This is a genomic window from Ruegeria lacuscaerulensis (genome assembly GCF_013033355.1).
GTDB classification, from domain to species: Bacteria; Pseudomonadota; Alphaproteobacteria; order Rhodobacterales; family Rhodobacteraceae; genus Ruegeria; species Ruegeria lacuscaerulensis_A.
On the sequence record NZ_WQDY01000001.1, the window covers coordinates 169,260 to 225,465 of the forward strand.

Here is a 56,206-nt window from a genome sequence, read left to right on the forward strand (position 1 = left end):
GGCTTTTGACCTAATTTACCGCTTGAACAAATTGCTCTGCGACTGCTTGTCTCGATGGTCCCCGCGCAATTCGGCATGTAGCGCCCGACCGGCCTGAACACCGGGGCGAGCACTGACGGTTTCCAGCCAGCGGGTGAAATGTGGCTTGTCCTCCAGCACCTGTTGCTGGCCTTCCCACAGACTGGCCCAGCCCCAGATCGACATGTCTGCAATGGAGTAGAAATCGCCCGCGACATATTCGTTCTCGGCCAGCCGCCGATCGAGCACGCCGTAAAGCCTGCCAACCTCGGTGCGATAGCGATCCTTGGCATAGGGCAGGTCTTGTGGCGGGTCCAGTTGCGGGGCGTATTTCAAAAAGTGGTGCGCCTGACCGGCCATGGGTCCGACCCCGCCCATTTGCCACATCAGCCATTCCTCAACAGCGATCCGGTCACGATCGGTCTTGCCGTAGAACCGCCCTGTCTTGCGTGCCAGATACATCAGGATGGCACCGCTTTCGAAAACCGAGATCGGCCTTCCATCCGGGCCGTCGGGGTCAACGATGGCGGGCATCCGGTTGTTGGGCGCGATTTTTAGGAATTCTGGGTCGAACTGGTCACCTTTGCCGATATTGATCAGGTGGGTGTTGTAGGGCAGGTCCATTTCTTCCAGCGCTATGGACGCCTTCCAGCCATTCGGCGTCGGCCAGAAATACAGATCGATCATAATGTCTCCTCAGCTTGAGGGGATCATGAGGCTTTCTGCGCAAAGGGCAAGAGGGCGTGTGGCCGGGGGAGCACAAACAACCGTGACCAGCGTGGCGCTGGCAGGTCGGGCAGGCCATTCTGCAGGCAACCCAGACACAAACGGTCGTCGTGGCGCAGCAACGCGTTATACAACCGCAAAACGCCCGGTCGAGTATAGCTTGACCAATGACAGATGCGACGCTGGGGCATGCCGACTGGCTGTACGACGCGGGACAGATGGGCCAAAGTTTGCGGACAATCCAGTTGTAGCGTGACAGCGTTTGGGGCTTGTAGCCCTGTTCCTATGCTACGGTCTCCACGTCGGGGTGGCTGGATCAGCCATTCATAAGCCATGTCAAACAGATCGTTTTCCCGGCTGGTCACATTAACGAATTCCGCAGATCGACCGGCCGGTGTGTCCAACGCAAAAAGCGCTCGGCTTTGGTAGCCTGCCCCCGTCAACGAGACAATGCGGTTCAACGCCCCGGATCCAGAGTGGTGCAAAGCCTCAAGCGCCAGTTCGACACCCATTGAATGGCCGATGAAATGTATCGGTCTTCCCGGGTTCAACCGACGCAAATCGCGGATCAGCCCGGCCAATGCGCGGCCGGCCTCGACGGCGCGACGACGGGCCGCCCATACTGGCCCCTGGGCGTTCCAGCCAAATGCGATCCCCAGCCCTTCATCAGCGAACCCCGCGCCGAACCCAAGCTGCTGTGGCCAGCTTGGACAACCAAAGTACGTACCATCCGGATTCAGGGCCAAAATATGTCGATGTGGGCAGGCTTTGGCGTCGTCGGGCCTGTATTTATACCCGTGGGTCATGATGACGACAGGGCCCGATACATCCCTTGTACGCCGCAGTACGCTATAGACGGGACGGGGGCTGCGATGGAGGGAAATCTGGTCGTCTTCGGCGTTGATCCTGACTATTGGCATCTGCTCAGCCTCACACAAGATGTAGTGGTGCTCGTCTGTCATGACGCTATGACGATTGGGTGAAAGACAGGTTACAGAACCGTGACGTTGCACCGGTCAGGGTTGACGCCTTTGCAACTGCGGCGTAATGGCATCAAGACCACGTGGCGATTTGATACCGGATTGCGGGCCACGCTAAACAACACCGCTAAAAGGTCAGGATGAAGGGCCCCTTTCGCTTGACCGCGTCTGGGGTTTTTTATTTGCGCGCCCAAACCGGGCCGAAAGGAATGACATGAGCGAGAACTGGAACAAACGCACACAAGCCGTCCATGGTGGCATCCGCCGCAGTCAGTATAACGAGGTGTCCGAGGCGATCTTTCTGACGCAGGGCTTTGTATATGATACCGCCGAGCAGGCCGAGGCCCGTTTTATCGAGACCGGCCCGGATGAGTTCATCTATGCCCGCTATGGCAACCCGACTGTGTCCATGTTTGAACAGCGTATTGCCGCTCTGGAAGGGGGCGAGGACGCCTTTGCCACCGCATCGGGCATGGCGGCTGTGAATGCGGCGCTGACCTCGATGCTGAAGGCGGGCGATCATGTCGTGTCGGCCAAGGCGCTGTTCGGCTCATGCCTTTATATTCTGGAAAACATCCTGACCCGTTTTGGGGTCGAAGTGAGTTTCGTAGACGGCACCGATCTGGACGCGTGGCAGGCTGCGATCCGTCCCGATACCAAGGCGGTGTTTTTCGAATCTATGTCGAACCCGACGCTTGAGGTGATCGACATCGAGGCCGTCGCCAAGCTGGCACATGCCGTTGGCGCGCTGGTGATTGTGGACAATGTATTCTCGACGCCCGTGTTCTCGCGCGCGATTCAGCAGGGTGCGGATGTGGTAGTCTATTCCGCGACCAAACATATCGACGGGCAGGGCAGGGCGCTGGGCGGCGTCATCATCGGCACCAAAGACTTCATCCGCGGCACCGTTGAACCTTATTTGAAACACACCGGCGGGGCGCTTAGCCCGTTTAACGCCTGGGTGATGCTGAAAGGGCTTGAGACGATGGCGCTGCGCGTCAACGCGCAGGCTGAATCCGCGCAGATCATCGCCGAGGCGCTTGAGGGGCATCCAGCGTTGGAACGCACTTTGTACCCTGGTTTGAAAACCCACGCGCAGAATGCGCTGGTACAGACGCAACTGGGGGGCAAGGGCGGCACGGTTCTGTCGCTGGATATCAAGGGCGGCAAGGACGCGGCCTTCAAGTTCCTGAATGCGCTGACGATCCCGGTGATCTCGAACAATCTGGGTGATGCCAAATCAATCTCTACGCACCCGGCGACGACCACGCATCAGCGTCTGAGCGATACGCAAAAGGACGAGTTGGGCATCACACCGGGTCTGATCCGTTTTTCGGTCGGGCTTGAGGATGCAGATGACCTGCTTGCCGATATCGGGCACGCATTGGACGTTTCTCAACAATAGCGGTGCGTCAAATCAGGTATTCCCGGGTCAAAGAAATGTGTGTGGGGTAGTAAATCGCTCATTCCGCACCAAAATTCGATCCGGGCTGTGTTTTCCGGCGTATACGGATAAACTGGAAAACGCGCCGAGCCCGTATATACTCCGGCGACCAACCCCGAGGAACTCTGATCGATGAACGTGCATCCCCGTGACATTGACGACGCCCCCAACCATGATCAGGCCGAAGCCGCGCTGAAAGTGCTGCGCAAATGGGCCGAAAGCGCGACAGAGGCCGAAATCAGCCAGCTTGATCCGGCGATCGCACGTCTGGTTCCGGGGCTGGTACCGGTGAACTATCCGTCGCTGTCACGTGAGTATCTCGAAGGGTTCGAAGTGGATGCTGCATATCGCGCCACGCTGCCCGACCTGCAAAACGGCCCCTCCAGCCTGATCCGGGGGGCAAAGCAGCAAATTCAGCATGTGGGCATTTCCAATTTCCGCCTGCCGATCCGCTTTCATCGCAAAGAAGGTGAGGATTTGACCCTTGAGACCTCGGTCACCGGGTCAGTCAGCCTTGAGGCGGAAAAGAAGGGTATCAACATGTCCCGCATCATGCGGTCCTTCTACAAACACGCCGAGCGCACCTTCAGCTTTGAGGTGATGGAAGCCGCGCTGGATGATTACATGACCGATCTGGACAGCTTTGATGCGCGCATCCAGATGCGGTTTTCCTTTCCTGATAAGGTGCAAAGCCTGCGCTCGGGTTTGGAAGGTTATCAATACTACGACATCGCGCTGGAACTGGTCGAACAGAACGGCGTGCGCCAGAAGATCATGCATCTGGACTATGTCTATTCCTCCACCTGCCCTTGTTCGCTGGAACTCAGCGAGCATGCGCGCTCGACGCGGGGGCAGTTGGCGACGCCTCATTCACAGCGCTCGGTCGCGCGGATTTCGGTCGTGGTGGACTGCGACGCCGATTGTCTTTGGTTCGAAGACCTGATCGCTCTGTGCCGTCGCGCAGTGCCCACGGAAACGCAAGTCATGGTCAAGCGCGAGGATGAACAGGCTTTTGCCGAGCTGAACGCCGCCAACCCGATCTTTGTCGAGGACGCCGCGCGTTTGTTCTGCGCCGAATTGCTGGCCGATCATCACGTCGGTGATTTCCGAGTGGTCGCCAGCCATCAGGAAAGCCTGCACAGCCACGATGCGGTTTCGGTCCTGACTGAAGGCCCGACCTTCGTATCCGCCAGCATTGACCCGAAATTGTTTGCGACCCTTTTCCACGTAGGGTGAGGTCAAAAAGTCTCAACTTCAAACTTACGGCACGTTTTTGCCGCAGCGCAGCAAAAAATGCTGCAAGCGCACGGTCTTTCAAGTAGACTGAGGCCGAATGCAGCCGTGACTGCGCCGTTTGATTGCGGCAAAGGTCACTTCTGAAGGAAGCCGACACGTGCAACGCCTGAATCAGAGCGACACCGAAGGGTGCCCGAAACATCGCGGCGTCTCTGGCTTCTTCCCGTCATGTAGGCTGCGTCGTTTTCAGAGGAGTAACTACGTATGAATCCGATTACCCAGCCGCTGGAATTTCAGGCTGCCGCCATTCGGATGGCGGGCTATGCGGTCAGCAACCAGATGAAAATCATGCACATTCTGGCGTGCTCGGCGATGGAGCTGCCTTTCGTTCCCGTTCAAGCTTTGCAAGCGTCTTCATCGGTGCCCGCGCCTGTTGCGCCGAAATCTGCGACCAAGACCACAGCACCAGCTTCCAAGGCAACTACAGCTCCGGTTGCTAAGCCGAAACCGGCTGCAAAGGTCAAACCCGCAGCGAAGACAGCGACCGAATCACCGAAACGTGTTGTCTCAAAACCGGCCCCCGCCAAGGCGGTGAAACCGGCTCAGACACCGGTCAAGCCTGCGGTTGCGAAAACAGCTGCAACTAAGGCTCCTTCCGCCGCCAGACCTGCGACGAAATCTGTTGCGCCAAAACCTGCGACAGCGAAAGCGGCACCGAAACCGGCGGCTACCAAGCCTGCGGCTGCGGCATCCAAGCCGGCCGCGCCCAAAACGGCCCCGACCAAAGCGGCGTCAGCCAAGCCGACTCCGACCAAAGTAGCCCCCAAAGCTGCGGCGCCTAAATCCGTGGCCGCAAAACCGGCTGCAGAGAAACCGGCGTCTGCGCCTGCTGCGCGCCGGCCTCGTGCCCCTTCGAAGCCGCCTGCGATGCCGGCTGCTGCCAATAAATCCGATAAGTAAATCGGGGCATCCGCTTGACACAGTCGTGCAGGCGCGCCAACGCTGCGCCTCATGACGGATATACGCCCGGTTGGATATGTGATTGGCCTGTTGGTCGCCATTCTTGGGGCGACCATGGTGCTGCCTTTGATCGCGGACCTGATTGAAGGGCGCGACGAATGGCATGTTTTCCTTGAAAGTGGGATCATTACGGTCCTGACCGGCGTTATTCTGGCGATGAGCTGCTCGAACGGTGTGGGCGAAGGTCTGACGATCCGTCAGACCTTTTTGCTGACAACAGGGGTTTGGGTCGCGCTGCCGTTCTTTGGTGCCATCCCATTTTTGTTTGGGGCGACCGAGCTTCGTTTCGTCGATGCTTATTTTGAGGCGATGTCGGGGCTGACGACCACCGGTTCGACCGTGATCACGGGGTTGGATGCTCTGCCGCAGGGATTGCTTTTGTGGCGCGGCGTCCTGCAATGGCTGGGTGGCATCGGGATTATCGTTGTGGCTATGGTGTTTTTGCCCGAGCTCCGGGTGGGCGGGATGCAGATTTTCCGCTCGGAAGGGTTTGAGACCATGGGGAAAATCCTGCCGCGCGCGCAGGAAATCGCAGGGCAGATATCACTGATTTATGTGTTTCTGACCTTTGTCTGCGTTTTGGTCTACGCCGGTTTTGGAATGAGCTTTTTTGACGCCGTTGTGCATTCGATGACAACGATCGCAACTGGCGGGTTCTCGAACTATGATGCGTCCTTTGCAACGTTTTCCGGGCCCACCGAATATGCAGCATCGGTATTCATGATTTTGGCAGCGCTGCCGTTTGTGCGCTACGTCCAGCTGGCGAACGGCAATACAAGCTCATTATGGAAAGACAGCCAGATCCGCACGTTTCTAGCGACCATTCTGGTGCTGGTCGCCGTGATGACGGTCTTTCTGCTTTTGGTCTTTCCGCATCATTGGGAACAGGCATTTCGCGAGTCCTTGTTCAACATCACCTCCATTATCTCGGGAACCGGATACGCCAGCGTCAACTACATGACATGGGGCAGCTTTCCGGTGATGGTGTTCTTTCTGATCGGTCTGATCGGGGGGTGTGCGGGTTCGACAGCCTGTTCGATCAAAGTCTTCCGCTATCAGTTGCTATTTGCATCCATCAAAACGCAGATTCGTCGGATCCGGTCTCCGCACGGAGTCTTTATGCCTTTATATGATGGGCGCCCCATCAGTACGGATGTTCTGACCTCGGTCATGAGCTTTTTCATGTTCTTTGTGCTGTCGATGGGCGTTCTGGCTTGGGCTTTGGCGCTGACGGGTCTGGACTTTATCACCTCTGTCTCGGGCGCGGCGACGGCGTTAGCCAATGTAGGGCCGGGGCTTGGCGATCAGATCGGCCCGGCGGGCAATTTCGCGGGGCTGAGCGATACGGCCAAGTGGCTGCTGTCCATCGGGATGTTGGTTGGGCGGCTTGAGCTGCTGGCCGTCTACGCTCTGTTCACTGTTCAATTCTGGAGAAGCTGATGAAAAGACCCCTCGGCGCGCAAATCTCGCATATGCTTCGGGATCGAGGTGTGGATGTGATTTTTGGCATTCCCGGTGTGCACAACCAGGAAATGTATCGTGGGATCGAAGAAGCAGGTATCACCCATGTTCTAGCCCGGCACGAACAAGGGGCCGGGTTCATGGCCGACGGCTATGCGCGGGCAACTGGCAAGCCGGGGGTGGCCTATGTGATTACCGGGCCGGGCCTATGCAACATCATGACACCGATGGGGCAGGGATATTCGGATTCGGTGCCGATGCTGGTTCTGTCCTCATGTCTGGACGAGACCGAGGCGTCAAAGGGCCAGTTGCATCAGATGAAGGACCAGCGTGGGGCCGCCGATACGGTTGCGGATTGGTCGGTGCAGGCAAATTCGGCCCAAGCCGCTTACGGGCTGGTCGAGCGCGCCTTTGAGGAATTCGAACTGTCGCGCCCGCGTCCCAAGCATATTCAGGTGCCGATCAAGCAGCTTGAGGCCGAAGCAGATCCGGCCCCGTTTCCCAACCAACCGGGGCTGCGCACCAAAGCCGCGCCGCCGGACGTCGCGTCGGTTATGTCGATGCTGAATATCGCCCGCAGGCCCTTGTTCATCCTTGGGGGCGGGACGCGGTCCAACCTGTGGCGGCAGATCCTGACCCAACTGGGGGCAGCCTGTTTCACCACCTATGCGGGGCGTGGCATGGCCGGGTTGAACTATGCGCTTGATTTTGGTGCCTATCTGCCCCGAACCAGCAGCGCAGAGGTCATTGCCTCGGCCGATCTGGTTGTCGTGGTTGGGGCCGAGCTGGGCGAGGTCGATCTGTGGCGCGACGATCTGGGGCATTCTGGCAGTCTAGTGCGCGTCGACCTTGACCCTGCTGTCTTGTCCGACCGCCAACGGGCGGCGGTTAAGTTGCAAGTGGACGGGGAAAGTTTTGCTCACGCACTTTGGGCCGCAATCGACCATGTGAAACCAGCAACCGGCTGGACCGAAGACGAGGTCGCCCAAGCCCGCGCGAAATGGCGGATCGAAGTGGACGCCGAACGCCCCGGCATTGTCCCCGTGCTGGACGCGCTGCGCGAGGCAATGCCGGCAGAGACAATGATCTATTCGGACATGACCCAGCTTGCCTATGTGGGCAAAGAGGTCTGGGATATGACCTTCCCTTACCACTGGCACCATCCCACCGGGTTTGGGACGCTGGGCTATGCCCTTCCCGCCGGGATCGGAGGCGCAGTGGCGCGGCGCGGCAAACCTACGGCGGTAATCGCAGGAGATTACGGGTTTCATTACACGATGATGGAGCTGGGCGTTGCAGTCGAACTTGGCCTGTGTCTTCCCATTATCCTTTGGGACAATGGCAAGCTGAGAGAAATCGAAGACAGCATGGTTCGCACTCAGATCGCGCCGAACGCGGTTGTGGCACGGAACCCCGACTTTTGCAAGCTGACCGAAGCCTTCGGTGCCCGGTCCGCAGAGCCAGTCAGTCTTGAAGACATGCAGGCTGCCGTCCGCGCTGCTTTTGATGCGCAAGGCCCTACGCTGATCCGGATCACGCCAGATATTTTGTAACTAAAAACGCCGCTCCTAAAGGCGGCGTTGAATTGATTGAGGCGGGATCAGTCCCAACACTGGACCAGCACCGTCATTCCGGTTGCCCGACGGTTCAGCTCGTTAGGTGTGATCTGAGAGGACGGTTGACCGGATACGCCGGATACGCCTGCTTTGTCCAAAATCTGGTTCAGGCTGGATACCGTCGCCGCCAGACTGACCGAAGCGGGCAGGGTGCGACCGTCGGATGGGGTCGGCAACAACATACCAACCACTTGACCGTTCCCGTCGAATACAGGGCCTCCGGCGTCACCGGGCTGAGCCGCGAGGGCTAGGCGCTTCACGCCTTCTTCCCCGTTCAGCCCGCGCACATCGGCGATCTGGCCGTAAGTCAGCGTGGGCGCGCCCAATGCGCCTTGGTATGAAAAGCCGGACACTGCTACTTCAGCCTGAATACGGGGGGCGTTTGCGCTGAATTCAGCAACGCTTAGCGGGGCCAATGCGCTGCGCGGTTGCAGAACTGCGATACCTAGGTCGGAATCCCGCCAGGCGACCTGAAGTTCCTGATCTCCGTCCAGCGTCACGCGGGCGCAGCTGTCTGCCGCCTCGGCCACAGTAAGTACGGTGCCATTAGTGTCGGCAAAGAACCCGGACCGTGACAGGCGAGGCTTGCGTATCTGAAGGCCAGACACAAGATCGATCCGCTGTTCAGCATCTGCGCCAGCCGCGGCGTCGAGAACGGCGTTGTTCGTTGCAAAGCTGGCTTTCATCGCGTCCAGTACCCGCATCCGCCGGGCATCATCTCCATCAGGCCAAACCAGCGTGAAGCCCTTGATCTGCCCATTGTCCAGACGCGCCTCGGTATAGGAAACGACATCGTTTCCACGTCCTTCAAGGGTAAATCTATTGCCACTTAGTTGACGCGGCCCTTCCAATGGGACGATCTCTAGCGATTGCATGACTTCGTACAAAGCGCGCAGCGTGTTCTTGTCGCCGGTCTGGCTGATCAGCAGCGCCTTTGCGCCCAGATCGGTACTGTTCGTGAAATGCACGAATGGCGCCTCGTAGCGGTCAAACGAGACCACGCCCAACGGCAGATCCAGATCGATCCCCGCCTTCATATCCGAATGGCGTGCCATCCCGACGTTGATCAAAGGTGCGTTATAGGCGTCCAACAGGGCTGCGCGCTGTGCCGTGGTTAGAACGCCCGTCGCCTCGAAACCATTGAAACGCTGCCAATCGGCCATCGAACGCCGGGTGCCTTGCCCGAATGCGCCGTCGATTGTTGCGTTGTAGAAACCGGCGGCTTGCAAAGCGGTCTGCAGATTCCTGCGTTCCTGAGCCGTCAGACGGCGCTCTGATTGCAATGCCTGAGACCGTGTTTCGTCCGAGGCTTGCGGTGTCAGCCCGGCAACGGGCTGATCGGGCTGTTGTTCGACTGGTGGCGCTACAGTTTCCGGTTCTGACAGGGCCGCATCGGTGGGCCAGAACTGCTGCCCCAGAATGTTGGAGAACGTGATGTAGCTGTCCGCGGGGATTTGCCCTTCGGACCGGTAAACATTCAGAACCTGTTCGGCATCGCCGCGTAAATAAGGACCAATAACAATGGCATACCATCCAGAGTTCAAGCGAAAGCCGTTCACATCAGGTAATACTTCTGCGTACGCCCGCGCGCGCTCTTGTGCTGCGGCCAAAGTCGGGCGGGCTTCAACCTGAACCCAGACCCCAGTGTCTTGTTGCGCGTATGAGGCGCGAAGGCCGAAGAGAATTAGAAACAGAATTGCCGTAAATATGCGTGTCATTGTCTGCCCATGTCCGCAGTGTTTTTCTGCGCCGCAGACTACGCGATCAGGGGTGTGGATTGCCATGCCCCGAATACGGGGAATTTACAGTGTGGCTGCTCAGTGACAGGCGAGACCACTTGTGCCGTTGACGCCCCCCGGCCCCTTGCATAGGAAAGGAAAAACCCACCGGAACCGGCGCCCAAGCGTCCAAAGGGAATGTCATGACCGATCAGTCCAGTACACCTCGTTCTTTTCAAGAGATTATTCTGCGGCTTCAGACCTATTGGGCCTCGAAAGGCTGCGCGATCCTGCAGCCCTACGATATGGAGGTCGGTGCCGGCACCTTCCATCCGGCGACCACATTGCGCGCCTTGGGGTCCAAAGCTTGGGCAGCGGCCTACGTTCAACCTTCGCGCCGCCCGACCGACGGGCGATATGGAGAGAACCCCAATCGATTGCAGCACTACTATCAGTATCAGGTGTTGATCAAACCTAGCCCACCGGACCTGCAAGAGCTGTATCTGGGTTCGCTTGAGGCGATCGGTATCGACATGGAGCTGCACGACATCCGTTTTGTCGAGGATGACTGGGAAAGTCCCACCCTTGGGGCCTGGGGTCTGGGCTGGGAGGTTTGGTGCGACGGTATGGAAGTCAGCCAGTTCACCTATTTCCAACAGGTCGGCGGCCACGATTGCGCGCCTGTCTCGGGTGAGCTGACCTATGGGTTGGAGCGTCTGGCAATGTATGTGTTGGGCATCGACCATGTAATGGACATGCCCTTCAACGACCCTCAATCGCCCAGCCCGTTGAAATATGGCGATATCTTCAAACAGACCGAGGAAGAATACGCCCGCTGGAATTTTGACGTGGCCAACACCGAGGTCCTGCTGCGCCACTTTGAAGAGGCCGAGGCAGAATGCGCCACTATTCTGGCGCAAGAGCATGATGATCCAAAGACGGGCAAGCGCATCGTGATGGCGCATCCGGCTTATGATCAGTGCATCAAGGCCAGCCATATCTTCAACCTGTTGGACGCGCGTGGGGTGATTTCGGTCACCGAACGGCAGGCCTATATCGGGCGGGTGCGAGCGTTGGCCAAGCAATGCGCCGATGCGTTTGTCATGACCGAGGCTGCCGGGTACGAGGCTTGATGGCCAGATCACGCCAATCCGGGCAGCAAAACCTTGAGGCCATCGGCGATCATGCTGATGGCGATGGCCGACAGGATCATGCCCATGAAGCGGCTCATAATAACGCGCGCGTTTGCGGACAAGCGTTTGGCCAGCGCCGATGCGTTCCAGAAGGTAACGAACAGCAACAGCAGGACGACCAGAAATACGCCTGCATAAAGCATCGCATCCACTGGTTTGGTGATGTGATGAGCGTAGAGGATCAAAGTCGTGATCGTGCCCGGACCGACCAGAATGGGAAAGGCCAGCGGATAGAACGCTACGGTGTCGGGTTCGGGGTAGGACTGTTTTTCATCCTCGGTCCCATGATGGGTCGTGCTTTGGTTGCCGCTCAGCATGTTGAGGCCGATCATCAGAACGACCAGCCCACCCGCGACACGCAGGTCGTCGACCGAAATGCCAAACAACCCCAACGCCTGATTGCCGATGGCTGCAAAGGCGCCACCAAGGATCAGGCAATAGACCGTCACTTTCGCGGCCACCTTACGCTGATCGGCGGGGGACAACCCTTCGGTCACACTGAGGAAAACGGGCAGGTTGGTGATCGGGTTCATGATCGCGAACAAAGCGCCGAAGAATCCGACGGTAAGGGTGGAGTCCATTCGATAAGCCTCGTATCAACCTGTTACGTGCCGGACCCTGTCCGATTTCCCGCGCATTTGAAAGGGGTTGCGTAAACAATGACCGGAAAACTGCTTGCTCTTCTGTTGCTTGGCTCGGCTGTTTTGGCCGGTGTGGGAATGTATTATCTGCAGGTCTATGGGTTTTACTACACGGTCGAACCGCAGCCGGGGCGGGATGTCAATCTGGTGGTCGTTGAGACCGATCAGCCAGAACCGATCACCTATTCTGCGTTTCAGGCAATTGATGCCAATAGCTCTCCGATCCGGTATCGAGCGTGTTTTGAAACCGATCTGAGCTTGGACCAGTTGTCAGGCTTCGTGGCGTTGGACAATGCCGAACCGTTGACCGCGCCAGGATGGTTCGACTGCTACAATGCCGTTGCCATCGCGGATGCGTTGAAGACCGGGCAGGCACAGGCATTCATGGGGCAAAAGAACATTCACTATGGCGTCGATCGTATCGTTGCAGTCACACAAGACGGCAAGGGCTATGTTTGGCACGCGCTGAACAATTGCGGTGAAAAAGCCTATGACGGAACGGTCGTAGGCGAGGAATGCCCGCCGCGCCCGCAGGAATGAAGCAATGATCCAGCAAATGTTGCAAGTTCCCGACTTTCTGACAGCTACGATGGGGTTTGCCGTTTATTTGGTCGGGGCCGAGATCAACGCCCGTGTCGAGGTGTTGCGGCAGTTCAACATCCCCGAGCCCGTGACCGGAGGGTTGCTGGCCTCGGTCTTTCTGTTGGCGCTGTATCTGGTCTTCGGCATCGAGATGTCGTTTGGACTGGCTGCGCGCGATTTCCTGTTGGTTGTATTCTTTGCCGGAATTGGGCTGAACGCCAGACTTTCTGATTTAGTTGCTGGTGGTAAGCCGCTGTTTTTGCTTTTGATCCTGACGCTGATCACAATAGTTCTGCAAAACGGAATCGGCGCTGTTGGCGCAGCGATCTTCGGTTATCCGGTACAGGCCGGGGTCTTGTTCGGGTCGGCAGCATTGATTGGCGGGCATGGGACTGCCATTGCCTGGGCACCCGAGGTTGGCGCAGTGACCGGTCTGGAAGGTGCAACTGAACTGGGTGTTGCCGTGGCAACTCTGGGTCTTGTTCTGGCAGCTTTGGTCGGCGGTCCGATCGCGCGATTTCTGGTCGAAGGCAAGAACCTGACACCAGAACGTCCCGACGAAGAACATACGGTCGGTTTGCCCGACAAACCCACCGAGGCAGAGGCAAAGGTGGACCACCTAACCATCATGCGGGTGATGCTGTATCTGAACATCGCGATCGTTGCGGGGTACTTCCTGCACCAGGCGATCAGCGCGGCGGGGCTCAAGCTGCCGTTGTTCGTCCCTTGTCTGATCATGGGTATCGTCATTGCCAACTTACGCTCGGCGCTGTTTCCAAACGCGCAACCTGTTGCGCGTACGCCTTCGCTTGCTTTGCTTTCGGAATTCTCGCTGGGTGCGTTTCTGGCAATGTCATTGATGAGCCTGCAGCTATGGACGATCGCTGAGCTGGGGCTTGCGATTGTGGTGATCATGACGGCGCAGACGCTGCTGGCCGTTGTGTTTGTAATCTGGGTGCTGTTTCCGGTCATGGGTGGCAACTACCGGGCCGCTGTTCTGGCCGCCGGGTTCGGCGGGTTTGCCTTGGGTGCAACTCCCACCGCTATCGCGAATATGACCGCTGTCACCAAGCGATATGGCCCTTCGCCTATTGCCTTTATCGTGTTGCCCCTTGTATCCGCCTTCTTTGTGGATATTGCCAATGCCATCGTCATCCAGACGATCGTGAACTTCTAAGGACCGACCATGCCCGACCTGCTGATCGAACTGTTTTCCGAGGAAATCCCCGCCCGCATGCAAACCCGTGCCGGCGAAGATCTGAAAAAGCGGATCACCGATGGTCTGGTCGAGGCCGGTCTGACCTATGCCGGGGCTGCCGCTCTGACCACGCCGCGTCGCCTGACGCTGGCGATCGAGGGCCTGCTGGCGGAAAGCCCCACCATCCGCGAAGAACGCAAGGGCCCCAAGGTCGGCGCGCCCGACAAAGCGATCGAGGGCTTCCTGCGCGGTGCGGGACTGACGCGCGATCAGTTGGAAGAGCGAGAAACGCCCAAAGGCTCGGTTTATTTCGCCACCATCGAAAAAGCGGGCCGTCCAGCGGCCGAGATCGTGGCCGACGTGCTGGAGGCCACCATCCGTAACTTCCCTTGGCCCAAGTCGATGCGTTGGGGCAGCGGTCCGCTGCGCTGGGTGCGCCCTTTGCATTCAATCCTTTGCATCCTGTCGAATGAAGCGGGCGCTCAGGTCGTACCGCTTGAGGTCGAGGGGATCAAATCCGGGGATACCACGGGGGGGCACCGTTTCATGGCTCCGGATCGATTCTCGGTCATGTCTTTCGAAGACTACGCCGCCAAGCTGAAAGCAGCTTTTGTAGACCTGAACCCTGTGGACCGGGCCGAGCATATCTGGAATGACGCGCAGAACATGGCGTTTGCTGCCGGTCTGGAAGTGGTCGAGGACAAGGGCCTGCTGGCCGAGGTCGCGGGTCTGGTCGAATGGCCCGTGGTGCTAATGGGCAAGATCGACGACGAATTCCTGAACCTGCCGCCCGAGGTTCTGCAGACCTCGATGAAAGAACATCAGAAGTTCTTTTCGGTGAAGAACCCCAATACCGGTCGGATTGAACAGTTCATAACCGTCGCCAACCGCGAAACCGCCGACAATGGCGCGACCATTCTGGCAGGTAACCAAAAGGTGCTGTCCGCCCGGCTGGCGGATGCGAAGTTCTTCTGGGAGAACGACCTGCGCATTGTCAAATCCGACGGGTTCGAGCCGTGGGTCGACAAACTGAACTCGGTGACCTTCCACGCAGAACTGGGCTCGCAGGGCGAGCGGGTTCTGCGCATCGCCGCGCTGGCGCATGAACTGGCCTCTGCGACCGGTGCAACGCCAGCCTTGGCGATGATGGCGGCGCAAGGGTGCAAGGCGGACCTGTCATCCGAGATGGTGTTCGAATTCCCCGAATTGCAGGGCCTGATGGGCCGCTATTATGCCGATGCAGCCGAACTGCCTGCGGAAGTGGGGCAGGCAAGTGAGGAACATTACTCGCCGCTTGGCCCGTCGGATGATGTGCCGACCGCGCCGGTTTCCGTGGCTGTGGCGCTGGCCGACAAGCTGGACACGCTGACCGGATTCTGGGCGATTGACGAAAAGCCCACTGGCTCGAAAGATCCGTTTGCGCTGCGCCGTGCGGCGCTTGGGGTGATCCGGTTGATCCTGATCAACGATCTGCGCCTGTCGTTGAATGACACCTTCGCATCGGCATTGGGAAGCCTGCTGAAACTGCCCGAATGGCAGGCAGCCCTGCTGGAAGCCAAGGCGAAACAAGCCAAGGCCGAGGATGCCGAGGCCGCCGCGCAAGAGGTTCACGGGCTGGCACATCAGGTCGAAGCCGCGACTGCGATTGTCACAAACGCCCCGGCGGACCTGCTGTCCTTCTTCCATGACCGCCTTAAGGTGTTCCTGCGTAATGAAGGCATCCGCCACGACATCATCGACGCCTGTATCGCGATGGACGGCAATGATGACCTCAACCTGTTGGTCAAACGCGCTCGTGCTCTGAACGCAGTGATCGCGACCGAGGATGGTGAGAACCTTGTTCAGGGCTTCAAGCGCGCCAACAACATTCTGACTCAGGCCGAGGAAAAAGATGGGGTAGAATATTCCTACGGTGCGGATGTGAAGTTTGCCGAGACCGACAGCGAAAAGGCGCTGTTTGCGGCGCTGGAAAACGCGCAGGGCCAGATCGAAGCCGCGCAGAAGGCCGAGGATTTCCCCGCTGCCATGACCGCCATGGCCGCACTGCGCGGTCCGGTGGATGCGTTCTTCGAAGATGTTCAGGTCAATACCGACAATGACATCCTGCGGCGCAACCGTCTGAACCTGCTCAGCCAGATCCGTCAGGTTTGCGCGCGCGTGGCGGACCTCAGCAAGATCGAAGGCTAAGCCAGATGGCCCTTGCGCCATTGGTGCAGGGGCTTATGCTGCGGTCAAACCAAAAGGTGCCGCAGTGCAGAATAACCCGCATACCACGCTGATCACATCCACCGCGCCTGTCACCACGGCGTCGCATGGTGGCCGCGCGAAATGTTTACAACGGCTTGTCCGTCTGGATTTACCGGTGCCGCGCACAGTGGCGTTATCCTTTGATGCTGTTCAGGCAATCGCCAAGGGGCAGGTCCCTGATATCGACGCTATTCTTGAGCAGTTCGACCAATCGACACTGTTGTGCGTGCGACCCAGCTCCGAGGACCCTGATTGGGGCGGTCCAGGTGCGATCCTGAATATCGGAATGAATGATGCGCGATATGTGGACCTGTCGGATTCGATGGGCGTCGAGGCTGCGGCCGCCCTGTATCTGCGTTTCGTGCAAAGCTACGCGGTTCACGTCGCGCGGTTGGATGCAGACGTGTTCGACGATATCGACGCCGATGGGCGCGAAGGTCTGCAACAATCGCTGCGTGCCTACGAAGATGAAACGGACGAAACCTTTCCGCAGGATCGCGGCGAGCAACTTGTCGCCGTTTTACGGTCGATGGCACGAGCATGGGATGGGACTTCGGCACGCCTTCTGCGACAGGCTAAAGGTGCGCCTGTGGATGCCGGATTGGGCCTTGTCATTCAGGAGATGATACCGGGTGTCGGTCAGGGTGAGTGTGGCTCGGGTGTTTTGCAATTGGTGGAGCCTACGACCGGGATGCCTCAGCTGACCGGGCGATACCTGAGCCAGAGCCAGGGCCGTGATGCGTTGGGCGAGGGTGTTGCTGCGCTCTATCTGGAAAAGGATCCGCGCGGTAAGTCGCTCGAGGAAGTGGCGCCCGAAGCCTTTGCGGAGCTCAAGGCGCATGCCGCGCTGATGCGGATCAAGCTGCGCGAGGAAATGCAGGTCGAATTCGTGATCGAAAACGGCCATGTCCACATTTTGGACGGTGTTCGCGTGCAACGCAGCGCGCGGGCCGCGATGCGCATTGCGGTGCGTCTGGCCGAAGACGGAATCATTCCGCCGCAAGAGGCGGTGATGCGGGTTGATCCGCATTCGCTGAATGAATTACTGCACCGTCAGGTCCACCCCGAGGCGAAGCGAGATGTTCTGACGACCGGAATCGCCGCCAGCCCCGGTGCCGCGACTGGCAAGATAGTGTTTACCGCCGCCGAAGCGCAGGCCAGCGCTGCTCGTGGAGAGCCGTGTATTCTGGTGCGACGCGAAACCGCTCCCGAGGATGTGCGCGGGATGCACGCGGCCGTCGCGGTTCTGACTGAAAAAGGCGGGATGACCAGCCACGCCGCCGTAATTGGTCGGGGTCTAGGTCTGCCTTGTATTGTCGGTGCGTCCGAGATGCGTTTTCAAACCAAGAAACGGATGTTGACCGCACCTGACGGACGTGTGTTCAAAACCGGAGATACGCTGACTATCGATGGCAGTTCGGGGCAAGTCCTTGCTGGGAAACCTGCGATGCTGGAAGCGGCGTTGGATGATTGTTTTCAGACACTTATGGCCTGGGCCGACGCTGAGCGCGACATTGCCATTCGCGCGAACGCCGATACGCCTGCCGACGCGCAGACGGCGCGGAACTTTTTGGCGCAGGGCATTGGGCTGTGCCGGACCGAGCATATGTTCTTTGATCCCGGCCGCCTGATTGTCATGCGCGAGATGATCTTTGCGCAAACCTCATCGGGTCGCGAGGCGGTTCTGGAACGTCTATTGCCGATGCAGCGCGAGGATTTTGTCGAACTGTTCCGGATTATGGAAGGGCAGCCCGTCTGTATCCGCCTGTTCGACCCGCCTTTGCATGAATTCCTGCCCACCACACGCGGCGGTCAACGCGAATTGGCCGAAGCGCTGGACCTCCCGGTCTCGGATGTTGAACGTCGCGTGGCGGCGATGACGGAATACAACCCCATGTTGGGGCTGCGCGGTGTCCGCTTGGGTGTCACTGTGCCCGAGATTTATGACATGCAGGCCCGCGCGATCTTTGAGGCGACGATCGAAGCCAGCAAAAATGGCGAACCTGTCGTGCCCGAGGTGATGATCCCGCTGGTTTCCGCGAAACGCGAAGTTGAGCTGGTCAAATCGCGGATCGACTCTGTTGCGGCTTCGGTTGCGGCCGAGCGCGGGCAGGAATTCGAATACAGGTTGGGTGTGATGGTTGAAACACCGCGCGCCTGCCTGCGCGCAGATGAGATCGCGCCACAGACCTCGTTCTTGAGTTTCGGAACCAACGATCTGACCCAGATGACCTACGGGCTGTCGCGCGATGACGCGGGGCGGTTTATGTCCGCCTATGTCCGACAAGGTGTCTTTGCCGAAGATCCGTTCCATGTATTGGATGCGGACGGTGTTGGGGAACTGCTCAAGCTCGGGGCCGAGAGGGGGCGGCAATCGCAACCTAACGTGACCTTGTCTGTGTGCGGTGAACACGGTGGAAACCCCGAATCAATCGCCGTTTGTCGAGATCTGGGATTCGACTATGTCTCATGTTCTCCCTTCAGGGTGCCTGTGGCTCGGCTGGCTGCCGCTCAACTGGCGATTTCGTCCAGACTTGGGGGTTGACAGCCTTCTGAAACCCTAAGAATAGTAGGAAACAACAAGCTTCGCCGTGGGTTATTTTTGACGTAACGGCGATTTTCCACTTGCTTTTTTCGACAAAACTGGACGTTTCCGATTCAATTCGGTATGAGCCTCGTCGCGCCCGCCGGGGGAGGGTTTGGCGCATTATGTGCCTATGCGAGGTTATCTGAATGCTACGTTACATAATGGCTGTTGCCACGATGGCAGCAACCGTGCTGCCAAGTGTTTCCGTCGCTGAGAGGGAAGCCACCGATACTGCAAAGCGTGAACTTGTGGCCCGGACTGAACTGCCCGGTCAAAACTTCCGCGAATACCTGAATTTGTTCAAGCCCCGAAAGGCGGCTGAACCACAAAAAATATCCTACTCAAAGAACTGGCTGGACCAACAGCCCAAGGCCACTGGGGACGAGCACTTCAAGTGCCTGGCCGAAGCACTGTACTTCGAGGCGCGTGGCGAAAGTGTGCGCGGACAGTTTGCCGTGGCCGAGGTCATCCTGAACCGAGTCGACAGCGGACGTTTTCCCGATACGCTGTGCGGCGTGATCAAGCAGGGGACAGGTAAGAAATACCAGTGCCAGTTCACCTATACCTGTGATGGCCGCAAGGAAGTAATCCGCGAGAAAAGAGCCTATGAACGTGTTTCGAAAGTCGCACGTGCGGCCATCGACGGTGACGTGCCTGCGTTGACCGAAGGTGCCACTCACTACCACACAACAGCCGTTCGGCCCTCTTGGGCGCGTGTCTATACGGAAACCGCACGGATCGGCGTGCACATTTTCTACCGGCACAAACATCGCACGGCGAGTAACTAACTGACGCACCCGCGCTGGAAGCTGAATGGCGCGGGGCGTTTTTTGATCTATGTTGCGTGCCAGGAGGCACGCAATGTTTTTGAATCGTCGACAATTCCTGGGCGCGTCTGCCGCGCTATCTGCGTTTCCCAAAGTGGGTCTGGCCGCGTATCCTCAACTTGTGGCACGCGAAGCCGTGCAGCAGATCGCGCCGTCCGAGTTTCCGGAAACACCGGTTTGGAGCTTTGGCGGGACTGTACCGGGTACAGAAATCCGTGTGCCGCAGGGTGGGCGTGTGCAGCGCCAGCTTTCTAATGCTCTGCCTCAGGCCACGTCGGTTCACTGGCACGGCATTCGGATTGACAACGCGATGGACGGTGTGCCGGGCCTGACGCAGGACGTCATCGAGCCCGGATCCACGTTCGACTACGATTTCGCCGTGCCTGACGCCGGGACGTATTGGTATCATTCCCATAACCGCACAATCGAGCAGGTGGCGCGTGGACTTTATGGCCCGCTGATCATCGAGGAATCCGATAAACCCGACGTGGATCGTGATCTGACGCTGATGTTGGATGACTGGCGGCTGGACGCTGAAACAGCCCAGATCACCAATGATTTCGACAACGGGCACGATCTCAGCCATGCCGGACGATTGGGCAATATCGTTACGGTCAACGGTCAGTTCGACCCTTCGTATGAAGTCAGAGCTTCCGAGCGTCTGCGCCTGCGCCTGATCAATGCATCCAACGCCCGAATATTTGATCTGGGCATAGATGGGCTGACCGGTTGGATCGTGGCGCTAGACGGGATGCCGCTGGAAACTCCGCTGGAGATAACCGATCGTTTCCCACTGGGTCCGGCGCAACGGGCGGACATGATCGTGGACGTGCGTGCCTCCGCGTCCGAGGCCGCCAGCCTTGTGAGTTTTGAGCGGGACGGGGGCTTTGGCCTTGTGCGTTTTGATGTATCTGGCCCAGGCCGGGCGGTGCGAACCGGTATCGCGGCGCTACCACCCAATCCGCTGCCTGAAATCTCTGTCGAGGATACGCCTTTGCATAGGATGTCGATGCAAGGCGGCGCGATGCGTTGGTTAAGTTCAGCCAAACTGGGCGAGACCGAGTTGTCAGGGCAAGAACTGGCGCAGCTGGGTCGTTTCTGGGCACTGAACGGGTATGCCGAGCGCCCAAAGGATCCGTTTTTGGACGCGCGATTGGGCGAAACGCATCGGATTGAATTTGCCAACGAAACAGCCTTTCCTCATGCTATGCACATGCACGGTCATCACTTTCGCATCGTTCTGTCGGATGGCAGCCTTGGTCCGTGGCGCGATACGGTTCTTTTGGGGCGCGGGCAATCGCGCCAGGTTGTTCTGGTTGCAGACAATCCGGGCAGCTGGCTGTTGCATTGTCACATGCTGGGTCATGCCGCGTCGGGTATGATGAGTTGGTTCCGCGTGACCTGACGACGCATTCGATGGCTGGAAAGGCGTTTGTTGCGGTGCTATACGCGCCCGCAACGTCTAATTTGGGCAGATCAGTCCCAAAGCCCGAAAAGGTCCGACCTATGAGTTCTGAAATCCGCCTTGCCTTCGCGCATCCTTCGGAGCGTTCCGAGGCTACCGCGACCCGAGGTCCCTTGGATCGCATTTCGTTGCGGGATCATATTGTCGAGGTCGAGATCGGTGCCTTTCAGGCTGAACGCGGCACAACGCAGCGAGTTTGTTTTAACATTGTGGTTGAGGTGCGGCCACTGACAGACCCGATTGACGATGATGTTGACCGCATCTTGTCTTACGATCGTGTGACCGAGGCGATCGCCTTTGAACTGGCTGCTGAAAGGTTGAACCTTCTGGAAACACTGGCCGACCGGGTGGCAGAACGTATTTTGCTAGAGCCACAGGCTGTAAGGGCTTTTGTTCGCATCGAAAAACTGGATCGGGGTCCCGGTGCTTTGGGGGTCGAGATTGTGCGCGGCAAGGACGCAGTGCACCATGATGTGGTCGAAGAAGAACGCCCGCATCCCCGTCTGGTCTTTCTATCGAATGAGGCGATTGCGTCGGGCAACCTGACTGGATGGATCGATCAGTTGGAAAATCGTCAGCGCCCGCTGATCCTGTGTGTGGGTGCAGCTGACATGGCTGTTCCGCAAACGGGACATGCGATGACTCAACGCCGGATTGACTTGCTGGCGATCGAGCAAAACGCCTGGGTTCTGGCTGCACGGGATCACCGCTGCGTCGTCGTCTCGACGCGGACGGAATTGGATTGGGCAATGAAAAACGGGCAGATTTGCGTCTGGGCGCCGTCCAAGATTGTTCTGGATGCGGTTGACGGCCCTTCGGCTGCGCCATCGGACGCCGTGGCGCTGGCGGCTTGGTTTGCAGCGACGTTCGAAGCCAGTGAGATGTTGGTCATCGGTGGTGCGTTGCCGGGCGATCCTGAAACACCACTGCGAGCAATCTCTGTGGAGCAGGCGCAACTGTGACAACCTATTACCGTCCGCTGGTCCAGAACGGCGCGCGGCGTCCCGATGGCGCCGTGTCTTTGGCGGGGCAAGCGCTTTGGTTTACCCATGCGGAACGGCTGAGTCGCTCGGAATGCTCTTCCATTGTCGCGGCACAGGACATACCCGACGATATCCTGGAACCTCTGTCCCATCCTCGCGCGCCGATAGCGGGGTTGGACATGAATCGGGCTCAGATCATGGGTATCCTCAATGCCACTCCGGACAGTTTCTCGGACGGTGGGATGCATAACTCAGTCCAGTCTGCACGCCGTGCGGCCGAACAGATGGTCGCGCAGGATGCGACGATCCTGGACATTGGTGGCGAATCTACCCGGCCCGGGGCTGCTTTCGTCCCGGAAGATGAAGAGATCGCCCGGACGGAGCCTCTGATCCAAGCGATCCGAGAACAAACGCAGGCACTGATCTCGATAGACACGCGCAAAGCGAGCGTTGCCAAAGCGGCGTGGCGGGCAGGCGCGGGGCTGATCAACGATGTCTCGGGCTTTACCTTCGATCCAGATCTGGCCCCGTTTTGTGCGCGGGTTGGCGCGCCGGTCTGTGTCATGCATATGCAGGGCGATCCCGCCACGATGCAGGATGAACCACGCTATGATGACGTGCTGCTGGACGTGTATGATTTTTTGGGCCAGCAGGTACAGAACCTCGAAGTCCTCGGGCTGCGTCGAGACCAAATCATTGTCGATCCCGGCATTGGTTTTGGTAAGACTGAGGCCCATAACCTGACGCTGCTGCGCAATCTCAGCCTGTTTCACGGGTTGGGCTGTCCGATACTACTGGGCGTATCGCGCAAGGGGTTCATCGGACAGATCGGCAAAGAGACGCGCAAGGACGCCCGTGCGCCGGGTTCGATTGCAGTCGGGTTGGCCGGTCTGGCACAAGGGGTGCAGATCCTGCGGGTTCACGACGTGGCTGAGACCGCTCAGGCCTTGCGTCTGTGGGCTGCCGTCCGGTAATCCGGTCGCAGGCAAGAAACGACGGAGACATATCAATGCGCAAGCTGTTCGGAACCGATGGGGTGCGGGGCACTGCCAATACTCATCCGATCACGGCCGAAATGGCCCTGCGCATTGGCGCAGCCGTAGGTCGGTATTTCCGTCGTGACCAGTCTGGCGCACATCGCGTCGTGATCGGCAAGGACACGCGTCTGTCAGGCTATATGCTGGAAAACGCGCTAACGGCGGGGCTGACTTCGACCGGTATGAACGTTTTGCTGCTTGGGCCGGTTCCGACCCCTGCGGTCGGGTTGATGACCCGGTCGATGCGGGCGGATCTGGGCGTGATGATCTCGGCCAGCCACAACCCGGCCGAAGACAACGGGATCAAGTTTTTTGGCCCCGATGGGTTCAAGCTATCGGATCAGGCCGAGATTGAGATCGAGCGTCTGATTGAAGAAGGTGTCAAACCTGCGCAAGCCCAGAACATTGGTCGTGCGCGCCGCGTTGATGATGCCCGCTTTCGATATGGCGAGCGGGTAAAGTCCTCTCTGTCCCGCGATCTGCGGCTGGACGGCCTCAAAGTGGTGGTCGATTGCGCCAATGGTGCGGCACACCGAACAGCCCCCGAAGTGTTATGGGAATTGGGGGCAGACGTCATCCCTGTCGGGATTGCGCCAAACGGAAAGAACATCAACTTGAATTGCGGCTCGACCAAACCCCAGTTGGCGGCCGAGACTGTGGTGGCCCATGGCGCGGATGTCGGCATCTGTCTGGACGGCGACGCGGACCGTGTGGTGATGGTTGACGAACATGGCAAGGTGGCCGACGGCGACCAGTTGATGGCGCTGCTTGCTGGCAGTTGGGCAAAGGCGGGACGCTTGCAGGGCGGAGCGCTGGTTGCGACGGTTATGTCGAATCTGGGGCTGGAACGGCACTTGACCGCGTTGGGTCTGCGCCTTGAACGAACGGCGGTCGGCGACCGCTATGTTGTTGAGAGGATGCGTGAAGGCGGCTTCAACTTGGGCGGAGAACAATCGGGCCACATCGTCATGAGCGACTATGCCACCACGGGCGACGGGCTGATGGCCGGGCTGCATTTCCTGGCCGAGATGGTGCATTCGGGCCGTAAAGCTTCTGAATTGGCCGTACAGTTCGAGACGGTTCCGCAGCTGCTGAAGAATGTGCGCTATGGTGAAGGTCAAACTCCGCTGGAAGTCGCCAGCGTGCAGGCTGCCATTGCTGATGCCGAGGCGCGGCTCAACGGACAGGGCCGTTTGCTGATCCGTAAATCGGGGACGGAACCCTTGATCCGTGTGATGGCCGAGTGCGAGGATGACGCGCTTCTGGCGCAGGTCGTCGACGGCATCGTGGCCGAGGTCGAGGCTGTGGCTGGTTAACGCCCGATCAGCATCCGGCGCAGGCTGAACCATTGGCTGATGGCCAACCCGGTGAGGATCATGGCCAGCGCTATGAAGAATCTCAGTGGCAACGCCTCGGACAGAATCCACGCACCAAAGACCATCGACCAAATGGGCACCTGATAGTTGACCAGCGTCAGGAACACTGACCCCGCGCTGCGGATGATGGACACGCGTAAAAGGGTGGCAAAGGCGGTGGGTAGCAGACCAAGTGCGATGATTGCCAGGCCAGGGCGCGTGCCCTGCCATTGCGGGACGCCCTCGGTCAGTAGCATGACGGGCAACAATAAAACCGCCCCGACCATCAGCGACAACGCCGCCAACGCGACCGGATCAATCGGTGGACAACGTCGGGTGAAGATCGACGCGCAGGAATAGCAGAGTGCTGCCCCGATACAGGCCAGTTGCGCTAGGGGTTCGGCCCCTTGTCCGATCTGCGCCAGACCTGGGCCGATCAGCACCAAAGCCCCGGAAAAACCCAGCGATACGCCCAGAAATCTGCGCAGATTTAACGGCTCGTCCGAGAAGAAATGCGCCAGTGGCAATACCATTAGCGGGATCGCTGCCATCGACAGCCCTGCAAAGGCCGAAGGTACATATTGCTGCCCCCAACTCAGCAGCAGAAAGGGCAACGCGGTCGATAACAGGCCGATGATCGCAATAAAGAACCACAGCCTGGCATCGCCCGCAGGCAGTTTGCGACCGGTCAAAGCCATCATTGCCAACAAAGTGACTGCCCCCAAAGTGGTTCGCGCGGTTGCAACCGTGACGGGGCCGTACCCTTCCAACGCCATAGACACGACCATGAAGGTGCCACCCCATATCAGGCCAAGTGCGATGACGCCGCTCCAGTCGCGGGATGTGGGTTGATCGACCATGCGCGGCCTCCGATTGGGACAAAAAAGGCGACCCGAAGGCCGCCCTTTCGCGTGATCCCGTGGGGATCAGTTCTTTTCTTTGTCGACCATTTTGCCGGCCGAGATCCAGGGCATCATAGCGCGCAGTTTTGCACCGGTTTCCTCGATCATATGCTCGTCATTGGCGCGGCGCGACGCTTTGATGGTCGGCTGGCCTACGGCGTTTTCCAGCATGAAGTCGCGAACGAATTTACCCTGTTGGATGTCGTTCAGAACTTCTTTCATACGCGCTTTGGTCTCGTCGTATTTCAGGATACGCGGGCCGGTGACGTACTGGCCGTACTCAGCCGTGTTCGAGATCGAGTAATCCATGTTCGCGATGCCGCCTTCATAGATCAGGTCCACGATCAGCTTCACTTCGTGCAGACACTCGAAATAGGCCATCTCAGGCGCGTAACCGGCTTCGACCAGAGTTTCAAAACCGCAGCGGATCAGTTCGACCAGACCACCGCACAGAACGGCCTGCTCACCGAACAGGTCGGTTTCGCATTCCTCGCGGAAGTTGGTCTCGATGATGCCCGAGCGACCGCCGCCGATGGCGGAGCAATAGGACAGACCGATTTCCAGCGCCTTGCCGGTTTCGTCTTTGTCGACGGCTACCAGACAGGGCACGCCGCCGCCTTTGACGTATTCGCCGCGCACGGTGTGGCCGGGCCCTTTGGGGGCCATCATGATGACGTCGACGCCTTCCTTCGGCTCAATCAGTCCAAAGTGGACGTTCAGGCCGTGGGCGAACGCGATGGCCGCGCCGGGCTTGATGTTGTCATGCACGTATTTCTTGTAGGTTTCGGCCTGCAGTTCATCGGGCATGGTGAACATGATCAGGTCACACCAGGCGGCGGCTTCGGCGATACCCATTACGGTCAGACCTTCGGCTTCGGCTTTCTTGGCCGAGGCCGAGCCTTCGCGCAGCGCCACAACAAGGTTCTTCGCACCCGAGTCGCGCAGGTTCAGCGCGTGGGCGTGGCCCTGCGAGCCATAGCCCAGGATTGCCACTTTCTTGTCTTTGATCAGGTTGATGTCGCAATCGCGATCGTAATAGACGCGCATGTCGCCGGTCCTTTCTGTTTTCGATTGCGGATGGTTCTACTGGCTTGCGATGGGGAATGCGATGGCATTTTTCTTGAAATTCGCACACTCAGATGAGAAATTATTCGTAATCAGTCAGAAAATGGAAAAAATCATGCTCGACGATATTGACCGGCGTCTTCTGCGTCACTTGCAGGCGGACCCCAGTCTGGCGACTTCGGAATTGGCCGAGCGAAGCCGGATCAGCGCCAGCCTCTGCTGGCGACGTCTGGAAAAAATGCACGAGGCTGGGATAATTCAAGGGCAAGAGGCCGTGATCGACTGGGCCGCGCTTGGATATGCAGTTGAAGTGTCTTTGCGGGTTACTCTGGACAAGACGCAATCCCGCGCCTTTGATGAATTCACTGCGGCAGCGCGAGGTGTGGCAGAGGTCATCGAGATACAGACCTTTCTGGGGCGCGTCGATGTACGGCTCTCGGTTCTGGCACGGGACATGTCGCATTACCAGCAGGTCTATCGGGAACAGATTCTGACGCTGCCGCACATCGCGGATATCGAAGCGCTGATGCATATAGCGCGCGTCAAAAGTGATCTGGTGTTGCCGGTATGATTGAACTGGACGAACTTGACCGCAAAATCCTACGGGCACTGGTGCAGGATGCCGGTCAGAGCGCCGGAGCCCTGGGGCGAAAGCTGGGTCTTTCTCAACCAGCGACGTGGCGCCGCATTAGACGACTGGAGCAGGCCGGTGTGATCAAGGGGCGTCGGCTACGCCTGAACGCCGAAGCCCTTGGGTTCGGGGTTACGGTTTTTCTTGGGGTAAAGCTGGCTCGGAAAGGGCAAATCAGCTTGGAAGATTTCGAACGTGCCGTCAGCGCCATCCCCGAAGTGCAAACGGTCGAGCACGTGCTGGGGCTTTACGACTATCGCCTTCGAGTTGTCGCGCGCGATCTTGCCGATTTCGAACGCGTGCTGCGTCGCCGGATCATGACACTGCCGGGCGCCGGGGATGTCGAGGCCAACGTTCTGCTCAGCGAAGAAAGGTTGCCGGGTCCAATTGGCTGATCAGTATTTGGTTCGGATGCAATAGCCGGGATGATGCGTCATGCGCGCAAAAGTCATCGGTTGGCCATCTCGCCATGTCGTACGCTCAAGCTGTATCATTGACGCCCCGGTCGTGGTCCCCATGAATTCGGCAAGGCGACCATCCGCCGAGACGGCGCAAAAGGCGACCTCGGCCTCGGTAAACGGGGCGGCCTTCAACAGCCATTCATGCGGGCCATGCTCATTCAGGTCTGCAAACTCGACCTCTGGTACCGCGGCGATATTGATCCAGCGTTCCTCTAGCTGAAAGGGACGGTTGTCGGCGTAATGCATACAGATCACGTGCAGAACGCGTGCATCGTGAGCCACGCTCATTTGCGATGCCAGCCAACCCGGGCTATCGACCACGTTTCGTTCTACCAGCGAATACCTGTAAGTGGAGTTTTGTCTTTCGACCGTTTGGCGGGCCAGTGAAAACTCCAGTTTGGCATGTTTGCTGGGTTCTTTCTTAACCCGCGTTCCGCTTTTGCGCTTGCGTTCCACAAAGCCTTGATCGGCCAGTTCTCGCAACGCGCGGTTGACGGTCGCGCGCGCGCAGTTGAATTCCTCGGCAAGCTGCGTTTCGGTGGGCAGCAACGCTCCCTGCGGCCAGATGCGGGTTTCTATCCTCCGCTTCACCTCGTCCCGAACAACTTGAAAACTGATCCGCTTAGGCGCCGTCACGTTAGGAAATACCTTTCTTCCGTAAAGTGAATGTATCTGGCCAGAAACACGTATGAGTGTAAAGAGCTGGTGACACTAATTGGCGTCATTTATTGACCTATTGCCACCCAAAAAAGTAAATTTTTTGTTGAAGTTACTGGGTTCCCTTGGGTCAATTTTGAAGGTTACATTGCCGCTGATCCGAACTGGCCCAACTGGTTGGTCAGCTGGTTTATTTGAAAGGAACACTCATGGCAGCGCTTTTGGACACAGTTGACCCAGATGGGTTTGAAGAGTTTTCAGTGGTATTCACCGATCGTTCGCTGAACCATATGTCGGCTAAGTTTCAACGGGTCATGCTGGATATTTCTGACATGCTGAGGAACGTCTACAATGCAGATGGTGTGGCTGTCATACCCGGCGGCGGCACCTATGGGATGGAGGCTGTCGCGCGGCAGTTTGCCCGCAACGCCAATGTGGTCGTCGTACGTAACGGCTGGTTCTCGTATCGCTGGAGCCAGATCATCGAGGCCGGAGGGTTGACGGCTTCGGCCACCGTGCTCAAGGCGCGGCAAACCGGGAATTCCACCCCATCCCCTTTCGCACCTGCACCCATAGACGAGGTTGTGGCGACCATTCGTGATCAACGCCCGGATGTGGTTTTTGCCCCGCATGTGGAAACCTCGGCGGGGGTTATTTTGCCGGACGATTATGTGAAGGCCATGGCTGAGGCGGCGCATGAGGTCGGTGCTTTGATGGTGCTTGATTGCATCGCTTCTGGGTGTGCTTGGGTCGATATGAAAGCGACGGGCGTGGATGTATTGATCTCGGCTCCGCAAAAAGGATGGAGCGCGTCGCCCTGTGCGGGTCTGGTCATGCTGTCCGAGCGCGCCGAGGCGCGACTGGAGGAAACAAGTTCTGACAGTTTTGCCGTGGACCTGAAGAAATGGCGGCAGATCATGCAAGCGTACGAGGCGGGCGGGCACGCCTATCACGCCACCATGCCCACCGATGCGCTGAAGGAATTCCGCGACACGATGGTCGAGACCCGCGACTATGGGTTTGAAAAACTGCGCGAGGCTCAGTGGGCACTAGGAAATGGTGTTCGGGCGATGCTGAAGGACAAGGGCATTGTCTCGGTCGCGGCTGATGGGTTCGGAGCGCCGGGCGTTGTTGTCAGCTACACTGACGATGCCGAAGTGCAGAACGGCAAGAAATTTGCGGCTTTGGGGATGCAGATTGCGGCGGGCGTGCCCCTGCAGTGTGATGAGCCCGAGGGGTTCAGTACTTTCCGTCTGGGCTTGTTCGGGCTGGACAAGCTCTATGATGTGGATGGCACGATCGCGCGTTTGAAGCGGGTGCTGGATCAGGTGATCTAGGTGCTGATCAGCGCACGCCCAGGCCCATCTGCATAAGCGTCTTGCGCACCGGCGGCAGGGAATAAAGCGCATTCAACCCCATCGCCCGCGCATCACGCAGCGGTCTTGCCTCGATCATCGAGGCGCGGTTAAGTAGATCGATGCCTTTAACACGCATCTCTATCTCGGCGTGGCGGGACTTGTGATAGGCGTCCAGCATCTGCGCGTCGCCCAGCCCCTCGGGGCGGGCTGTCGCGAGATCCAACAGGCTGCGCAGATCACCCAGTGACATGTTCAATCCTTGCGCGCCGATGGGTGGCACCACATGGGCGGCCTCGGCCATCAGGGCGATGCGTTCGCCCGACAGACGCTCGGCCGATTGGCTGATGATCGGCCAGATCGTCCGGCGCGAAGCCAGTTTCAACTGCCCGAACAATCCGCACGAACGCTCGGTCATCAGCGCCTCGAACGCGTCGGGATCAGAGTTCAGTAATTCAACTGCGCGCGGCCCACGCTCCATCCACACAATCGCTGACGAAGGCTGACCCTGCCAGTCGGGCAGGGGGACTAGCGTGAACGGCCCGCCCGAGCGGTGGATCTCGGTCGAGACATTTTCGTGCGGGACTGGATGCGTGACGGCAAAGGCCAGCGCCTTTTGGCCATAGCGGGTGGTGTGGACACCGATCCCCGCCGCCTCGCGCATGGGGGAGCTGCGCCCGTCTGCGGCGACCACCAGCTTGCATCGGATGCGGCTGCCGTCGCTCAGGCCCACGCGCGCCTCATTGGTGCGAGTGAACAGGCTGACCGTGCCAGTGCCGGGACGGAAATCCACGTTGGGCAGTTCGGCCAAACGCGCCACCATCTCGCGCCGCAGCAACCAGTTGGGCAGGTTCCACCCGAAGGGCTGGTCGGAGATATCGGCGGCGTTGAAATCACGCACGACGCGAGGTTCGGGCAAATCTCCGCCCGCGTCCACGATGCGCATGATCTGCAGCGGGGCTGCATGCTCGTCCAGCCGCGCCCAAAGCCCGCATTGATCCAAAAGCCCGTGCGCCGGTTGCAGAAAGGCCGTGGTCCGCATGTCGGAGCCATCCACATCGCGTTCCGTCACCGGAGGGGTGGGGTCGACGCAGATCACGTCGAACCCGGCTGTTCCGAAAGCCGCCGCAGCGGTCAACCCGGCGATTCCGCCGCCGGAAATCAGGATGTCACAGCTATCTGTCATGGGCTTGGCCTCCGTTTGGGCAGAACCTAGTGCGGTTCCACGCGGGGTGCCAAGTGACATCCTGTCTCGTGTCTTACCCGCGTGAAATCAGGATGAGGATCAGGAACATCACCGGCACCATCATCACGGCAGGGATGTAGAGACCCGGCAGGCCGAATAGCAGGATGGAACACCCCCACATGCTGAAGATCGCCAGGGCTGTATAACCCCAATCGTCGCCGTCGCTCTGGGCGACGTCCTTGGCCATCCAGCCAAACAGGGGAATTGCAAACAACAGGCGCTGCCAGATGGGCAGGCGCCGAGGGGCCTCGATCGCGCTCATGGGTTTCTCCGATTCTGTTCGTCGCTGAGGCGCATATAGGGGCGATGCTGCACCCGCGAAATACACAGATGGTCGCAGTGTGACAGCCTATCGCAGGCGGGCCAGAAATGACGTCAGGTCGTCGGTGTGGTGGTGGATGTGATCGGCCCTGTGCGGCTCGGGCGCGACGTGGACAGTGCGCATTCCCATCGCGTGCGGCGCGGCCAGATTGCGTGGGTCATCTTCGAACATGGCGGCTTGCTTGGCGTCGATTCCGTCTTGGGCAAAAATCGCCTCGAACGCGGCCTGTTCGGGTTTGGGGCGATAGCCCGCATGTTCTACCCCGTAGATCGCATCGAACAATCCGCTGAGGCCGCGCGCTGCCAAAACGCGCTCGGCATAAGGTGCGCTGCCGTTGGTATAGACGATCCGGCGGCCGGGCAGGGACCGAATGTGATCAGCCAGCTCGTCGTCGCGGTCCATATGGCTTAGGTCAACTTGATGAACCGCGTGCAGATAAGGGTCGGGGTCCAGATCATGCTCGGCCATCAACCCGGCCAGCGTGGTGCCGTATGCGCGCCAGTAGTGCGACCGCAGCCGATCCGCCTCAGCCCGGTCGACGCCGATGGCCTGCACCACGTAGTCGGTCATCAGCACCTCGATCTGATCGAACAGGCGCATGTGAGGCGGGTAAAGCGTATTGTCCAGATCGAACACCCATTGGGTGACGTGGGAAAAGGCGGGTTTGACCATGGGGTTGGGTTTAGGGCGTGGCGAGTTGGTTTTCAATGCCGCACTTGATCCGAAGGGCCGGAGGCGGATAGACATGTTCGAACCAGGAGATGAACCACCCGATGCCACAATCCAGACAGCCGTCCAAAGACGCCTATAGCCTGATACTCGAAGCGATTGATGTGGGCGTTTACAAGCCTGGCGACCGGCTGGTGGAAAGCGAGCTTGCCGAACGGTTTGGCGTGTCGCGCACCCCCATCCGTGAGGCATTGCAGCGGCTAGAGACGCAATCGCTATTGGAACGGGACGGGCGTTCACTGATCGTAGCTTCGCTGGACCATAACCAGATGGCTGAACTTTATGTGGTGCGACGCGAGTTGGAAGGGCTGGCCGCAAGCCTGGCCGCCAAGCATGCGACCGAAGAGGAAATCCGGGTACTACAGGATATGGTCGCCGCCGATGATGCGCTGGTCGATGATCCCACCGCACTGTCGCGCGCCAACCGTCGGTTTCATGAGCAGATCCATTTGGCCTCGCATAACCGCTATCTGGTGCAGCAGTTGGACCTGGTGCATCGCACTATGGCGTTGATGGCAACGACCTCGCTGGCTGTTCGCGGGCGCGGAGAGATTGCCCAAAGTGAACACAAGGCAATCGTCGAGGCTATCGCTGCACGCGACGAAGAGGCTGCCGCACGCGCGTTGAAAGAACATATCTCGGTCGCCTTCATGACTCGTCTGAAACAGGATGCCGTTCGGCGCGAAGCCTAAGCGTCAGGGCAGTTTCACGTCTTCTCCTGCCTGTCCGTGCTGTGTTTTGTCCCAGAAGAAAGGATTGTTGACCAACTCCCGCAAGGCTTTGTAGGCCGCCAGAACGCCCAGCGGAAAATACAAGGGCATGGTGGGAACCCAGGGCAGCAGAAAACGTCTTTCCTTGGCTGCTACAGCCAGAATTCCGACGACCAGATTGGTGATCTCGGCGGCGACGAAAAGACAAATAAGACCGAAAATGACATTGTTTGACAGGATCTGATCCAGCGGGCCGGGCTGACCCAGGGTTGTCAGCCAGAACAACCACAGGACCGGGGCTAGTAGAAACTGTCCGACTGTACCCAGAAAGAACGCCTGCACGCCCAGAAACCGTTTTAAACCCAGATCTTTGAGCAGGCGCAACGGCGCGCGCATGTGCACAAGATAAGTGACCATGAACCCCTTGAGCCAACGCGACCTTTGCTTGACCCAGGGCCAGGCGCGGAAATTCGCTTCTTCAAACGTGGTGGTGTCGACCATCTCGGTCCGGTATCCAGCGCGGCTGAGCCTTACTCCAAGGTCGGCATCCTCGGTGACGTTGTGTGCGTCCCACCCACCCAGTTCGACCAGCTTGTCGCGTCGAAAGAAAAAGGTTGTGCCCCCCAACGGAACGACCAGACCCATACGGGCAATCCCTGGCAATATGACGCGGAACCAACTGCTGTATTCGATCGTAAAACAGCGCGAGCGCCAGTTTGTTCTGGGATTATAATAATCCAGTACGCCCTGAAGGCAGACTACGTCCTCGTCCATGCGCGCGAATGTGGAAACGACGCGTTCAAGTTGATCGGGCTGCGGTGCATCTTCGGCGTCCCAAACCCCTAGGATTTCACCTCTGCAAAAATCCAGCGCGTAGTTCATGGCGCGAGGCTTTGTCGTCAGCCCGTTCAACGCGGGGACTTCAACTATCCGGATCCAACTGGGCAGGTCGACACTGGAAAGCGCAGTACGCGTGACCTCGTCGGATTCCTCTAGCACAAGAATGACGTCCAGCAGCGCTTTGGGATAGGTCAGGCGATGCAACCGTTTGATCAGAGCGTTAGCGATTTCGCGCTCCTTGTACAGAGGGACTAGGATCGATACGCAAGGCCGTTTGCCAACTGACGTATGTTTGTCGTCAATGTCGTGGTCGTTTTGAGGTTTCGTTAGAAAGGCTATCAATCCCGCGACGCGAAGCACCATGAACAAGATTAGCGAGAGCGTCGCTAAGGTGACTAGAAGTGCTAATCCACTAGCGGGGAAGACTGCGAACAGGAACGCAATGGTGATCACGCCGACAACAGGTCTCATCCGCGCGTTTAGCGTCCATGAACGGCAGCTTTGTTCAGCGGGGACACGAACCTCTGCGGCTTGTGCAAGGTGGCTTGAATGTACACGAGCGATTTCCCGGTCAATGTGTTCGGCCGGCGCTAGGACAGGTATTACGGTGTAATCTGTGTTTTTGAATGCAGCGCGTACCGTATCAAAATGGTCGGGCCGAGATGTCGCTATCAAAAGGATCGGACCAACGTGTTTCCATGGGACGACATTGTTCTGTAGCCAGAAATCCACGGGTTTCAGGCGGCACGCGTCACTTTCCGCGGGAAAAAGATTCAAATCCGCGATTTGCAGCCCGGACTGTTCCGCCAGTGCATGTAGGACATCCTGCCTGTCCACCCAACCTTCGCCAACCAGTATTTCGCCCAGTGGAGCGTTCTGCCGGGTCTGAAGGTGCAACGCTTTTTCCAACTGATTGTGGGTAATCAACCCACGATCCAACAGGCAGGCGCCCAAGGGTTTCCTGACCTTTGGCGGTATCGGTCTTGCCCGCGCAAAATGCTGCCGGTTCAGTACGACCATGAAAAAACCCTGACACGTTTGACCGTTGTCAGGGTTCATCTATTAAGGTTAACAACCGGTTAACCTTGTTCAATGCAGTCTTATGCCTGTGCTTTTTTGTCCGCCATTGCCGCGGCGAAGCGCTCGAACAGGTAAAAGCTGTCCTGCGGCCCAGGCGAGGCTTCGGGGTGGTATTGCACCGAGTAGACAGGCCGGTTGGTCATGCGGATACCACAGTTGGAGCCGTCGAACAGCGAGCGATGCGTTTCAACCACGCCCTCTGGCAGTGTTTGCGCGTCAACAGCAAAGCCGTGGTTCATCGAGGTAATCTCGACCTTGCCGGTTTCCAAATCCTTGACCGGGTGGTTTGCGCCGTGGTGGCCGTGGTTCATTTTGACCGTTTCACCGCCCAGTGCGAGGGCCAGCATCTGGTGACCCAGGCATATGCCGAAAACTGGTAGATCTGTGGTGTCCAGAACCTCTTTGATCATTGGTACAGCATATTCGCCCGTCGCTGCCGGGTCGCCTGGGCCGTTGGACAGGAACACACCGTCAGGACTGTGGGCCAGTACTTCGGCAGCAGTGGCTGTAGCGGGCAAAACAGTCACGTCACAACCGGCCGAGGCCAGACACCGCAGGATGTTGCGCTTGGCACCAAAATCCAGCGCCACGACCTTATGGGCAGGCGCTTCTTGCCGTGTGTAGCCATCGGGCCAAGCCCAACGCATTTCGTCCCAACGATAGCTTTGGGCGCAGGTGACATTTTTGGCCAGGTCCATTCCTTCCAGCCCGGCAAAGCCACGGGCAGCAGAGACTAGTGCTTCAATATCGAAATTGCCGTCGGGATCATGCGCCAACGCAACATGAGGGGCGCCTTGCTGCCGGATTGCGCGGGTCAGGCGGCGGGTATCTACGCCACCGATTGCGATGCGTCCACGGCGCGCCAACCATGTCTTCAACTCTTCCGCCGAACGCCAGTTCGATGGTTCGGTCGGATCCCATTTTACCACCATGCCAGCGGCGACAGGATCGCCGGTTTCGTCATCCTCGGGGTTCACGCCAACATTGCCGATATGCGGGAAGGTGAAGGTAACGACCTGACCTGCGTAAGATGGGTCGGTCATGATCTCCTGATACCCGGTCATAGCGGTGTTAAAGCACAGTTCAGCCACGGTTTGACCTGTGGCACCGAAACCCATCCCGTAGAACAGTGTTCCGTCGGCCAAAGCCAGACATGCGGTGGGCTTGGACGGGGCGTTCTGGGCCATGGCGCGACTCTCCTGCAAGGTAAACCGGCGCATACCTAAGAGGGTTAAGCGCTTGGGTCAAGCCTGTTCAAATTTTGGGCTATATATAAAAATCAATAACTTAGAGATATTCACCCCCTGTTGTATCACGCTTTTTGTTTCGATATGGTCGGGGTTCCTTTTCCATGGGGATGGACAGATCATATGGATATGCGATCACGGGTGAACTCTGCCCTGAAGCAAGCAATGAAAGACAAGGAGGCCGAGCGTCTGTCGACGCTGCGGTTGATCAATGCTGCAATCAAGGACCGCGATATTGCATCGCGGGCCTCGGACAACGAAGAGGTCAAGGGCTGCGGTGATGCCGAGGTTCTTGAAATTCTTGGGAAAATGACCAAGCAGCGCAAGGAAAGCGCCCGTGCCTATGAAGAGGGTGGACGGCTGGACCTGGCTGAACGTGAACTGCGTGAGGTTGAAGTCATCGAAGAATTCCTGCCCAAGCAGTTGGATGATGATGAGGTCTCTCAGGCGATTCAGACGGCCATTACGACCACAGGTGCTGGCTCGATCCGGGACATGGGTAAGGTGATGGGCGAGCTCAAGACGCGTTACACCGGCCAGATGGATTTCGGAAAGGTCGGACCGATGGTCAAAGACCATCTTTGTGCGGCATCAAGCAACGGCTGCTGATCTTTTTCTGGCATAGAGCAACAATTACTGCGCGACAGGTTCGCGCAGTTTTTGCGTCAGATCACCGTACAACGCTATGCGCTCTTCTTCTGAGAGAAACGCGCCAATTTCCACTTCTCTACCGTCGCCTGTCAGGGTTACGTAGTTCGGAACCGGGCCGCCGTGTTTGTGCATCTCTGGCCGGGCCCAATAACGGTTGCAAACCCATTCCTGCTGGCCGGTGCGGGGGTTGTGGTGCACAAGACGCGCCTGAGTTCCCGTCAGAGTGAATATTTCGAAAACACTGCGAGATCTGTAGTTCGCCTGAATGGCCAGCCAAAGCCCCAAAACCGTCACCAATAGGAACGGCAACAAGCCCCACAGCACCGCTGAGCCAAGCACAGCCATTAGCGGAAGCAGTCCGAATATAAAAAGCGAAAACACAACTCGGATCGCCCAGCGAGGCGGCAGAGAGTTATGCGGCCAAAGTCGCAGCTCTTGATCGGTATTTGAGGTTTGATTCCACTGGTAAGGCATAGATCGAAAATAGCGCGGCAGCTTTTGGTGTCGACGGAAAATGCTCAGGTCACGTGCCCGACGCGGGCCCATGACAAAGCGTCGTCCAAGCGATCATCACCCCAGAAAACCTCACCGCGGACGACGAGGCTTGGGGCACCGAAAATGCCGAGCCGAAGGGCCTGATCCGTTTCAACTTCTAGCGCGGACACGATGTCCGGACTGCGCGCACGGGCCAGAACGATGCGAGGATCCTGCTGGCATCTGTGCAGGGCTTCGGTCAATGCGGCTTCGCTGCCAGCTTCGATTCCGTCCTCGAACCAGATACGGTAGATGTTCTGTGCAAAGGACTTACCCCAACCATCTCGCATTCCCAGCAACGCAACCTGATTGGCCAGCGCCAGATCGGACACGGGATAGGGCGCGGGCAGGTTGGCATGCAAACGGTACTTGGCTGCACGACGCTCGATATCGCGCCACATATAGGCGGATTTTGCAGGTTTCCCGGCGAACGGGATGTTCTTCTGTTCGGACATAATGGCGCGTACATTGAATGGACGCCAATTGACTGTTGTGTTGTTTTCAACGCACCAGTCATCCATCCGCATGATGGTTAGAAAGCTATATGTACTGCCAATCGAAAACCAGAAATCAATCTTGGACATTGGATTCCTCCGGACCTGTTGGATAAGGAGTTGCCCCTAGAATAGCCTGTCCTGCAGGTTCTGGCGAATATTCTGAAAACAAGGGAATGCAAAATGAAAAGCCCCGCCAATTTGGCGGGGCTTTCTTTAGATCTTATGGGATCAGTGGGCGTGGCCCTTGTCCCAGTCTTCCTGCTTCGGCAGCTGTTCGAACGTGTGTTCGGGCGGAGGGGTGGGCAGGGTCCATTCCAGCGTATCCGCATATTCGTTCCACGGGTTGTTCCGCGTTTCCTTAGCGCCACGGAACAGGGCGTAGAACACGATGCCGAAGAACAGCAGGAACGAGGCGAACGAGATGAACGCACCAATCGACGATACAAAGTTCCACTGGGCGAATGCCTCGGGATAGTCGATATAGCGACGCGGCATGCCCTGACGACCCAGGAAGTGCTGCGGGAAGAACGTCAGGTTAGCGCCGATGAAGAACATCCAGAAGTGGATCTTGCCCCAAAACTCGGAATACTGACGACCGGTCATCTTGCTGAAGTAGAAGTACACGCCTGCAAAGATCGCGAACACGGCCCCCAGCGACATCACGTAGTGGAAGTGAGCAACCACGTAGTAGGTGTCGTGATAGGCGCGGTCGATACCGGCCTGCGACAGAACCACACCGGTCACACCGCCGACGGTGAACAGGAACAGGAAGCCAAACGCGAACAGCATCGGTGTCTTGAACTCGATGGAACCGCCCCACATGGTTGCAATCCACGAGAAAACCTTAACGCCTGTCGGAACCGCGATGACCATCGTGGCCAACATGAAGTAGGCCTGCTGACGCAGCGACATGCCGACGGTGTACATGTGGTGCGCCCACACGACAAAGCCCAGAACACCGATCGCGATAATCGCCCAGACCATCGGCAGATAGCCGAAGATCGGTTTGCGCGCGAAGGTCGCAATCACGTGGCTGATGATGCCGAAACCGGGCAGGATCACGATATACACTTCCGGGTGGCCGAAGAACCACAGAATGTGCTGATACAGGATCGGATCGCCGCCACCGGCCGGATCAAAGAAAGTGAAGCCAAAGTTGCGGTCCATCAGCAGCATGGTGATCGCGCCTGCCAGAACCGGCAGGGACAACAGAATCAGCCACGAGGTGACGAAGATCGACCAGCTGAACAGCGGCACCTTGAACAGTGTCATGCCCGGGGCACGCATGTTCAAGAAGGTGGTGATCATGTTGATCGCGCCGAGGATCGAGGAGGCGCCCGATACGTGTACGGCAAAGATCGCAAGGTCCATGGACATGCCGCCCTCGGTCGTGGACAGCGGCGGGTAGAGAACCCAGCCAACACCCGAACCGAGCTGATCGTTACCACCGGGGCTGAGCAGCGAAGCCACACCCAGCGACGTACCAGCGACGTACAGCCAGAAGGACAGGTTGTTCATCCGCGGGAACGCCATATCAGGCGCGCCGATCTGCAACGGCATGAAATAGTTGCCAAATCCGCCGAACAGGGCCGGGATGACTACGAAGAACATCATCAAAACACCATGGTAGGTGATCATCACGTTCCACAGGTGACCATTCGGGGTACACGGATCAGCCATGAACCCTTCGAGGCACATATACTGCACACCGGGGTGCATCAGCTCGAGCCGCATATAGACAGTCATCAAAACCGAAATCAAACCGGCCAAAGCCGAGAAGATCAGGTAAAGAATCCCGATATCCTTGTGGTTGGTCGACATGAACCAGCGCTGGAAAAAGCTGCGCTCGTCTTCATGATCATGACCATGAATGGCTGCGTCTGCCATTAGGTGCCTCCTGTTACAATTCTACCGCGCAGCCGAAAGTCTCCGACGCGCGGGATTCCTGCTGGTTTTAGATTGCGAATGGGGCGCCTTCAATGGTCGAGTTTGATCTGGATCAAGAATAATTGTCGCGGGTCGCGGGGCCACTCGCTTATTTTCGACCAAAATCAGCTGTTAGCTGGGTATCACGTCAGGATTTTCAAGGGCTCGGCCTTGGGTTTCAATTCGTCGCTTGACCCGCGCTGGGGCGCACAGCAGAACTGGTGTCGATATCGCGCTTGGAGAACAAACATGACCGCTTACGATACCGACAACATCTTCGCCAAGATCTTGCGTGGGGAAATCCCTTCGACACGTGTGTACGAGGATGACGACAGTTTGGCGTTCATGGATATCATGCCTCGGTCTGACGGGCATTTGCTGGTGATCCCAAAAACTCCGTGCCGCAATCTTCTTGACGCAACGCCTCAGCAGCTGGCGGCAGTCATCGCAACAGTTCAAAAGCTATCGAAAGCTGTGATGAACGCATTTGAGGCTGATGGCGTCACCGTACAGCAGTTCAACGAAGCCGCCGGAGGGCAGGAAGTCTTTCACCTGCATTTCCACGTTCTGCCACGTCACGAAGCCGTGCCGTTGCGTGCGCCGGGAAAAATGGGGGATTTCGATCTGATCGCGCAGCATGCCGAAAAGATCAAAGCCGCATTGGGTCAATAAATCGACCGAGCAACTGCAAGCGTCTGACCGTAGAACAAAACCGTTTCTGGAATAGAATTGCCGTTCCGATTTGGGGTCGGAACGGCAGACTCGTTAACAAGAACTTTTCCGATGCACTGGGGGTTTCCGGTGCTGACCGGTTAACACACCACTCACTCTAGAACGGTGAATACATCTTACTCTTGAAACGGTCTCGTGTATTCATTTGAGTGGTTTTTGGGTAAATTTTAGCTTTTACATCGGGCTACGCCCTAAAGATCAAACCTCTTTTGGAAACAGTGACGCTGTCACGAAACGAATTGTTTGTGATCTTCCCGAGTGTTGCGCGATTCGGGTCTCTATGGGATTGGCGCGATCGGCTCGAACACGCGAGCAAAGGTTTTTTGCAGCGCAATGTCCACGTCAGCTGTTGTAACGGGCAGCCCTAGATCGACCAGCGAGGTGACGCCGTGTTCACTGATGCCGCAGGGAACGATGCCTGAGAAGTGTTCGAGGTCGGGTTCGACGTTAATCGAAATACCGTGAAAGCTAACCCATTTGCGCAGGCGCAACCCAATGGCGGCAACCTTATCTTCGGCAGGTTGACCAGTCGGGGTCAGCGGTTTGTCATCCCGACGCACCCAGACACCAACACGCCCGTCGCGGATTTCACCGGTGACATTAAACTCGGCCAAGGACGCGATAACCCATTCCTCAAGCTGCTTTACAAAGCGCCGCACGTCCTTGCCGCGCTTGTTCAGGTCAAGCATCACATAAGCAACCCGTTGGCCAGGGCCATGATAGGTATATTCGCCGCCCCGCTTTGCCTCGTAAACAGGGAACCGGTCGGGATCGGTCAGATCACTTGCTTTGGCCGAGGTGCCAGCCGTGTAAAGCGGCGGGTGTTCCAGAAGCCAGATACACTCATCCGCGTCGCCGGCTGCGATAGCAGCAACGCGCTTTTCCATAAAGGACAAAGCCTCGTCATAGTCGGTCAAGCCGTCTGTGATCTTCCATTCCATGAGGGCCTCATACCCCGCAGACGAAGCGTTGAAAAGAGGTCAGGCGGCCTCGGTCAGGCACCGCTGTACTACTTGGGAATAGGTCTCGGAGCCCTGAGCGCCTGTTAGCAAGTATTTGCCCCCAAAGACCATGGATGGCACGCCCGAGATTCCACGGCTGGTCCAAAACTGCTGCTTTTCGCGTACCGGCCCTACATGCGCACCCGATTCAAGCGCTGCCTGTGCTGCGTCACGATCCAACCCTGCAGCTTGCACCGCATTCAGCAGTACCTCGGTGTCTGATACATCCAGGCCATCCGTGAAATACGTTTTGAACAGTGTCAGTTTCAGCGGGTGTTGTTTGCCGTGTGACTCAGCCCAATCCAAGAGTTGGTGGGCTGCGAATGTGTTAACGATCCGGCTGTCGTCGTTGAAGTTAAAGGTAAAGCCAAGTTCGCCGCCGATTTGAACCAAGCGCTCGCGGGCCTGTTGGCTTTGTTCCGCCGTCGAGCCGTATTTCTCGGTTATGTGCTCCCGCAGGTTTTGGCCCTCGGGAGGCATATTCGGGTTTAACTCGAACGGGTGCCACCGGAGGCGTGCCAGAACGTTTTCCTGTTGCAACGCGATGTCCAATTGCCGAAATCCCACGATGCACCAGGGGCAGACCACGTCTGATACGATATCCACCTGAATGACGGGGCGTGGGTCTGGTGTGGTCATGTCGGAGGGCTCCTGTTCAGGGCGGTAAGCAAAGAATTCACCGGTACAGATATGAGCTGAAAAAAGGAATTCAATCCGGCGTGTTTTTGAGTCTTCACATCCCGTTCCGCACCGTCTATATGCCCCTCTACCAAGTCACATACAGTGCGGTCGTGGCGGAATTGGTAGACGCGCAGCGTTGAGGTCGCTGTGGGGTAACACCCGTGGAAGTTCGAGTCTTCTCGACCGCACCATCTCCCACTCAGATGTCAGTCGTTTCTTAAGGAAATCTTGTGTAGAGATGCACCAGTTCGGACCGGACTGTGCAAACCTCTATTTCCTGTCTCGCCCGTGCGGTTAGGGATGTGTATGAGTCGGAGGCAAGACCATTCGGGAAAGGTGCAGATGTCTCAGGCCATTACCGTCTTCACGACTATGAAAAACGAAGGCCCCTATATGTTAGAGTGGGTGGCCTTCCATAAATCCCTTGGGGTGGAACACTTTGTGATCTTCACCAACGCCTGTGAAGATGGCACGGACGACATCGCACGCAGGCTTGAGGATCTGGGCATTGCCACACACGTTCCCAACGAGGTGAAAGAAGGTGGGAACCCTCAGCATCAGATGTTGCGACGTGCACGGCGGCAACCCAAAGTCAAAGAGGCTGATTGGCTGTTATGCCTCGACGTGGACGAGTTCTGGAACATCAGATGCGGTGACAATGGATTCGGGGCTTTGATCGCCGAAGTTGAGGACCGGGCTGGTCAGCCTGTCGATGCTATTTCGTTTGCCTGGAAGCTATTCGGCAGTTCAGGCAATATCAGTTTCGAAGATAAACCGGTGACCGAGGCGTTCTCGATGGCAGATCAGCCTTATCCGTACCATTCGGGTCGGGCGTATGGCCTGAAAACCCTGTTTCGAAACAATGGAAAATTCACGCGTTTCGGGCCGCACCGCCCAAAAGGGTTCGAAGACGAAGCCGCGGCCGACATTGCGTGGTCGGATGCTGGCGGCAAACTGTTTCCAGCAGATAAGGTGGGGTGGCGGGCCTGGCGGGGGTTTGACCATTCGCTTGGGCGTTTGCACCATTATTCGGTTCGGTCTTTGGACGGGTTCCTGATCAAGCGTGATCGGGGAAGAACCAACCATATCCGCGTGGACCAAGGGCAATCCTATTGGACGGACATGAATGCCAACAAAGAGGTCGACCAATCGATCCTGCCTGCCGCTCGCAAGGCTGCTCCGGTTCTTGAGCAACTGAAAGCGGATCCTGAATTGAACAGGCTGCACCAACAGGCCTGCGACTGGCATCGGGCCAAGATCGCGGAAATCAAGCTGCGCCCCGACTGGGTCGAGTTTCGCGGCTGGCTGGCTGAGAACCTGATCTGATAGCCATGGCGGACGACCTTTCAAAAGAACAGCTTCAACCCGAGCATCCCGAGCGTAAGACGGGGTATGAGCGGATCCTTACAGATCCGCCGCCACCGTGGTTTGTCGAGCTTTACCCGGGTGGCGACGGAACGGGGTTCTTGCAGAAACTCGACCGTCATTCGATCCTGTTTCACCAACGCTCGGCGTCACAACTGGTGATCAGCTTTGACAATATCGCTAACGCCAACGACCTGTCTTTTGCGCGCGAACCCTGGGGTTGGAAGTTCTTCCGGGATGAAGGGTGGTCGCATATGGGTGTCTTTGCGCGCTCTAAGGCGTGGTACCGCGATCCTGAAATCATCTCATATTTTCAGGGTAAGGCGGCCGAGGGGTTCTTTGACAGGTTCGACAAAGTTGTATTTGCCGGGGCGTCAATGGGCGGGTTCGGGGCGCTGACCTTTTCCGCACTGGTGCCCGGTGCGACGGTTATTGCCTTCAATCCTCAGACCACGTTGGATGAACGTCTTGTGCCTTGGGAAACCCGATACCGGTTTGGTCAGGTTCAGGATTGGGATTTGCCACTGGGGGATGCTGCGCAAACGGTAGTAAGTGCAGGTCGGGCCTACGTTTTCTATGATCCGTTCTTTGATCTTGACCGTCGGCAGGTCGAACGGCTGCAGGGCGACAATGTTTTTCTATTAAAAACCTGGTTTTCAAACCATTTTGCCGCACCGATGTTGCGCAAGCTGGACATCCTGAAACCTGTTATGCTGGGGGCGATGGATGGATCGTTAGAGCCCGCGGCTTTTTACAAGATGATGCGCGCGCGTCGCAGGCTTCCGATGTTTATGCGGGGCATCGAGGGTATGGCAGGCGACCGTCATGACATGTTGGTTCGGCAAGCGCGTCAGCGGTTTCGCAGGTTGCGCCGGGCTGCAATGGCTGCGGCAGACGACGCATCATGAGCGCTGCGCGTGGTGTCTTCATCGGTCAGCGCCGCGACCGTATGGGTGCGCGCTTACTTATGATTCTGACCTGTATCCGCCTGGCCGAGGATTATGGTACCGACTACCGTGTCAACTGGTTCCCGCAGGGGGCGGACGCGCCAGAGTTGGACCACCCGCACGAGCTGTTCACGCAACAATGGATGGATGTTCATTTTGCAAACGCCGACGACTTTGACGCGCTGAGCAAAGACGCCAAACCGATCTGGGCATTTCAAGGCGATGCAACCCCGGACAAGTTGATCGCGCATCTCGACGCAGGCCGCTCGGTGCTTGTGGAAGAAGGGTTTGAGGTGCTCGCCTTCCCGTGGGAGGATATCGAAGCGATCCGCCCTCGCTATCGTGACTTCATTCACCGGATTGGCTTCACGGATGAACTCCGTTTGATTATGAACCGCGCAGATGAGCGGTTATCGGGGCAGGGGGTTTCAGCCTATCATATCCGGCGTGGTGATATCCTGAATGGCCTACCGTGGAAGCACACGACCTGGCCTGCCAAGATCGAACCCGAGGAGTTCTACGAGGCGCATCTTGAAAAAGCGGCTGGTCGTGCGGCGATCATGTTCTCAGACCAGCCAGAACTGATCACGCGGTTTCAAAGGCGGTTTCCGAACCTGTTGCAAATGTCGGATATCGCGGACGTCTCGGGCATGACACGGGCACAGCGCGACTTTCTAGAGCTTTACACGATGTCGCGCGCAGATCAGGTGGTCGCACCCGTAATCAGCGCCTTCTCAATGGCGGCCGCGCGCATTTCAGGGCGACAGCGCAAAGTGTTTCGCGACGTTCTGACCGAGGACGAGATGTCCGAAGCCTATGAGGCTGCGATCACCCGATTGAACGGCCCCTTGGATAAGTTTTTGAACCCGTCCGAGGCGGCGCATATCTATTCCAAAGTGTTATTCCACTTTAATCGCCTGAATGCCGAAGATCGTACCGAAGAGGCGTCCAGCTTGGGTGATAAGCTGTTACACGCAGGCGCCGATAACGCATTCCTACCGCTTTTGCAGGCCCTGAACCTGTTCTACCAAGGACAATGGGATGCCGCTTTAGGACTTGTGGACGCTGTCTTGCAGGATCCAAATGTGTGGCCCGAAGACCATGCCGTTCTGTGCGCTCTTAAGGCTGCTGCGTTGGGCGAAAAACGCAAGCGCTGGCAGGCGGCGCAAGCGTTCAGCCAGGGATTTTGGGCAAAGCCGATCCGGCCCGACGTTTTGGTGTTTGGGTCGAGGATGGTGTATCGGGATCACATTTCACTTCGGCTGTTCCCTCCGACCGATTGGGAGTTGCAGAAGGTTATTCGCAGGCCATGGTTCAACTTCAACGCTCACGTTGCACAACGAAAAGTCCTCGTACGGCTGCCATGTAACTTCGATTTCCTGCTTATGGACTGGTGGGATTTGTCGCTGGACCAGAAAGCCCGCAGATTGTTCAGCAGCACACCGCGGTTGCAGCGCCTTGTGGATGGTCTTGCCCGCATGACGGATTTTCCGAACACAGATGTCCGAGTGCAGAGCTTTCAAACCGTGCTGAGCGTGCATACAGGGGAAATCACCGCAACCAAAGCGATCGACTTGATGCGTCGCGTTGTTGCCGAAGCGCCCGAGAACCCTTTGTATCACAAACGACTGGCCGGGCTCTTTGAAGCCGAAGGAGACGCGACCAACGCTCGTCTTGCGATGGCAGATGCATTAGCTTGTGATCCAGGTAACCCATTTCTTGTCTTTGCGATGGGGCGCTGCCTTCAACGGATTGGTGCAACAGAACAGGGGCACAAGCAGATTATTCAAGCCGCAGACAAGGACAAGAACACGGCAGCTATTCAGGGCGAAGCCGGGCGCATTCTTCTGCAAAGGGGCGAAAGGAAAGCGGCCCGGCTTTATTTGCGGGCTGCGAAAGACTTGTGTCCGACATATCAACGCTTTTCCAACCAACTGCAGCGCGCAGGAGGAGGAGCATCTTGATTTTGCTTGGTTACACTCGGAATTGAACGTAGGAAGTTTGAAAGATCAAAAATGATATGTTCAGCCAAAACAAGGTATCGACAGGGCGATTGGGGCACCCAGGAATGAGCGACGAAGAATCACGGTTTATCAGCATCACCCCAATGAAAAACGAGGGGCCCTTCGTGCTGGAATGGGTGGCGCATAATCGGGCGATTGGCGTTGATCAGATCGTCGTGATGACCAATGATTGCACCGACGGTACAGATGCTTTGTTACAGAGGCTTGATGAGATGGGTGTGGTGACCCATGTCGACAACAACTCTCGTCGCCGGACAAGCCCGCAAAAGCGCGCTTATAACGCGTTTCTTAAGATGGAGATTGTGCGCCCGCAGGACTGGGTGATCGTGATCGACGCGGATGAGCATATCAACGTCAAGACGGGCGACAACACTCTGCGTGCGCTGACACAGGCTATTCCGGATGCCAAAACGATTTCGATGACGTGGCGGTTGTTCGGAAATGCGGGAATCGTCCGATATGAGGATCGGTTTCTGTCCGACCAGTTCCGCAAAGCCGCGCCCGAAAGGATTATTCGCCCGCCACAGGCATGGGGCTTCAAGACGATGTTCCAGCGCGGGCTATGGGACGCGCTGGGCGTCCACCGGCCGAAACGCGCGACCGTCGAAACGATGGAAGAGTGTCACTGGTACAACGGTTCTGGCCAGAAAATGCCCGAGCATTACTATGACAAAAGCTGGCGGTCGACACGCGCGTCTGTTGGGTATGAATATGTTCAACTTAACCATTATGCCCTTAAATCCTGTGAAAGTTATCTGGTCAAAAAGATGCGCGGACGGGCGCACCACTTGGGCGAGAGTCTGGGTCTGGAATATTGGAACATGATGAACCAGAACGCGACGACCTGCACATCCATTGACGCTGTTCTGGAGCGTAAGCGCGCGCTGTATTACGAGATGCTGGCTGACCCGGAAATCGCGCGATTGCACCACATGTCTTGTGATCTCCACAGGCAGCAGATCGCGCAGCTACGCGAGCAGCCTGAAATGCAAGAGTTGATGCAGCAAATGACGTCTGTTTCGGCCGAGAATACGGCCTCATGATGCAGTTGTATCCTGACGTCGGAGACATATGATGCTGTGGCTGCATTTGGGTATGCCCAAAACCGGAACAACAGCGCTGCAGGGGTTCTTGCGCGGCAACCAGCCCGTCCTTGATCAGATCGGCTTGCGTTACATGGAAACCGGCCGACGCAGGCTGGACGGAAATCCTCGACTTGCGGTCAGCCATAACATCATCGCGTTCCACATGAACCAAAGCGATCAGCCAATGGATCCATTCCGGGCAGGGATGACCTCGGAATTTGATGCGCATTCAGGGCAAACCTGTGTCGTGTCATCTGAGATGTTTTATTCCTGCGATTTCGACAAACTGGCGCAGGTATTTGCTGAAATTCCGGCGCGCGACCTGCGAATTGCATTTTACTGCCGCCGGTACTCGGATTTTTTCGAAGCCGATTACAAACAACGCGCCAAGAACGGACGCTTAGCCATTGTCGGTACTGATTACATCCGTTCCCAATTGTCCCGAATTGAAGCGGACCCTGCAGCCTTTAGCTTCACGTCACGGGTCGAGCAAATCCGAAAGGCGTTTCCGGGCGTGACGATTGTTCCCTCGGTTTATGAGCGCGAACAGATGACCAATGGCCATGTCGTGGACGATTTTCTGTCGCGGATCGGAACGCCATTGCCAGAAGGATATGTTACAGGGGCACCATCCAATCCGTCGCAATCGCGCGCCGCAAGCGAAGCCTTTGGGGTTGTCACGCGGGCGCTGGGGCGCAAGAAAAGTCGCCAGCTCAGACGATTGATATCCGAAGACCCAGTCATGGTGCGCCGCCACGACGTTTTGGAGCCGGACGAACGGGACTGGTTGGATACCCTTATGTCAAAGCAGGATGTTGCGTTTCAGCAGGAGTTCTTTCCCGATGCGTCGCAGGTGTTCGCACCGAAACAGCTTAACGAGAGTGAGCTTGAGTTCCGCCGGGACACTCCGCAGGAATATCAGGCGTTCAGCAAAGCGTCCGAGATCGTCTTTCGAATGGCGCTGGAGAGCTGATCGCGACCTAATCCAGCTTGATTTCCTGACGCTGGCGTCCGGTCGTCTTGTCAAAAATCAGAATGCGGTTGTCATTTGTAACGACGGCGTACCAGTTGCTGCCGATTGTCAAAGCTTGGGCCTTGGCACCATCGGGCAAGGCGATCTCGTCAGGAAGGGTGGGGGTTCTGTCCGTTAGCCGGATGACAATCAGTGCGAATGTCACTAGAACGCCGCCAATCATCACCGCGGTCAGCAGCATGACCATCCGCCGCAGCAGTCGAATCTGCGGCGTTTCCAGCGGTTCTTGAGGTTCGGAAGGGACAGTCATGGGCACTCGCCAGATTGAATTTCACATCGCGGACGATCCGCCGCCTCGTCTTGATAAAGCGCTTTCGCGTGATGTTCCACCCGAGGAAAACCTGTCTCGCACCCGTTTGGGCAAATTGATCGAAGAGGGCGCTGTCCTGATCAACGGGTCCGAGGTGCGCGACCCCAAGGCCAAGGTGTCCGCCGAGGCGGTTGTGGTGATCACAGTAGCCGAAGCCGAAGACAGCCATATCGGCCCCGAGGATATCCCGCTGGATGTCGTTTACGAAGACGCCGATTTGATTGTTGTGAACAAGCCCGCAGGCATGGTGGTGCATCCGGCCCCGGGATCGCCCAGCGGAACTTTGGTCAATGCGCTGCTGCATCATTGTGGCGATGACTTGTCCGGTGTCGGCGGGGTAAAGCGCCCGGGGATCGTACACCGGATAGATAAGGAAACCAGTGGCTTGCTGGTTGTTGCTAAATCGGATGCTGCACATCATGGGTTGGCGACCCAGTTCGAAGCCCACAGCGTCGAGCGTTATTATCGTGCGGTGTGTTACGGTGTACCCGACGCAAACGACCCGCGCTTGCGTGGCGTAAAGGGCGTGAGTTTCGAGCCCGGCAATGTCATGCGTCTGACCACGCAACTGGCGCGACACAAAACCGACCGTCAGAAACAGGCCGTGCTGTTCCACGGAGGCCGCCATGCGGTGACGCGGGCGCGGCTGGTTGAAACTTTTGGCACTCCGGCGGGTTTGGCGTTGATTGAGTGCTGGTTGGAAACGGGTCGTACGCACCAGATTCGCGTGCACATGGCCCATGCGGGCCACGGTCTGGTTGGCGATCCGGTCTATGGCGGTAAGCGAAAACTGGCCGCTAAGGCGTTCAGCATGGAAACCGCAGAGCTTGTTCGTGCATTCCCACGTCAAGCGCTGCACGCCGCTGTTTTGGGTTTCGAACACCCGGTTTCGGGCGAAAACCTGCGGTTTGAAGCGGATCTGCCCGCCGATATGGAAAATCTGATTGAACAGCTGCGCAAGCCATTGTCATAATGCGCAAACACTTGTGAGTAACACGTTCTTATCTTTCCTTTATCAATCGTTAATCCCAAACTGTTAACGGTACCTCTTGAACGGATGGGGATGACCTCCCATATCCTATGTTAACAACTTAAACATTTGTCGGAGGGACATGAATTATGGCAAATTACGCAAATCTCCCCGCGCCGACGCCGGAAGGCGGACTGAACCGCTATATGCAGGAAATTCGCAAGTTTCCCCTGCTTGAGCCAGAAGAAGAGTACATGCTCGCCAAGCGCTGGGTTGAAGAGCAAGATACTGAATCGGCTCATAAAATGGTCACGTCGCACCTGCGTCTGGCGGCCAAGATCGCCATGGGCTATCGCGGCTATGGTCTGCCGCAGGCCGAGGTGATTTCCGAGGCCAATGTCGGCCTGATGCAGGCCGTCAAACGGTTCGACCCGGAAAAAGGGTTCCGTCTGGCGACCTATGCGATGTGGTGGATTCGCGCCTCGATTCAGGAATACATCTTGCGGTCTTGGTCGCTGGTGAAACTGGGCACGACCTCGGCGCAGAAAAAGCTGTTTTTCAACCTGCGCAAGGCCAAGGCGCGTATCGGCGCGTTGGAAGAGGGTGACTTGCGCCCCGAGAATGTCGCTCAGATCGCCAATGATCTTGGTGTGACCGAAGAAGAAGTCATCAGCATGAACCGCCGGATGTCCGGTGGCGATGCCTCGCTTAACGCGACCGTCGGTTCCGAAGGCGAAGGCACCATGCAGTGGCAGGACTGGCTTGAGGATGAAGACGCTGATCAGGCAGGCGACTATGAGGCGCGCGACGAGCTGGACGCTCGGCGTGAACTGCTCGCGGCCGCGCTGGAGGTTCTGAACGACCGCGAGAAGGACATTCTGACCCAGCGCCGCCTGATGGATCAGCCTGTGACGCTGGAAGAACTGAGCACGCAGTATAACGTCAGCCGCGAACGCATTCGTCAGATCGAAGTACGAGCGTTCGAAAAGCTGCAAAAGAAAATGCGCGATCTCGCGCGTGAGAAGGGAATGCTGGGCCAGATGTAATCAGGCCGGTGTGATTAAAAGCCCGCCTGTCTCGGCGGGCTTTTTTATTGGGTCAACTGCTGGCGAAACACGCGAACCATGTTCTCGCCCATAACCTTGCGGATTTGCGCCTCGGTCAGACCTTCGCTCAACAGGCCCGAGGTCAGCGCCGCAAGTTCAGATGTGTCGAACGCGGTCTCGACCGACCCGTCGTAATCCGACCCAAGTGAGACGTGATCTTCCCCAACAGTATCGACTGCCGCCTTGATCATCTTGGCCACGCCTGCAGGGGTGATTTCTCCGCAGGTTACGTCGGCCCAGTATCCCATGCCTATTACGCCTCCGGTGGCCGCGATCTCTTGCATCAGATCATCGGGAAAGTTCCGTTTGACGGCGCAGAAGCCGTGTAGCCCGCCATGGCTGACGATCAGTGGAACGTCCGTCATCGCGATCACATCCCGTGCGACCAGAGGGCTGGAATGCGCGAGGTCGATGACGACGGGCATTTCGGCCAATTGGGCAACAACGTCGCGACCGAATTCCGTCAGTCCGGTATTCGCCTTTCCGTGCAAAGATGCGCCCAATTCATTGTCAAAGAAGTGCTGAAGGCCAAACACCCGATGTCCGGCGTCAAACAGGGTATCCAGATTTGTCAAATCCCCCTCAAGCGCGTGGGCCCCTTCGATGCCGAGGATACCCCCAACAACGGCTTGGCCGCTCGCACGAGCGGCCAGCACGTCCTCTAGATCACTACGGGATTTGACAACTTTCAGCTTTCAATCCGAGGCCGCCTCGAACTGATGCAGCTTTTCAGCTTGATAGACTGCGCGCTGCATCAGGCTGTCCCAGGTTCGAAGCGGCCAAAGCTGCCCGATCGCCAGGAGGGTGATATTGTCGAACGCATCGGCCGAGTTGGCCTCATAGTTCTGACCAGCAGGGGATTTCGTGACCGCGGTGAAGACCTGCAGGGCAACGTTTCCTTCGATCAGTCGGGGGATGTCCACTTGTCCGCGCGTCCCGCGTTCGGTCAGGTCGCGACTCCATAGCAGGGGGTCAGCGTGCAGGTCGCCTACGATCAAAGTTTCGTGTAACGCGGCGGCTGCATCTGTCACCGGGTACGGCGCGTGGTCGATAACGTTGTTGCGTTTGCCTTCGATGTAGGGCGGCAAAAAAACAAAGAAAATCAACAAGCCAGCGGCCATTGCTGCTCCTGTCAGCCCGCCGACCCATTTAAGAAATCTGCGCATTCCCGGTTCCTTTCAGTATGCGATGTCAGCTTACGTTCGTTTGAAGCAGATAAAAGCCTGACTTCGCGTCCAGACGTTGCTAGAACAGCAGAGAATTTACCGTTAGCGATAACGATGTTGCGAGAATGTGGGAGGGATCAATGCAAAAACCTGTTCAATGGGGTGTACTGGGCGCCGCGAATTTCGCGCGTCGGTTCATGGCACCGGCCATTCATGCAGCGGACGGGGCGCGGTTTGCCGGATTGGCGACGTCCAGCCCGGAAAAGGCCGAACCTTTTCAGGCGTTTTGCCCGGACCTGACCGTTTACGACAGTTATGATGCGATGCTGGCTGATCCGCAGATCGAGGCGGTTTATATTCCATTGCCGAACCACATGCATGTAGATTGGTCTTTGAAGGCGCTGGACGCTGGCAAACATGTGTTGTGCGAAAAACCGATGACCATGCAGGCACATGAGTTTGACGCCTTGATTGCTAAACGGGATGAAACCGGGTTGCTGGCGGCCGAGGCTTATATGATCGTGCATCATCCACAGTGGCAGTTCGCGCGCAAGCTGATCGCAGATGGCGCGATTGGTAAGCTCGTGCATGTGACGGGGGCGTTCAGTTTTGACAATCGTGCAGAAACCGAAAACATCCGCAATCGTGCGGAAACCGGTGGCGGAGGGCTGCGCGACATTGGTGTCTATGTGATTGGCAGCGCACGGTTCGCTACCGGGCAGGAACCGGCGTCGGTGCAATCTGCAATCCGGTGGGAGAACGGTATTGATGCCTTCACCGAAATTCGTGCTCAGTTCCCTGATTTTACATATTCCAGTTACGTTTCGATCCGTATGCATCCCCATCAAGAGATGGTCTTTCACGGCGAGGGCGGCGTTATTCGCTTGACGGCACCGTTCAACGCGCGGGTCTTTGGCGAAGCACGCGTCGAACTGCATCGTCCGGGGCTTGAGGTTCAGGTCACACGGTTCCCCGGCGACGATCACTATAAACTGCAGGTCGAGGCATTCTGTCGTTCAGCGCGTGAAGGGGCGGATTATCCTTGCTCACTTGAGTTTTCACGAGGGACGCAAGAGGTGATTGACCGCGTGTTCGAAGGTGCAGTGCCGCTCTGACTTGCCACACATGGGCCCCGTGACTTAATCTGGTCGCCACCCAAACAGGAGGCGACCAATGGCTGGCGGCTGGGCGCGTGACGGCGCGGTGAGTGAACAGATCGAGGCGTCGATATCCGACGAACTGGCCCGGATGCAGGCGCAAAAGCGCCCTCAGGGCGAAAGCCTGACCCATTGCGCAGAATGCGAAGAGCCGATCCCCGAGAAACGCAGACTTGCCTTGCCGGGGGTGAAACTCTGTCTGGATTGCCAGCAGGATAGGGACGGTGCGTTTAAAGCGCGGTCCGGGATCAATCGGCGCGGGTCCAAGGACAGTCAGTTGAAATAGTCCATGCCTGAGCCCATGCCAAAACAGCCCCTGTTGCAGAATGGATTGGTTCTTGGGTTCCTGGCTGCGTTCTTGTGGGGTACGCATAGCGTCATCGTGCGCTATCTGACCAGCGATCTGGGCGGGTTGCAAATCGCGGTCTCGCGCCTGTTCATCGCGGCGTTGGCGATCTGTTGCATGTTGCGTCTGATGCGGGTTTCCGTCTCGATCCGGTTGAGTGACTGGAATTTCCGTCTGGCCGTATTGTCGACCGTTGTGAACTATATCCTGTTCCACATCGGGCTTGAACATACCGGCGCGGCCAATGCGATGGTTTTGGAGAACACAGCGCCCTTTTTCGTGCTGGTTTTCCTTTATTTCTTTGCGGATACACCGGTCACGCGAACCGATGTTCTGGCCACAGTTTTGGCAATTCTGGGCGTTTTTCTGACCGTTTTCCGGGACTTTCAAGGAGGTGGAGAGCCCTTATTCGGGGATCTTCTTGAAATCGGTGCCGGGCTAAGCTGGGCGGTCTTCCTGATCTCAAGCAGTCGAGCGATGCGCAATTCGAAATCGACCGGCGAGCGGCTGAACTTCTTGTTCGGCATCTTCTTGTGTTCTGGGGTTCTTCTGCTGCCGCTTGCCGCGTTTTCGATGCAGGTTCCAACGGTGAATGACGTCGTGTTCCTGATCCTGCTGGGCGTGCTGCCGACCGCCTGCGCCTATTACCTGTGGTACGAGGCTGCTGCGCGGGTTTCGACCTTGACCGCAACCTTGATGTTTGCGGCCTCGGTCGTGTTCACCTTTATCAATTCGGCACTGTTTCTGGGGGCCGCAATCACGCCGATTGCGGCCCTTGGGGGTGTGCTGATCGTGCTGGCCGTGTTTCTGACCACCAAAAACCAGAAATGATCAGCCCTCCATCGCTTCCAATTCGTCGATAAAGCCCGAGATCATCGACAGGCCCTTATCCCAGAACTTGGGATCGCTCGCGTCCAACCCGAACGGGGCCAGCAGTTCCTTGTGGTGCATCGAACCACCGGCGCGCAGCATGTCGAAATACTTGTCCTCGAACCCATCGGACCCGCTTGCGTAGACGGAATAGAGGGCGTTCACCAAGCCATCGCCGAACGCGTAGGCGTAGACGTAGAAGGGCGAGTGGACGAAGTGTGGGATATAGGCCCAGAAGGTCTCGTACCCGTCCATGAATTCGAACGCGGGGCCAAGGCTTTCGGCCTGAACGCTCATCCACAGGGAGTTGATGTCGTCGGGCGTTAACTCACCTTCGCGGCGGGCGGCGTGGAGTTTGCATTCGAAATCATAGAACGCAATCTGGCGGACGACCGTGTTGATCATGTCCTCGACCTTGCCCGCCAATAGCACTTTGCGCTGTTCGGGGGTTTCGGCCTGATCCAGCATCTTGCGGAAGGTCAACATCTCACCAAAGACCGAGGCCGTTTCGGCCAGTGTCAGCGGGGTAGAGGACAGCATCTCGCCCTGACCGGCGGCCAGTACTTGGTGGACACCATGACCCAGCTCGTGCGCCAGGGTCATCACGTCGCGCGGTTTGCCCAGATAGTTGAGCATCACGTAGGGGTGCACGTCGGTGACGGTCGGGTGGGCAAATGCACCCGGTGCCTTGCCCGGCTTCACCGCGGCATCAATCCAGCCTTTGCTGAAGAAGGGGGCGGCGATATCGCCCATGCGCGGGTCAAACGCGTTATAGGCATCCATTACGGTCTTTTCGGCCTCGTCCCAACCGACGATGCGTGTGTCTTCCATCGGCAAGGGCGCGTTGCGGTCCCAGACCTGCATCACGTCCAGCCCCAGCCATTTGCGCTTGAGCTCGTAGTAGCGGTGACTCAGTTTAGGATAGGCGGCGACGACGGCTTCGCGCAGAGCCTCAACCACTTCGGGTTCCACGTCGTTTGACAGGTGGCGACCGGTTTGAGCGGTTGGCATATTGCGCCAGCGGTCTACGATTTCTTTCTCTTTGGCCTGTGTGTTGTGAACACGGGCAAAGGTTTTGACGTTGTCCTGAAACACCCGCGCCAATTCCCGAGCAGCGGTTTCGCGTTTGCTCCGGTCCTGCTCGGTCAGCAGGTTCAGGGTGCCTTCGATGTTCAGCTCTTCGCCTTCGATGTCAAAGGTCAGGCCGGCGATGGTTTCGTCAAACAGACGTTCCCATGCATCGCCGACAACACCCAGATCGTGCAGGAACTTCTCCAACTCATCAGAAAGTTGATAGGGCTTCATCGCGCGGATGCGGCGGAATACGGGTTCATACCGTCCCAGATCCGCATTGGCGTCGAACCGGGCTTTCAGCGCATCATCGTCGATACGATTGATCTCAAGCGTGAAGAACACCAGCGGCGTTGTGAAGATGGTAATCTTTTCCTGCATATCCGACAGGAACTTGGCGCGGTCCGCATCGGTGGTCAGCTGGTAGTACCGCAGACCGGCGAAGGACATGATCCGCCCGGCAATGGCGTTGATCTTTTCGTTACGCAGGACGCATTGCAGAAGGCCATCGGCATCCAGATCGGCCAGCTTGCCCTCGTAGTCTGCGGCAAAGGACGCACATTCGCCTTCCAGCCAGTCCAGATCGCGCGGCAGTTCCGGCGCCTCTTCCGAGCTGTACAGGTCCGTCAGGTCCCATTCCGGTAGGTTGCCAAGATTGTCGGACCCGCCGACTGCGTTTGCGTCACGGAAGGGAAAGGGAAGGTCGCGCATGGATCACCTCGAAATAACAGCTTTCGCCAACATCTAGGCGTGCCGGGCAGGGATCACAAGCGGGGTGTTAGTCAGACAGGGCAGGTTCACGTTCGGCAGCCATGAAATGCGCCGCCAACTGGTCGAAAACGGGGCCGCGGACCTCAGGCGCTTCCATCAAAACCTCGTGTTCGCCGTCGGGGATTTCCACCAGCGTGCCGCTGGGCCAGTTGGCCATACGGGCGCGGATCGCCTTGCGGTCGACGATCTGTTCATGGGTTCCAAGGAAAGTCAGGCACGGAATGGTGGGGGCAGTTTGCTCCATCAACCAAGCGCATTCGTCCAGCGCCTCGCGCAGCCAGATTGTTGAGGGTGCGCCTAGCACCAACTCGGGATGGACGTTGAGCTGATCCTGCATCATCTGATACATCGCTGGATCACGCGTTAGCACGTTGCCTTCAAACG

The 56,206-nt window shown here is 57.7% G+C and carries 53 protein-coding genes, 1 tRNA gene and 1 riboswitch (1 of these 55 running past the window's edge); of the genes, 31 read left to right on the forward strand and 23 right to left on the reverse strand.

The features are described from left to right. Positions 1–15: 15 nt before the first annotated feature. Entirely contained in the window at positions 16–705 is a 690-nt protein-coding gene (locus GOW48_RS00850) for a glutathione S-transferase N-terminal domain-containing protein (protein ID WP_170750624.1), read from the reverse strand. 23 nt (positions 706–728) lie between these two features. Next, positions 729–1,706 carry an alpha/beta hydrolase gene (locus tag GOW48_RS00855; RefSeq protein ID WP_234899394.1) on the reverse strand — a complete coding sequence of 326 codons (978 nt, stop codon included), beginning with the start codon at positions 1,704–1,706 and terminating at the stop codon, positions 729–731. Between the two features lie 91 nt (positions 1,707–1,797). Further along, a riboswitch (SAM riboswitch) is annotated at positions 1,798–1,875 on the forward strand. Between the two features lie 63 nt (positions 1,876–1,938). Between GOW48_RS00855 and metZ the strand changes: the two genes are divergently transcribed. Beyond that, positions 1,939–3,129, forward strand: coding sequence for an O-succinylhomoserine sulfhydrylase (gene metZ, locus GOW48_RS00860; protein WP_170750626.1), 1,191 nt, complete (start codon positions 1,939–1,941; stop codon positions 3,127–3,129). Positions 3,130–3,300: 171 nt separating this feature from the next. Next, on the forward strand, positions 3,301–4,404 hold the full coding sequence (gene folE2 / locus GOW48_RS00865; RefSeq protein ID WP_170750628.1) for a GTP cyclohydrolase FolE2: 1,104 nt from the start codon (positions 3,301–3,303) through the stop codon (positions 4,402–4,404). A gap of 602 nt (positions 4,405–5,006) precedes the next feature. Here the strand turns inward: folE2 and GOW48_RS00870 are convergent. Continuing rightward, positions 5,007–5,417, reverse strand: a complete 411-nt coding sequence (locus GOW48_RS00870) for a hypothetical protein (RefSeq protein ID WP_170750630.1) — start codon at positions 5,415–5,417, stop codon at positions 5,007–5,009. Here GOW48_RS00870 and GOW48_RS00875 point away from each other — a divergent pair. Together GOW48_RS00875 and GOW48_RS00880 are read left to right on the forward strand one after the other, a co-directional pair. Then, entirely contained in the window at positions 5,416–6,864 is a 1,449-nt protein-coding gene (locus tag GOW48_RS00875) for a TrkH family potassium uptake protein (protein WP_170750632.1), read from the forward strand. The genes GOW48_RS00870 and GOW48_RS00875 overlap by 2 nt on opposite strands. After that, on the forward strand, positions 6,864–8,438 hold the full coding sequence (locus GOW48_RS00880; protein WP_170750634.1) for a thiamine pyrophosphate-binding protein: 1,575 nt from the start codon (positions 6,864–6,866) through the stop codon (positions 8,436–8,438). Before GOW48_RS00875 ends, GOW48_RS00880 begins: the two co-directional genes overlap by 1 nt. Positions 8,439–8,485: 47 nt before the next feature. Here the strand turns inward: GOW48_RS00880 and GOW48_RS00885 are convergent, their stop codons facing one another. Further along, positions 8,486–10,219: a serine protease gene (locus tag GOW48_RS00885; protein WP_170750636.1), complete on the reverse strand. Its 1,734-nt coding sequence runs from the start codon at positions 10,217–10,219 to the stop codon at positions 8,486–8,488. Between the two features lie 203 nt (positions 10,220–10,422). Between GOW48_RS00885 and GOW48_RS00890 the strand changes: the two genes are divergently transcribed. After that, a complete protein-coding gene (locus GOW48_RS00890) occupies positions 10,423–11,352 on the forward strand; it encodes a glycine--tRNA ligase subunit alpha (RefSeq protein WP_170352797.1) in 930 nt (309 codons plus the stop codon). An 8-nt stretch (positions 11,353–11,360) separates the two neighbouring features. Here the strand turns inward: GOW48_RS00890 and GOW48_RS00895 are convergent, their stop codons facing one another. Continuing rightward, complete coding sequence (locus tag GOW48_RS00895; RefSeq protein WP_170750638.1) at positions 11,361–11,993, reverse strand: MarC family protein; 633 nt, start codon at positions 11,991–11,993, stop codon at positions 11,361–11,363. 78 nt (positions 11,994–12,071) lie between these two features. Here GOW48_RS00895 and GOW48_RS00900 point away from each other — a divergent pair, with 78 nt between their 5' ends. The 9 genes from GOW48_RS00900 (at position 12,072) to glmM (ending at position 24,295) form a co-directional block, all read left to right on the forward strand. Beyond that, positions 12,072–12,593 (forward strand): DUF6446 family protein, encoded by a 522-nt coding sequence (locus tag GOW48_RS00900; RefSeq protein WP_170750640.1) that lies wholly within the window; start codon positions 12,072–12,074, stop codon positions 12,591–12,593. A gap of 4 nt (positions 12,594–12,597) precedes the next feature. Continuing rightward, entirely contained in the window at positions 12,598–13,812 is a 1,215-nt protein-coding gene (gene gltS, locus GOW48_RS00905; protein WP_170750642.1) for a sodium/glutamate symporter, read from the forward strand. A gap of 9 nt (positions 13,813–13,821) precedes the next feature. Beyond that, complete coding sequence (glyS, locus tag GOW48_RS00910; RefSeq protein WP_170750645.1) at positions 13,822–16,020, forward strand: glycine--tRNA ligase subunit beta; 2,199 nt, start codon at positions 13,822–13,824, stop codon at positions 16,018–16,020. 64 nt (positions 16,021–16,084) lie between these two features. After that, positions 16,085–18,625 carry a putative PEP-binding protein gene (locus tag GOW48_RS00915; RefSeq protein WP_331251773.1) on the forward strand — a complete coding sequence of 847 codons (2,541 nt, stop codon included), beginning with the start codon at positions 16,085–16,087 and terminating at the stop codon, positions 18,623–18,625. Between the two features lie 188 nt (positions 18,626–18,813). After that, the gene (locus GOW48_RS00920; RefSeq protein ID WP_170352802.1) at positions 18,814–19,455 is read left to right on the forward strand and encodes a cell wall hydrolase; all 642 of its coding nucleotides are present in this window, start codon (positions 18,814–18,816) and stop codon (positions 19,453–19,455) included. Positions 19,456–19,528: 73 nt separating this feature from the next. After that, positions 19,529–20,899, forward strand: a complete 1,371-nt coding sequence (locus GOW48_RS00925; protein WP_170750647.1) for a multicopper oxidase family protein — start codon at positions 19,529–19,531, stop codon at positions 20,897–20,899. Between the two features lie 101 nt (positions 20,900–21,000). After that, positions 21,001–21,921, forward strand: a complete 921-nt coding sequence (locus GOW48_RS00930) for a dihydroneopterin aldolase (protein ID WP_170750649.1) — start codon at positions 21,001–21,003, stop codon at positions 21,919–21,921. After that, positions 21,918–22,916 (forward strand): dihydropteroate synthase, encoded by a 999-nt coding sequence (gene folP / locus GOW48_RS00935; RefSeq protein ID WP_170750651.1) that lies wholly within the window; start codon positions 21,918–21,920, stop codon positions 22,914–22,916. The genes GOW48_RS00930 and folP overlap by 4 nt, the downstream gene beginning before the upstream one ends. Positions 22,917–22,951: 35 nt before the next feature. After that, entirely contained in the window at positions 22,952–24,295 is a 1,344-nt protein-coding gene (glmM, locus tag GOW48_RS00940; RefSeq protein ID WP_170750653.1) for a phosphoglucosamine mutase, read from the forward strand. Here the strand turns inward: glmM and GOW48_RS00945 are convergent. Beyond that, the gene (locus GOW48_RS00945; RefSeq protein WP_170750655.1) at positions 24,292–25,194 is read right to left on the reverse strand and encodes a DMT family transporter; all 903 of its coding nucleotides are present in this window, start codon (positions 25,192–25,194) and stop codon (positions 24,292–24,294) included. The two genes, glmM and GOW48_RS00945, sit on opposite strands and share 4 nt — an antisense overlap. A gap of 66 nt (positions 25,195–25,260) precedes the next feature. After that, positions 25,261–26,283: a ketol-acid reductoisomerase gene (gene ilvC / locus GOW48_RS00950; RefSeq protein ID WP_170352808.1), complete on the reverse strand. Its 1,023-nt coding sequence runs from the start codon at positions 26,281–26,283 to the stop codon at positions 25,261–25,263. 133 nt (positions 26,284–26,416) lie between these two features. On the opposite strand from ilvC, the gene GOW48_RS00955 reads away from it, so the two are divergent. Together GOW48_RS00955 and GOW48_RS00960 are read left to right on the forward strand one after the other, a co-directional pair. After that, the gene (locus GOW48_RS00955) at positions 26,417–26,872 is read left to right on the forward strand and encodes an Lrp/AsnC family transcriptional regulator (RefSeq protein WP_170352809.1); all 456 of its coding nucleotides are present in this window, start codon (positions 26,417–26,419) and stop codon (positions 26,870–26,872) included. Further along, positions 26,869–27,327 (forward strand): Lrp/AsnC family transcriptional regulator, encoded by a 459-nt coding sequence (locus tag GOW48_RS00960; RefSeq protein WP_170352810.1) that lies wholly within the window; start codon positions 26,869–26,871, stop codon positions 27,325–27,327. The genes GOW48_RS00955 and GOW48_RS00960 overlap by 4 nt, the downstream gene beginning before the upstream one ends. Here GOW48_RS00960 and GOW48_RS00965 read toward each other — a convergent pair whose 3' ends face one another. Beyond that, entirely contained in the window at positions 27,328–28,029 is a 702-nt protein-coding gene (locus GOW48_RS00965) for a GntR family transcriptional regulator (RefSeq protein ID WP_170352811.1), read from the reverse strand. 230 nt (positions 28,030–28,259) lie between these two features. Between GOW48_RS00965 and GOW48_RS00970 the strand changes: the two genes are divergently transcribed. Next, positions 28,260–29,387 (forward strand): aminotransferase class V-fold PLP-dependent enzyme, encoded by a 1,128-nt coding sequence (locus GOW48_RS00970; RefSeq protein WP_170750657.1) that lies wholly within the window; start codon positions 28,260–28,262, stop codon positions 29,385–29,387. A 7-nt stretch (positions 29,388–29,394) separates the two neighbouring features. Here the strand turns inward: GOW48_RS00970 and GOW48_RS00975 are convergent, their stop codons facing one another. The 3 genes from GOW48_RS00975 to GOW48_RS00985 form a co-directional block, all read right to left on the reverse strand. Continuing rightward, positions 29,395–30,591, reverse strand: a complete 1,197-nt coding sequence (locus GOW48_RS00975; protein WP_170750659.1) for a UbiH/UbiF family hydroxylase — start codon at positions 30,589–30,591, stop codon at positions 29,395–29,397. A 73-nt stretch (positions 30,592–30,664) separates the two neighbouring features. Continuing rightward, entirely contained in the window at positions 30,665–30,913 is a 249-nt protein-coding gene (locus GOW48_RS00980; protein ID WP_170352814.1) for a hypothetical protein, read from the reverse strand. Positions 30,914–31,000: 87 nt separating this feature from the next. Further along, on the reverse strand, positions 31,001–31,645 hold the full coding sequence (locus tag GOW48_RS00985) for a pyrimidine 5'-nucleotidase (protein ID WP_170750661.1): 645 nt from the start codon (positions 31,643–31,645) through the stop codon (positions 31,001–31,003). A 101-nt stretch (positions 31,646–31,746) separates the two neighbouring features. Between GOW48_RS00985 and GOW48_RS00990 the strand changes: the two genes are divergently transcribed. Continuing rightward, entirely contained in the window at positions 31,747–32,394 is a 648-nt protein-coding gene (locus GOW48_RS00990; protein WP_170352816.1) for a GntR family transcriptional regulator, read from the forward strand. A 3-nt stretch (positions 32,395–32,397) separates the two neighbouring features. Here the strand turns inward: GOW48_RS00990 and GOW48_RS00995 are convergent, their stop codons facing one another. Further along, on the reverse strand, positions 32,398–34,272 hold the full coding sequence (locus tag GOW48_RS00995; protein WP_170750663.1) for a glycosyltransferase: 1,875 nt from the start codon (positions 34,270–34,272) through the stop codon (positions 32,398–32,400). Positions 34,273–34,352: 80 nt separating this feature from the next. Next, complete coding sequence (gene carA, locus GOW48_RS01000) at positions 34,353–35,519, reverse strand: glutamine-hydrolyzing carbamoyl-phosphate synthase small subunit (RefSeq protein WP_170750665.1); 1,167 nt, start codon at positions 35,517–35,519, stop codon at positions 34,353–34,355. Between the two features lie 183 nt (positions 35,520–35,702). On the opposite strand from carA, the gene GOW48_RS01005 reads away from it, so the two are divergent. After that, positions 35,703–36,188, forward strand: coding sequence for a GatB/YqeY domain-containing protein (locus GOW48_RS01005; protein ID WP_170352819.1), 486 nt, complete (start codon positions 35,703–35,705; stop codon positions 36,186–36,188). Positions 36,189–36,212: 24 nt separating this feature from the next. Here the strand turns inward: GOW48_RS01005 and GOW48_RS01010 are convergent, their stop codons facing one another. From GOW48_RS01010 to ctaD, 3 genes are all read right to left on the reverse strand, one after another. Beyond that, positions 36,213–36,704, reverse strand: coding sequence for a DUF2244 domain-containing protein (locus GOW48_RS01010; RefSeq protein ID WP_170750668.1), 492 nt, complete (start codon positions 36,702–36,704; stop codon positions 36,213–36,215). Positions 36,705–36,748: 44 nt separating this feature from the next. Next, entirely contained in the window at positions 36,749–37,348 is a 600-nt protein-coding gene (locus GOW48_RS01015; protein ID WP_170750669.1) for a 2-hydroxychromene-2-carboxylate isomerase, read from the reverse strand. A 141-nt stretch (positions 37,349–37,489) separates the two neighbouring features. Continuing rightward, complete coding sequence (ctaD, locus tag GOW48_RS01020) at positions 37,490–39,148, reverse strand: cytochrome c oxidase subunit I (RefSeq protein WP_170352822.1); 1,659 nt, start codon at positions 39,146–39,148, stop codon at positions 37,490–37,492. Positions 39,149–39,436: 288 nt separating this feature from the next. Between ctaD and GOW48_RS01025 the strand changes: the two genes are divergently transcribed. Continuing rightward, positions 39,437–39,859: an HIT family protein gene (locus tag GOW48_RS01025; protein ID WP_170750671.1), complete on the forward strand. Its 423-nt coding sequence runs from the start codon at positions 39,437–39,439 to the stop codon at positions 39,857–39,859. A gap of 338 nt (positions 39,860–40,197) precedes the next feature. Here the strand turns inward: GOW48_RS01025 and lipB are convergent, their stop codons facing one another. Then, positions 40,198–40,860 (reverse strand): lipoyl(octanoyl) transferase LipB, encoded by a 663-nt coding sequence (lipB, locus tag GOW48_RS01030; RefSeq protein WP_170750673.1) that lies wholly within the window; start codon positions 40,858–40,860, stop codon positions 40,198–40,200. A 39-nt stretch (positions 40,861–40,899) separates the two neighbouring features. After that, the gene (locus GOW48_RS01035) at positions 40,900–41,559 is read right to left on the reverse strand and encodes a DsbA family oxidoreductase (protein WP_170750675.1); all 660 of its coding nucleotides are present in this window, start codon (positions 41,557–41,559) and stop codon (positions 40,900–40,902) included. A 146-nt stretch (positions 41,560–41,705) separates the two neighbouring features. On the opposite strand from GOW48_RS01035, the gene GOW48_RS01040 reads away from it, so the two are divergent. The 6 genes from GOW48_RS01040 (at position 41,706) to GOW48_RS01065 (ending at position 47,995) form a co-directional block, all read left to right on the forward strand. Then, positions 41,706–41,792 (forward strand) — tRNA-Leu (locus tag GOW48_RS01040). Positions 41,793–41,943: 151 nt separating this feature from the next. Further along, entirely contained in the window at positions 41,944–42,927 is a 984-nt protein-coding gene (locus GOW48_RS01045; RefSeq protein WP_170750677.1) for a glycosyltransferase family 2 protein, read from the forward strand. Between the two features lie 5 nt (positions 42,928–42,932). After that, positions 42,933–43,874, forward strand: a complete 942-nt coding sequence (locus GOW48_RS01050) for a hypothetical protein (protein WP_170750679.1) — start codon at positions 42,933–42,935, stop codon at positions 43,872–43,874. Continuing rightward, complete coding sequence (locus GOW48_RS01055) at positions 43,871–45,877, forward strand: tetratricopeptide repeat protein (RefSeq protein WP_170750681.1); 2,007 nt, start codon at positions 43,871–43,873, stop codon at positions 45,875–45,877. Before GOW48_RS01050 ends, GOW48_RS01055 begins: the two co-directional genes overlap by 4 nt. Before the next feature lie 104 nt (positions 45,878–45,981). Further along, positions 45,982–46,980, forward strand: coding sequence for a glycosyltransferase family 2 protein (locus tag GOW48_RS01060; protein WP_234899393.1), 999 nt, complete (start codon positions 45,982–45,984; stop codon positions 46,978–46,980). Positions 46,981–47,011: 31 nt separating this feature from the next. Beyond that, complete coding sequence (locus tag GOW48_RS01065; protein ID WP_170750683.1) at positions 47,012–47,995, forward strand: hypothetical protein; 984 nt, start codon at positions 47,012–47,014, stop codon at positions 47,993–47,995. A gap of 7 nt (positions 47,996–48,002) precedes the next feature. Here the strand turns inward: GOW48_RS01065 and GOW48_RS01070 are convergent, their stop codons facing one another. Next, entirely contained in the window at positions 48,003–48,305 is a 303-nt protein-coding gene (locus tag GOW48_RS01070) for a DUF6476 family protein (RefSeq protein WP_170352830.1), read from the reverse strand. Between GOW48_RS01070 and GOW48_RS01075 the strand changes: the two genes are divergently transcribed. Both GOW48_RS01075 and rpoH read left to right on the forward strand, forming a co-directional pair. Continuing rightward, positions 48,304–49,338: an RluA family pseudouridine synthase gene (locus GOW48_RS01075; RefSeq protein WP_170750685.1), complete on the forward strand. Its 1,035-nt coding sequence runs from the start codon at positions 48,304–48,306 to the stop codon at positions 49,336–49,338. The genes GOW48_RS01070 and GOW48_RS01075 overlap by 2 nt on opposite strands. Before the next feature lie 146 nt (positions 49,339–49,484). Next, complete coding sequence (gene rpoH / locus GOW48_RS01080) at positions 49,485–50,381, forward strand: RNA polymerase sigma factor RpoH (RefSeq protein ID WP_170750687.1); 897 nt, start codon at positions 49,485–49,487, stop codon at positions 50,379–50,381. A gap of 44 nt (positions 50,382–50,425) precedes the next feature. Here rpoH and GOW48_RS22700 read toward each other — a convergent pair whose 3' ends face one another. Next, positions 50,426–51,133 (reverse strand): dipeptidase, encoded by a 708-nt coding sequence (locus GOW48_RS22700; RefSeq protein ID WP_331251780.1) that lies wholly within the window; start codon positions 51,131–51,133, stop codon positions 50,426–50,428. A gap of 3 nt (positions 51,134–51,136) precedes the next feature. Continuing rightward, positions 51,137–51,607, reverse strand: coding sequence for a hypothetical protein (locus tag GOW48_RS22705; protein ID WP_331251772.1), 471 nt, complete (start codon positions 51,605–51,607; stop codon positions 51,137–51,139). A gap of 140 nt (positions 51,608–51,747) precedes the next feature. Between GOW48_RS22705 and GOW48_RS01090 the strand changes: the two genes are divergently transcribed. From GOW48_RS01090 to GOW48_RS01100, 3 genes are read left to right on the forward strand one after another with little or no spacing between them, the layout of a single operon-like run. After that, positions 51,748–52,722, forward strand: a complete 975-nt coding sequence (locus GOW48_RS01090) for a Gfo/Idh/MocA family protein (RefSeq protein WP_170750689.1) — start codon at positions 51,748–51,750, stop codon at positions 52,720–52,722. Positions 52,723–52,780: 58 nt separating this feature from the next. Then, positions 52,781–53,050: a DksA/TraR family C4-type zinc finger protein gene (locus GOW48_RS01095; protein ID WP_170352835.1), complete on the forward strand. Its 270-nt coding sequence runs from the start codon at positions 52,781–52,783 to the stop codon at positions 53,048–53,050. Positions 53,051–53,053: 3 nt separating this feature from the next. Continuing rightward, complete coding sequence (locus GOW48_RS01100) at positions 53,054–53,941, forward strand: DMT family transporter (protein WP_170756392.1); 888 nt, start codon at positions 53,054–53,056, stop codon at positions 53,939–53,941. Here the strand turns inward: GOW48_RS01100 and GOW48_RS01105 are convergent, their stop codons facing one another. Continuing rightward, positions 53,942–55,762 (reverse strand): M3 family oligoendopeptidase, encoded by a 1,821-nt coding sequence (locus GOW48_RS01105; protein WP_170750694.1) that lies wholly within the window; start codon positions 55,760–55,762, stop codon positions 53,942–53,944. A 67-nt stretch (positions 55,763–55,829) separates the two neighbouring features. After that, positions 55,830–56,206: the 3' portion of an alpha/beta fold hydrolase gene (locus GOW48_RS01110; RefSeq protein WP_170750696.1), read on the reverse strand. It continues 589 nt past the right edge of the window; 377 of the gene's 966 nt are visible here — the last part of the coding sequence; its start codon lies off the right edge, out of view; it ends in the stop codon at positions 55,830–55,832.

What these genes read in the sequence shown, in the direction of transcription:
- GOW48_RS00850 (WP_170750624.1), bottom strand. Translation starts at nt 705, where the DNA reads ATGATCGATCTGTATTTCTGGCCGACGCCGAATGGCTGGAAGGCGTCC.
- GOW48_RS00855 (WP_234899394.1), bottom strand. Translation starts at nt 1,706, where the DNA reads ATGACAGACGAGCACCACTACATCTTGTGTGAGGCTGAGCAGATGCCA.
- metZ (WP_170750626.1), top strand. Translation starts at nt 1,939, where the DNA reads ATGAGCGAGAACTGGAACAAACGCACACAAGCCGTCCATGGTGGCATC.
- folE2 (WP_170750628.1), top strand. Translation starts at nt 3,301, where the DNA reads ATGAACGTGCATCCCCGTGACATTGACGACGCCCCCAACCATGATCAG.
- GOW48_RS00875 (WP_170750632.1), top strand. Translation starts at nt 5,416, where the DNA reads ATGACGGATATACGCCCGGTTGGATATGTGATTGGCCTGTTGGTCGCC.
- GOW48_RS00870 (WP_170750630.1), bottom strand. Translation starts at nt 5,417, where the DNA reads ATGAGGCGCAGCGTTGGCGCGCCTGCACGACTGTGTCAAGCGGATGCC.
- GOW48_RS00880 (WP_170750634.1), top strand. Translation starts at nt 6,864, where the DNA reads ATGAAAAGACCCCTCGGCGCGCAAATCTCGCATATGCTTCGGGATCGA.
- GOW48_RS00885 (WP_170750636.1), bottom strand. Translation starts at nt 10,219, where the DNA reads ATGACACGCATATTTACGGCAATTCTGTTTCTAATTCTCTTCGGCCTT.
- GOW48_RS00890 (WP_170352797.1), top strand. Translation starts at nt 10,423, where the DNA reads ATGACCGATCAGTCCAGTACACCTCGTTCTTTTCAAGAGATTATTCTG.
- GOW48_RS00895 (WP_170750638.1), bottom strand. Translation starts at nt 11,993, where the DNA reads ATGGACTCCACCCTTACCGTCGGATTCTTCGGCGCTTTGTTCGCGATC.
- GOW48_RS00900 (WP_170750640.1), top strand. Translation starts at nt 12,072, where the DNA reads ATGACCGGAAAACTGCTTGCTCTTCTGTTGCTTGGCTCGGCTGTTTTG.
- gltS (WP_170750642.1), top strand. Translation starts at nt 12,598, where the DNA reads ATGATCCAGCAAATGTTGCAAGTTCCCGACTTTCTGACAGCTACGATG.
- glyS (WP_170750645.1), top strand. Translation starts at nt 13,822, where the DNA reads ATGCCCGACCTGCTGATCGAACTGTTTTCCGAGGAAATCCCCGCCCGC.
- GOW48_RS00920 (WP_170352802.1), top strand. Translation starts at nt 18,814, where the DNA reads ATGCTACGTTACATAATGGCTGTTGCCACGATGGCAGCAACCGTGCTG.
- GOW48_RS00925 (WP_170750647.1), top strand. Translation starts at nt 19,529, where the DNA reads ATGTTTTTGAATCGTCGACAATTCCTGGGCGCGTCTGCCGCGCTATCT.
- GOW48_RS00930 (WP_170750649.1), top strand. Translation starts at nt 21,001, where the DNA reads ATGAGTTCTGAAATCCGCCTTGCCTTCGCGCATCCTTCGGAGCGTTCC.
- glmM (WP_170750653.1), top strand. Translation starts at nt 22,952, where the DNA reads ATGCGCAAGCTGTTCGGAACCGATGGGGTGCGGGGCACTGCCAATACT.
- GOW48_RS00945 (WP_170750655.1), bottom strand. Translation starts at nt 25,194, where the DNA reads ATGGTCGATCAACCCACATCCCGCGACTGGAGCGGCGTCATCGCACTT.
- ilvC (WP_170352808.1), bottom strand. Translation starts at nt 26,283, where the DNA reads ATGCGCGTCTATTACGATCGCGATTGCGACATCAACCTGATCAAAGAC.
- GOW48_RS00955 (WP_170352809.1), top strand. Translation starts at nt 26,417, where the DNA reads ATGCTCGACGATATTGACCGGCGTCTTCTGCGTCACTTGCAGGCGGAC.
- GOW48_RS00960 (WP_170352810.1), top strand. Translation starts at nt 26,869, where the DNA reads ATGATTGAACTGGACGAACTTGACCGCAAAATCCTACGGGCACTGGTG.
- GOW48_RS00970 (WP_170750657.1), top strand. Translation starts at nt 28,260, where the DNA reads ATGGCAGCGCTTTTGGACACAGTTGACCCAGATGGGTTTGAAGAGTTT.
- GOW48_RS00975 (WP_170750659.1), bottom strand. Translation starts at nt 30,591, where the DNA reads ATGACAGATAGCTGTGACATCCTGATTTCCGGCGGCGGAATCGCCGGG.
- GOW48_RS00980 (WP_170352814.1), bottom strand. Translation starts at nt 30,913, where the DNA reads ATGAGCGCGATCGAGGCCCCTCGGCGCCTGCCCATCTGGCAGCGCCTG.
- GOW48_RS00985 (WP_170750661.1), bottom strand. Translation starts at nt 31,645, where the DNA reads ATGGTCAAACCCGCCTTTTCCCACGTCACCCAATGGGTGTTCGATCTG.
- GOW48_RS00990 (WP_170352816.1), top strand. Translation starts at nt 31,747, where the DNA reads ATGCCACAATCCAGACAGCCGTCCAAAGACGCCTATAGCCTGATACTC.
- GOW48_RS00995 (WP_170750663.1), bottom strand. Translation starts at nt 34,272, where the DNA reads ATGGTCGTACTGAACCGGCAGCATTTTGCGCGGGCAAGACCGATACCG.
- carA (WP_170750665.1), bottom strand. Translation starts at nt 35,519, where the DNA reads ATGGCCCAGAACGCCCCGTCCAAGCCCACCGCATGTCTGGCTTTGGCC.
- GOW48_RS01005 (WP_170352819.1), top strand. Translation starts at nt 35,703, where the DNA reads ATGGATATGCGATCACGGGTGAACTCTGCCCTGAAGCAAGCAATGAAA.
- GOW48_RS01010 (WP_170750668.1), bottom strand. Translation starts at nt 36,704, where the DNA reads ATGCCTTACCAGTGGAATCAAACCTCAAATACCGATCAAGAGCTGCGA.
- GOW48_RS01015 (WP_170750669.1), bottom strand. Translation starts at nt 37,348, where the DNA reads ATGTCCAAGATTGATTTCTGGTTTTCGATTGGCAGTACATATAGCTTT.
- ctaD (WP_170352822.1), bottom strand. Translation starts at nt 39,148, where the DNA reads ATGGCAGACGCAGCCATTCATGGTCATGATCATGAAGACGAGCGCAGC.
- GOW48_RS01025 (WP_170750671.1), top strand. Translation starts at nt 39,437, where the DNA reads ATGACCGCTTACGATACCGACAACATCTTCGCCAAGATCTTGCGTGGG.
- lipB (WP_170750673.1), bottom strand. Translation starts at nt 40,860, where the DNA reads ATGGAATGGAAGATCACAGACGGCTTGACCGACTATGACGAGGCTTTG.
- GOW48_RS01035 (WP_170750675.1), bottom strand. Translation starts at nt 41,559, where the DNA reads ATGACCACACCAGACCCACGCCCCGTCATTCAGGTGGATATCGTATCA.
- GOW48_RS01045 (WP_170750677.1), top strand. Translation starts at nt 41,944, where the DNA reads ATGTCTCAGGCCATTACCGTCTTCACGACTATGAAAAACGAAGGCCCC.
- GOW48_RS01050 (WP_170750679.1), top strand. Translation starts at nt 42,933, where the DNA reads ATGGCGGACGACCTTTCAAAAGAACAGCTTCAACCCGAGCATCCCGAG.
- GOW48_RS01055 (WP_170750681.1), top strand. Translation starts at nt 43,871, where the DNA reads ATGAGCGCTGCGCGTGGTGTCTTCATCGGTCAGCGCCGCGACCGTATG.
- GOW48_RS01060 (WP_234899393.1), top strand. Translation starts at nt 45,982, where the DNA reads ATGAGCGACGAAGAATCACGGTTTATCAGCATCACCCCAATGAAAAAC.
- GOW48_RS01065 (WP_170750683.1), top strand. Translation starts at nt 47,012, where the DNA reads ATGCTGTGGCTGCATTTGGGTATGCCCAAAACCGGAACAACAGCGCTG.
- GOW48_RS01075 (WP_170750685.1), top strand. Translation starts at nt 48,304, where the DNA reads ATGGGCACTCGCCAGATTGAATTTCACATCGCGGACGATCCGCCGCCT.
- GOW48_RS01070 (WP_170352830.1), bottom strand. Translation starts at nt 48,305, where the DNA reads ATGACTGTCCCTTCCGAACCTCAAGAACCGCTGGAAACGCCGCAGATT.
- rpoH (WP_170750687.1), top strand. Translation starts at nt 49,485, where the DNA reads ATGGCAAATTACGCAAATCTCCCCGCGCCGACGCCGGAAGGCGGACTG.
- GOW48_RS22705 (WP_331251772.1), bottom strand. Translation starts at nt 51,607, where the DNA reads ATGCGCAGATTTCTTAAATGGGTCGGCGGGCTGACAGGAGCAGCAATG.
- GOW48_RS01090 (WP_170750689.1), top strand. Translation starts at nt 51,748, where the DNA reads ATGCAAAAACCTGTTCAATGGGGTGTACTGGGCGCCGCGAATTTCGCG.
- GOW48_RS01095 (WP_170352835.1), top strand. Translation starts at nt 52,781, where the DNA reads ATGGCTGGCGGCTGGGCGCGTGACGGCGCGGTGAGTGAACAGATCGAG.
- GOW48_RS01100 (WP_170756392.1), top strand. Translation starts at nt 53,054, where the DNA reads ATGCCTGAGCCCATGCCAAAACAGCCCCTGTTGCAGAATGGATTGGTT.
- GOW48_RS01105 (WP_170750694.1), bottom strand. Translation starts at nt 55,762, where the DNA reads ATGCGCGACCTTCCCTTTCCCTTCCGTGACGCAAACGCAGTCGGCGGG.